The sequence below is a fragment of the Mesorhizobium sp. L48C026A00 genome, assembly GCF_000502375.1.
Lineage (GTDB): Bacteria > Pseudomonadota > Alphaproteobacteria > Rhizobiales > Rhizobiaceae > Mesorhizobium > Mesorhizobium muleiense.
This window is the reverse complement of the sequence record NZ_AYWU01000011.1, coordinates 55,370-111,738: the sequence shown is the minus strand read 5'-3', so window position 1 is coordinate 111,738 and position 56,369 is coordinate 55,370. Positions and strand designations below refer to the sequence as shown.

Sequence of the window (56,369 nt, the reverse complement as noted above, 5' to 3'; positions counted from 1 at the left end):
GTAACATCCGTTTCGTTCCCGCACAATGGGCTGGCGTTGCGTTAAAGTCATCATACAACAATCTATTTTTTGTATGTTGACATTATTTCTTTCCGACCCTACCGATGGCCGGGTTGGGAGGAACGAGGTGGCCGCATTGACCGATCCGGATCTGCTGTTTCCGTCGGAGGCCCGTCCGCTGTCGTTCGCCCGCCATCTTTACGCAGCTGTCAAGGATCTGCCGATCGTCAGCCCGCACGGTCACACCGATCCGCGCTGGTATGCGCTCAACGAGGCGTTTTCCGATCCAGCGCAATTGCTTGTTGTGCCGGACCATTACATCTTCCGCATGTTGTTCAGCCAGGGCGTCCGGCTCGAGGATCTCGGCGTGCCAACGCTCGACGGCTCACCGGTGGAGACCGATGGCAGAACGATCTGGCGGCGCTTCGCCGAGCACTATTATCTGTTCCGCGGCACGCCGACGCGGCTGTGGTTCGACCATGTGCTTGCCCATCTGTTCGGCATCGAAGAGCCGCTGACGGCCGCAACCGCCGACGGCCATTACGACTCGATCTCGTCCTTGCTGCAGTGGGAGAATTTTCGCCCGCGAGCCCTGTTCGAGCGCTTCAACATCGAGGTCATCGCGACGACCGAAGGCGCGCTCGACGATCTCAGATGGCACCAGATGATCCGCGACAGCGGCTGGGAGGGCCGCGTCGTCACCGCCTACCGGCCGGACGCCGTCGTCGATCCCGATTTCGAAGGGTTTTCTGCCAATCTCGATCGGCTCGGCGACATCACCGGCTGCGACACCGGCAGCTGGGTCGGCTATCTCGATGCGCATCGCCAGAGAAGGGCCTTCTTCAAAAGTTTTGGCGCGACCGCGTCGGATCACGGCCATCCGACAGCGGAGACCGCCAATCTGTCGGATGCCGCCGCGCAGGAGCTGTTCAACCGCATCCGCCGGGGCTCGGACGACGAGCGTGAGCGAAAACTGTTTCGCGCCCAGATGGTGACCGAGATGGCCAAGATGAGCCGCGACGATGGGCTCGTCCTGCAGATCCATCCCGGCTCCTGGCGCAATCATTCGCCTGCCGTCTTCCACAAGTTCGGCAGGGACAAGGGTTTCGATATCCCGACCAGAACCGACTATGTGACGGCGCTGAAGCCGCTGCTCGATTGCGTCGGGCTGGAGCGCGACGTCACCGTCATCCTCTTCACGCTCGATGAGACCAGCTATGCGCGCGAACTGGCGCCGCTCGCCGGCGTCTATCCGGCGCTGAAGCTCGGGCCGGCCTGGTGGTTCCACGACAGCCCGGAGGGCATGCGCCGGTTCCGCGAGATGACCACCGAGACAGCCGGCTTCTACAACACCGTCGGCTTCAACGACGACACCCGCGCCTTTCCATCCATCCCGGCTCGCCACGATGTGGCGCGTCGGGTCGATTGCGCCTTTCTTGCGCGTCTCGTCGCCGAGCACCGGCTCCGCGAGGACGAGGCGCACGAGCTGGCGCAGGAACTTGCCTATACGCTCGCGAAAAAGGCGTACCGGCTCTAACGGCGCTTGCCGCCATCGTTCAAACGGGAGGAACCAATGCTGCATTTTTCTAGACTGGCGGGAGCTACGCTACTGGCCGCCGCACTGATGGCCGGAACGGCAAGCGCCCAGACGGTCCTGCGCTCGTCCGACACGCACCCGGACGGCTATCCGACGGTCGAGGCTGTCAAATATTTTGGCGAGCTGGTGAAGGAGCGTACGGCCGGCCGCTATTCGGTCGATGTCTATCATTCCGCGCAACTCGGCGAGGAAAAGGACACGATCGAGCAGGTGCGCTCCGGCGTGATCGACCTCAACCGCGTCTCGATGGCGCCGTTCAACGGACTCATCCCCGAAACCACCGTGCCCTCGCTGCCCTACATCTTCCGCTCGGAAGACCATATGCACAAGGTCATGGACGGACCAGTCGGCGACCAGATCGCGGCGGCGTTCGAACAGGTCGGGCTGGTGCTGCTCGCCTTTTATGACGGCGGCGCGCGCTCCTTCTACAATTCGAAGAAGCCGATCAACACTGTCGCCGATATGGCCGGCTTGAAATTCCGCGTCATCCAGTCCGACATCTTCGTCGACATGGTGGCCGCACTCGGCGCCAACGCGACGCCGATGCCGTATGGCGAGGTGTATTCGGCGATCGAAACCGGGGTCATCGACGGCGCGGAGAACAATTTTCCGAGCTACGACACCGCCAAGCATGCGGAAGTCGCCAAGCACTATTCGCTCGACGAGCACACGATGGTGCCGGAAGCCTTTGTCATGGCGAAGTCGAGCTGGGACAAGCTGACGCCGGAACACCAGGCGATCGTCAAAGCGGCCGCCAAGGAAAGCGTCGCCAAGCAGCGTGAGCTGTGGGCCGCCAAGGTCAAGGAATCGCGTGCCAAGGTCGAGGCGGCCGGTTCGCAGATCACGACGCCGGACAAGCAGCCCTTCATCGACGCGATGGGACCGGTCTACGAAAAGCACGTCAAGGACGACAAGCTGAAGGCGATGGTCGAAGCCATTAGGGCCGTGCAGTGATCAGCGGCGGCGCGGGCATTCCGCGCCGCCCCTCTTGCGGAGAGAACCAGTGACCTCCAGCTCAGAACAGAGACCGTCCCTGTCCGGCATCGCGCGCGTGATGTCGCGCGTCAGCACGGCGGCGCTGTGGATCGCCGGCATCGGGCTGGTGCTGATGACCGCTTTCGTCGCCTGGCAGGTGTTCGGCCGCTATGTTCTGAACCGCTCGCCGAGCTGGACCGAGCAGGGCTCGGTGATGCTGATGAGCTGGTTCATTTTCCTCGGCGCTGCCGTCGGGGTGCGCGAGAACTATCACCTCGGCTTCGACGTCCTGCTCTACGTGCTGCCGAAAGGCGGAAAGCGTTGGCTGAGGATGATCTCGGATCTCGTCGCGCTCGCCTTCGGCATCGGCATGATCTGGTATGGCAGCCAGCTGGTCGCGCTGACCTGGGGCGCCACCTTGCCGTCGCTCGGCATATCGGGGGGCTGGGACTACGTCCCGCTTGTCGCGGGAGGCGTGCTCATCGTGCTGTTCACGCTGGAGCGCATCGTGCTTCGCCTCTCCGGTGCGCCGATCGACGATGCCCTCGACGAATTGCCGCCGGCGGAAGTCGCAGCCGAACTCGACACAGCCAACGTGAAGGTCTGACGCCATGGAACTCTGGATACTTTTTGGCGTCTTCACCGTCCTGATGCTCATCGGCACGCCAATCGCTTTCTGCCTCGGCGTCGCAAGCTTTGCCACCGTTCTCTATATGGGCCTGCCGCCGCTCATCGTGTTCCAGCGCCTGAATTCCGGCATGAGCGTCTTTTCGCTGCTGGCCATTCCGTTTTTCATCTACGCCGGCGACCTGATGGTGCGCGGCGGCATCGCCAGCAAGATCGTTGCCTTCGCCGGCTCGCTGGTCGGCCACATGCGCGGCGGCCTCGGGCAGGTCAATATCGCGACCGCTACACTGTTCGGCGGCATTTCGGGCTCCGCCGTGGCGGAGGCCGCGGCGGTCGGCGGCTTGATGATCCCGCAGATGAAGGCGCGTGGCTATGGAGCGGATTACGCCGTCAACGTCACCTCGATGGCGGCGCTGATCGCGCTGCTGCTGCCGCCGTCGCACAACATGATCATCTACTCGATCTCGGCAGGCGGAAAGATCTCCATCGCCGACCTGTTCACCGCCGGCATCATCCCGGGCCTGCTGTTGGCCCTGGCGCTGATGATCACCGCCTACTTCGTGGCGCGCTCGCGAGGCTATCCGACCGAGCCGTTTCCTGGCTTCGCCGCCGTCGCGCATCTCTTCGCCGTCGCGGTGCCAGGCCTGCTGCTGATCGCGATCATCTTCGGCGGCGTGCGATCGGGCGTTTTCACGGCCACAGAGAGTTCCTGCATCGCCGTCATCTATGCGTTGCTCGTGACTGTCCTGGTCTACCGGCAGATGACCTGGGAAGGTTTCGTTCATGCCACCCATGGCGCTGTGCGCACCACGGCCATGGTGCTGCTCATCATCGGCATGGCAGCGGCGTTCTCGTGGTTGATGGCCTTCCTCAAAGTGCCGGCAGCGCTGATAGCCTCGATGAACGCGATCTCGGAGGATCCGCTGGTCGTGCTGCTCCTGCTCAACCTCTTGATGCTGTTCCTCGGCACCTTCATGGACATGGGGCCGACGATCATCATCTGCACGCCGATCTTCCTGCCCGTGGCGCAGGCCTACGGCGTCGATCCGGTGCATTTCGGTGTCATCATGATCCTCAACTTCGGCATCGGGCTGAACACGCCGCCGGTGGGCGCAGTGCAGTTCGTGGCGTGCGCGGTGGGCAAGATATCCGTCTGGGAAGCGATGCGCTCGATCTGGCCGTTCTATGGGGCCGGCATCGTGGTGCTGGGGCTCGTCACTTACATTCCGGCCATCTCGCTATGGTTGCCGAGCGTCTTCAAATAGGGGCTGGCAATGGCATCGGATATGGCAATCAACCTGAAGGTCGAACGCAAGCCCAAGCTGTCGGAGACCGTGGTCGCGGCGATCCGCAAGCAGTTGCAGGCGGGCGAGATCCAGCCAGGCCAAAAGCTGCCGACCGAGGGTCGGCTGACCGAAACCTTCGGGGTCAGCCGCACCGTCATCCGCGAAGCGCTGGCCAAGCTTGCCGCCGACGGTCTGGTCGAGCCGCGCCAGGGCGCCGGGGTCTTCGTCACCGAGCACATCTCGACGATGTTCGGCACGCTGGCTGCGGACATCGGCAGCAAGGATTCGATCGCGCTCAACGTCCTGGAGGTGCGCCTGGCGATCGAGATCGAATCCGCCGGGCTGGCCGCTATCCGTCGCAATGCCGCGCAGGAAGCGGCGATCCAGGAGGCGTTCTTCGAGTTCGAGCGGCTGCTGTTGAACAGCGAGCCGACTGGTCCGGCCGACCTCGCCTTCCACCGGGCGATCGCCAGCGCCACCAACAATCCGTTCTATGTCGAGATGCTCGACGTGCTCGGCCGGCGCGCCATTCCTTGCGACGTGACATCGCCGTGGTCGACAGAACTCGCCCAATCCGACGCCTATCAGCGCGGCCTGCAAGACGAGCATCTGGTGATCCTGAACGCCATTACATCAGGCGATGCCGAGTCGGCGCGCGAAGCGATGCGCGCGCATCTCAGCGCCAGCCAGCAGCGCTATCGCGAGCGCCTGCACGCACGCCAGATTTTTTATGCCGATTCGGTCAAGGCCGCGGCAACCGAATGACCAATGAGGCAGCCCAATGGGACAGCAATGAATCACACTGACAATCACACCGACTTCACCTCGCGCTTCGCCATCGACCCTGTTACCGCCGCGGCGATGGGGACGGACGAGCTCCGCCACAACTTTCTGATCGAAGGCTTGTTTCAGCTCGGCCGCATCGGCCTGACCTATACGCATTACGACCGCATGATCGTTGGCGGCGCCATGCCTGCCGGGACACCGCTTTCGCTGCAGGCGATCAAGCCGACCGGAACAATGAACTTTCTCGATCGCCGCGAAATGATCGCCGTCAACATCGGCGGCGCCGGCATCGTGAAAGTCGGCGGCCAGTCCTACGAGCTGCAGCCCCGCGACATGCTGTATCTCGGCATGGGCGCCAACGAAGTGTCGTTCGCCTCAGTCAATCCAGCCGAGTCGGCCAAGTTCTATCTGCTCAGCGCGCCGGCGCATCAGAGCCATCCCAGCCAGCTGATCCGCATCGGCGATGCCAAGCGGCTCGACCTCGGCAGTCAGGCGACCTGCAACGAGCGCTCGATCTTCCAGTTCATCCATGCCCAGGGTGTGAAGACCTGCCAACTCGTCGTCGGCATGACCCAACTCGCCCCAGGCTCGGTCTGGAACACCATGCCGTGCCATGTGCATGACCGCCGCATGGAGGCTTATCTCTATTTCGACCTGCCGGAGACGGCGCGGGTGCTTCATTTCATGGGCGAGCCGGACGAGACACGCCATCTCGTCATGCGCAACGAGGAAGCGGTGCTGTCGCCGGGCTGGTCGATCCATTCGGGCGCCGGCACCTCCAACTACGCCTTCATCTGGGCGATGGCCGGCGACAATGTCGACTATACGGATGTCGATCCGGTAGCGATGGAAGAGCTGCGATGAGCGACCTCTCGGCTTTCAGTCTGGCCGGCAAGCGCATTCTCGTCACCGGCGCCAACACCGGCATTGGCCAAGGCATCGTCCTGTCGATCGCGCGCGCCGGTGGTGCGGTGGTCGGCGTCGGCCGCTCTGCAATGGATGAGACCGCGGAAAAGATCGGCACATCGGGCGGCCGCTTCGAGGCGGTGCGCTGCGATCTTGTCGACCACGCCGCCGCCCAGGCGATGCTCGATCGCGTCTGGGACGAAACCGGGCCGCTCGACGGGCTGGTCAACAATGCCGGCATCATCCGGCGCGCCGACGCTGTCGATTTGGGGCAAGCCGATTGGGACGATGTCATGGACGTCAACCTGAAGACGGTGTTTTTTCTCAGCCAGAGCTTTGCCCGGCGCGTGCTTGCCGATCCCGAACGGCGCGGCAAGATCGTCAACATCGCCTCGGTGCTGAGCTTCCAGGGCGGCATCCGCGTCGCCTCCTACACCGCCTCGAAACACGGCGTGCTCGGCATCACCCGGTTGCTCGCCTGCGAATGGGCGTCGAAAGGCATCAACGTCAACAGTATTGCGCCCGGCTACATCGAAACCAACAACACCGAGGCGCTGCGTGCCGACCCCGACCGCAGCACCGCCATTCTGGCGCGCATTCCAGCCGGGCGCTGGGGCGGACCGGAAGACATCGGCGACGCTGCCGTCTTCCTGCTGGCGCCGGCGTCAAACTACATGCATGGCGCGGTGGTGCCGGTGGACGGCGGCTGGCTGGCGCGATGAGGCGCATGCCCATAACGAGGATGTGGCGATGACCGGAACGAAGATCTTTGCGCATGCCGGCGAGGGCGTGTGGACGCCGACCCCGGATGGCAACCGCAGGCGTGTGCTGCTGCACACGGACGAATTGATGATGGTCGAGTTCGGTTTCGACAAGGGCGGTGTCGGCGCGCTGCATTCGCACCCGCATGTCCAGGCGAGCTATGTCGCCGAGGGCCGCTTCGAGGTCACCATCGACGGCACGACCGAGATCCTGGAAACGGGAAGCAGCTTCATCGTCCCTTCCAACCTGATCCACGGCGTCAAGGCGCTCGAGGCCGGCCGCCTCATCGACAGCTTTACCCCGCACCGCGCCGATTTCCTCGTCTGACAGTACGAGAACGCCCGCAGGTCACTACGAAGCGGCAGCCGATCTCGGAAGCAAAAAGCCCGCGCCTCCGGAGAGACGCGGGCGTGTGCCTGGGCGCTTGTGGCGCCGCGGTACTCAAAACATCACCGCAGGACCTGAACCTGCCGAATCATGGTGAAGATAGGATTAATCGGCCCGAGCCGTTGCGCGATATTCACAGCCAAAGTGAATAGAGGCTGGAATCACGCTCGCATATCCGCCAATGAGGAGGATAACTTTCAGACGGAAAGGACGGGGACTGGACTTGAGGAGCGTTCGAATGTCCGAATCGGCTGTCCAAGCGGTCACCCGACGATTCGCCAGGGAGCTTTGGCAGGTCACGTCGCCGCTGACTCGGGCCGTTCCCCCAATGCCTTTTCGGGCAGCGCCGATCATAGAAATTCCCTGATGCAGGCAGCGGCGGCGAGCGTCCCGGCGGAGGATCCCAAGCGGCGCGTCCTGAAGGACGTGTTCGGCTTCGACGATTTTCGTCCCGGCCAGGACGCCGTGACGGAGGCGCTGCTGGCCGGGCGTCATGTGCTGGCCGTCATGCCGACCGGCGCCGGCAAATCACTCTGCTACCAGGTCCCGGCGCTGGTCCTGGGCGGTCTCACCATTGTCGTTTCGCCGCTGGTGGCGCTGATGCAGGACCAGGTCGCCGCATTGCGTCTTGCCGGCGTGGCCGCCGATACGATCAATTCCTCGCTCGACCGCGATGCCAATGTCGCCGCATGGCGCCGCGTCGCGGCGGGCCAGACGCGCCTGCTCTATCTTGCACCGGAGCGGCTGATGACCGCGCGGATGATCGAGGCGCTAGCCAGGCTCGACATCCGGCTGATCGCTGTCGACGAGGCGCATTGCATCTCCCAATGGGGGCCGTCTTTCCGGCGCGAATATGAAGAGTTGTCGCGGCTGCGCGACATTTTCCCTGATGTGCCGATCATTGCGCTGACGGCGACAGCGGACGAGGCGACGCGCACCGACATCGCCGGACAATTGTTCGCCGGGCGTGTCGAAACCCTGGTGCTGGGCTTCGACCGGCCGAACATCAAGCTTGGGGTCGAGGCCAAGCAGGACAGCAAGCGCCAATTGCTGGGCTTCGTGCAGCGTCATGCCGGCCGCAGCGGGATCGTCTATTGCCTGTCGCGCAAGAAGACGGAAGAGATGGCGGCGTTCCTCGAGAAGAACGGCGTGCGCGCCCTGGCCTATCATGCCGGCATGAGCAAGGAGGCGCGTGAAGCAAATCAAAACGCTTTCATGACCCTGTCGGGCGTGGTGATGGTGGCGACCATCGCCTTCGGCATGGGGATCGACAAGCCTGACGTCGCCTATGTCTTCCACACCGACCTGCCGGGCAGCCTCGAAGCCTATTATCAGGAAATCGGCCGCGCCGGCCGCGACGGGCGGGCTGCCGAGGCACATATGCTCTTCGGTCTCGGCGACATTCGCATGCGGCGGCTTTTCATCGACGACGAGGACGCGCCGGCGGAGCATAAAAGGCGCGCGCATGGCCGGCTCGATACGCTGATCGGCTATTGCGAAACGGCCCAGTGCCGTCGCCAGATCCTGCTTGGCTATTTCGGCGAACCAGCAATGCCTTGCGGCAATTGCGACAACTGCCTCGACCAGACGCCGCATTCGGATGGCGAGGCGGAGGCACGGATCGTCTTCGCGGCCATCGCGCAGACCGGCGAGCGTTTTGGCGCCGCCCATATCGTCGATGTTCTGCTCGGCCATGAAACCGAGAAGGTCCTGGCCAGGAACCACCAAAGGCTTGCCAGCTTCGGGACCGGTGTGGCGCGCAAGAAGGATGTCTGGCAGTCGCTCATCCGCCAGCTCGTCGCGGGAGGGTTTGTGACTTTTGACTCAGGCGGCCATGGCGGCCTTGCCATCGCCGAAAAGGGCCGTGAGCTGGCCCGTGGCGAGGTCCCGTTCCGGTATCGCGTAGAGGTGCGGAACCGCGCGGCACGAGACAAGACTCGTCCCACCCCGAATGCTGCCGCGGGCACGGAAGACCTGGATACCGCGCTCTTGGCCACGCTCAAGGCGGTTCGACTGCGTCTCGCCCGGGAGTGCCAGGTGCCGGCCTTCGTCATCTTCTCCGATCGCACGCTGATCGACATGGCCGAACGCTGCCCGCGCGACCTCGACGCCTTCGCCGCAGTCAATGGCGTCGGCGCCGCAAAACTCAGGGAATTCGGCGAGATCTTCCTCGGCGCAATCGCTGCGCACCAATCCCGTGGATCGGCCTGAGACAGCCAAGGATCAAGTCCGCGGTGCTGCATCAGGTCAATTTGCGAGACAGCATTTCTTCGCTTTCTTGCCGCTGCCACAGGGACATGGGTCATTTCGTCCGACATGGCGCAAAGGATTTGTGACCAGCGCTGTCAGGCTCGGCAACTCGTCGAGCCAGGTCTTTTCAGGCAAGGGCGATTGCCGATCTTCCTCGTCAGGAAACCCTGCATGGCGGCTCCATTCCAACGCTTCAAGCACATCGTCGATATAGTCGAGACCGGCACGCCTGAATCGGTCCTCGATATCGTTCGGGCTTTGCTCGGCTGCCAGGAGATCGTCTTCGAAATCACTGAGTTCAAGCATGCCCAATGGGACGCGGCCGTCGTCCGACGAGACGGACGCGCCATTGTTCCGTCTGTCCGTCGAACCGAACGAGCGCAACGGGCTGCTCACCGTCTGCCGACTGATGGTGGACAAGATCACCACGGTCCCAAAGTCCAAGATCGGCGCAAATATCGGGCGGTTAGACGACGCGGACATCCTGCGCCTCAATCAGGCCGTTATCGTTTTCCTCGGCTTGGCCGTGTCGCCGAGACTGAAGCCGTGACGGTGAGGATGACAGAATCCACGGAGCCGTCGAGCCTCGGCTGTAATACTGCGAAATCGATCATTTTCAGCCTTCGGCAGCAGGCTCTCACACCGATGCCGCAATCAGCACCTGCTTCGTCTCACAGCTGCGATCGCAGCCTCCTGCTGCTGCAATTGCTCGATTTTCGCGTTCTGGCGGACTGTGACGGTAGTGGCGACACGCCGGACTCCCCATAGCCAGTTCGGAATGTTGGTTTTCGCGACTTTGCCCCGGGTGATCGCTGTCGCCGACAGCTCCTTGGCGACTTCGCCCATGGCCACGTTGAGTTCGACGCAACTCATCCTGTCGTATTTCGCGGCATCAAAGGATGCATGGAAGGGCGATGCGCAACCTCCGACAAACACGATGCTGCATATCAGGGATATGGCTGGCGAGATGGCTTTCATTTTATCAAGCAGATTTGACGCCGGAGGGGCGAATGAGGCATGTGAAGCTCTACAACACTCTGCCCTGGGCGTCATTCCCTATTCAACCTCGAAGAATTTCGAGAGAGCCGCTGCGGTCTGGTGAGGGTGCTCTTCTGGAAAGAAGTGCCCGCCCGGAACGGGACCTCCTTCAACTCTGTCGGCCCATTTCCTCCAGATAGCCAGCGGTCCGCCTTCCTCCGCATACCAGGTCTCGAGGCCGCCCTGGCTACTCCACAGTGCCAGGAGCGGACACTTGATGCGACGACCGTTTATCTGGTCCAGCGCGTCATGTTCACGATCGATCGTGGCAGCGGCCCGATACTCTTCGCAAATCGCATGAATATGAACGGGATCCCGAAGCGCCTTGACATAGGCCTCCCTGATCGTTGCAGAGAACATTTCTGCCGGCGATCCCCACTGCACAATCGCATTGTCGACGATGGCATCGGGCGCCGCGCCGATCAGTCGCTCCGGCAGCGGTTCCGGTTGCGCAAGCAGGCTCCAGGGCCAGAATCGGAGAGCCAGTCTGGCATCCGCCCTGTCCCACGCGGCGGCGGTCGGGATGACGTCGAGGACCGCGACCTTGGATATCTCATCGGGGTGATCGAGTGCCAGGCGATAGGCGACCCGCCCGCCGCGGTCATGTCCGGCAACCATGAACCGCTCAAACCCCAACTGCTGCATGACTTGAACCATGTCTGCGGCCATGGCGCGTTTGGCGTATGGGCTATGCTCGGCCGAGGAGACCGGGCAGCCGCTTTGCCCATAGCCGCGAAGATCGGCGGCGACGACTGTGAAGCGGGGCGCCAGGGCCGCGGCAATATCCCTCCACATCAGATGCGTTTCTGGAAAACCATGAAGCAGCAGCAGCGGCGGACCGGTTCCGCCGACCCTTGCGAAAATGGTCGTGTCGTCCAGTTGCAAGCTGGTGGCCCTGAAACCTGCAAACACCGTTTTTCTCCTCGGTGTGCCTCAGGCGACAACGCACAAGGTGGCAGAAGGATCACGGTCGGCTGCTTTGCTGAATTTGTGGCGGTCCTGGAATTCTCCTCAATTGCCAGGTACGGAAGCTGCGGCCACTGATATTTCGATCGGCGCACCCCATATAGCGCCAAAGTGTCGCTTGAGGATTTGCCATGATGATTTCGCGTTCGAGCCGGTTTGCCGTTTTGTTTGCAGGACTGTTCCTGGCTTTTTCCATGGTCACGGCCGATTACGCGGAGGCGCGGCGTGGCGGCAGCTTCGGCAGCCGCGGCACGCGCACGTTCCAGTCGGTCCCGCCGACCAGGACGGCGCCACAGCCGGCCGCGCCGGTCGAGCGCTCGATGACGCCCAACACCGCAACGAACAATGCGGCGCGCCAGAGACCGGCAGCCCAACGACCAGGGATCTTCAGCGGCCTCGGCGGTTCGATGATGCGCGGCCTGCTGCTCGGCGGTCTGATCGGACTTCTTTTGGGCCAGGGGTTCGGCGGCTTGGCTGGCATGTTGGGCCTGCTGCTGCAAGGACTGCTGATCGGCGGCGCGATCATGCTGATCATCCGCTTTTTCCGGTCGCAATCGGCACGCAACCAAGCGCCTGCCATGGCCGGTGTTCCGCGGAGCATGGGCAATTTTGGGCGAAACGCGGCAGCCCAGCGCGAGGCGGACAACGTCACATCTTTCCCCATTCCAGGCATCGGGTCTGGCTTTGGCCGGACGGCTCCAGCCAACGATCAAATTACGATGACGCCGGCCGATCTCGATACATTCCAGCAGCGGTTGACCGAAGTTCAGGAAGCGTTCGGGCGTGAAGACCATGCTGGCTTGCGCCGGCTGGCGACCCCCGAGATGGTGTCGTACCTGTCCGAAGAACTTGCCGACAATGCCAAGAACGGCATCAGGAACGAGGTGTCGAACGTCAGCCTGCTGGAGGCCGATATTGCGGAGAGCTGGCGGGAAGATGATCGTGACTACGCGACGGCTGCCCTGCGCTACGAGTCTCTTGACGTAATGCGCGATCGCGCCAGCGGCAAGATCGTCGCCGGCGAAGCCGATCGGCCGACGGAAACAACCGAACTGTGGACCTTCACGCGCCAGAACGGCGGCGACTGGAAGCTGGCGGCAATACAGCAGCCCTGACCGTTATGCTGCAGCCTCGGCGGTTCACGTCATCTGGCGAGCCATGATGTATGGACGGTTGTCGTCGCCCTCTTTGCGGGGCTTTCAGTGGCAAGAACGTCGAAGCCCGCGGCATCGATAGTCAGTCGCGATGGCGCAGCGCATCGACCAGGGCAACGAAAGCAGGCGAGGATTGCCGGCGGCTCGGATAATAGAGATGGTAGCCATCCCAATAGGGCGACCATCCTTCCAGGGCCCGCGCCAGCCGCCCTTTGGCGATGTGGGGAAGGGCCATTTCTTCCGGAACATAGCCGAGGCCGCGGCCGGCCAGCGCGGCGTCCAGGACATGAAAGATGTTGTTGAAGACGAGCTGCCCATCGACGCGAATTTTGATCTCGCGGCCGTTCTCCTCGAACTCCCACACATAAGGGCCCCGGACGTTGGAAAACGGTAGTTGATGCAATTGTGCTGCACGAGATCCTGCGGCTTCTCCGGCGCGGGATGCTCGGCAAAGTAGGATTCTTCGCCGACGACCGCGAAGCGGAAATCCGGTCCGATGCGAGCCGAGATCATGTCTTTCGCAAGCTGTTCGCCCATGCGGATCCCGGCGTCAAAGCGCTCCGTCACGATGTCGGTGAGGCCGTTGTCGAGCAGGAGTTCGACCTTGATGTCGGGATATTTCGGGAGAAAGCGTTTCAGCTTGGGCCAAAGGATGCTGCTGATTGCATAGTCGGGCGCTGACAGCCGGATGGTTCCAGCGGGCTTTTCCCTCAGTTCGTTCAGGGCATCGACCTCGATTTCGATCTGGTCAAAGTGCGGCCCAATCCGCTGCAAAAGCCTCTCTCCCGCCTCGGTGGGAGCCACCGCGCGGGTCGTGCGGGTGAGCAGGCGAACGCCAAGGCGCGCTTCGAGTTGACGGATGGTGTGGCTTAGCGCCGATTGCGATATGCCGAACCGGGCTGCGGCGCGCGTAAAGCTACGCTCCCGAGCAACAGCCAGGAACGCGAGCAGATCATTGACATTCTGCCGCGACACTCATGAATCCTTGTGATAGCCAGAACTCGATTATACCGGATAAATCGAAGGCGAACACAGAGACTTCATTGAGCGGCAGCTATTCAATCCGCCGCTCGCCCCCGGCGACTAACTACGAGCGGATTGCGCAGGTTTCAGTCGGCGCGTTCAACGCGGATGGTGACCGGACCGGGACGGTCAAAGATCGAGACATCGCCAGTGACCTGCCCGAGCCTGATGATGCCAGGCGCCGGGAGGCGACCGCTCCGATAGTAGATCACGAAATGATCGGAACTCCACAACCCAAGCGTGCCGGCAGAGAAGTCGCGCTGCCGCGCCAGCTCGGGCAAGGCGGAAGGCAGATTGCCGGTCTTTTCCTGGCGCAGATGATCGGACATCTCGATCGTAAGCGGCAGCATCTGCGCCAGAGATCTTGCGGCCTCGTTATCGGCGAGATCGGCTGTGACCTCGCCCCAATCCGAAAAAATGCGAATGCGTTCTTGAGCCATGGCAGATCCAAGCGTTCCGAGTGCAATAACAGCGGCGTTCAGCAACAGTTTCAGCATGCCCTTGTGTCTCCCGATCTATGCTGATGGAGCCTGTTCCGTCCGGTACAGGCTCCAGCGCGCCGCTCACGCGGAGAGGTGCTGATTGAAGAAGCTGGTCAGCTTGTCGAACGGGATCAGGTCGACGCGATCGTAGAGGTCGACGTGCCCGGCGCCGGAAACCCAAACAAGCTCCTTCGGCTCGGCCGCTCGCTGGTAGGCTTCCTCGCTGAACTCGCGGGAGTGAGCCTGATCGCCGGCGATGAACAGCATCGGGCGCGGCGAGATCGTCTCGATGTCGTTGAACGGGTAGAAATTCATGAACTTGACGTTGCTGGTCAGCGTCGGATGCGTGGTGATCTGCGGGTTTGCGCTGGCGGGCGTGAATTCACCCCGCGGCGTACGGTAGAAGTCATAGAATTCCCGCTGGATCGGATGGGTGTCGGCGGTCAGCTCATGCACCGTGCCGCTGGTATATTCGACCTCGCCGCCTTCAAACTCTGCCCAGCGCCGCTCGGCAGCTGCAGCAATGGCCTGCTTGCGCTGCTCGACGCTCAGTGAATGGTTAAGCGCGTTGCGGTTGGCGGCCCCCATATCGTACATGCTGACGGTTGCGACGGCGCGCATCCGCGGGTCGATCTTGGCCGCGCTGATGACGAAGCTGCCGCTGCCGCAGACGCCGATCGCGCCGATGCGGTTTCTGTCGACGAATGGCCGTGTCCCCAGGAAATCGACCCCGGCGCTGAATGCTTCGGCGTAGACATCCGGTAAAACGATCTGGCGGGCCTCGCCCTCGCTTTCGCCCCAGAACGGCAGGTCGATGGACATGGCGACGAAGCCCTGTTCGGCCATCTTGGTGGCATAAAGATTTGCGCTCTGCTCCTTCACCGCACCCATCGGATGCCCGACGACGAGCGCCGGATGGCGCGCATTGCGGTCGAGCTTGTTGGGAATGAACAGATTGCCCACAACGTTCATCTCGTATTGGCTCTTGAAGGCGATCTTTTCCAGCGTCACCCGATCACTGGTGTAGAAGTTGTTGGCGCCGTTTGACATGTCTTGAGCCTTTGCGAAGGGGATGTTGAACAGCGACGCCGCACCGAGCGCGGCAACGCCGGCGCCGGTCAGCTTCAGGAGATCACGCCGGCCAAAGTCGACACTGGACTGCGCGGTGTTCTCGATTCCGCTCTGCTTGGTCATGCCTGTCTCCTTTGATCGTCCTGAACTGTCGCAGGCCTGCCGGGCCATGCTCATTTCCTCGGCATGTGCGGCAGTGTTGCGAATGTTCAAATAGAATAGCGACGACGCCGGCGATCGATTAGGCGGCAAAATCCGCATGTCGTTATGAGGGTGATTCATCAATCGAATAGCGCAGGCTCGTCCCGAAGGTGAACAGATTCGTCCGCCTCCGGCCGCATCTGCATGCACAGGAAGAAGATCGTCACCGTGCCCAGCCGATCAAAGGTTCGGCGTCAACGAGTTCGACGATGGCATTTGGCCCTTGAGCCTCATGCCCTATGATCTTGGATACTTCGACCTGGAACAGAGGACATTGGCAAAGCCCCATCCCGCATTCTTGGCGCAGCCGGGATGCTCGCACCTATGGTGTATAATGCCGGGGCGCGTGACGGGCTCCATTGCATCAGGAAGGCGGATCAGTTCGTCACTCATGCTATGATCCTTTCTTCTGACAGGAGGTGGACTAGCCACCTCTGCGAACGGTGCGGAAAGCACGAGTTCATGCATGTCGAGACGCTTATCCCAACCGCTCGGGAACGGCAGGGCATTCGGGTTAGGCGGCTTGCCGAAAGGTTCGAATCCTGTCGGGTGCAGCATTGCCGCAGTTCGCTTGCCGACAACTATTCCTGCTGGAATTGACAGGGCCAATCTTCAGGCCTCGTCAAGCCAGAAGGCAACTCGGTCCGGGCGTCTCCGCAAGCCATGTTGAGCTGCCACTGGGACAGACCCGCCGAATTGGTAAGGTCGACGCCCTCGATACGGGTCAGAAAGAAAAAGGCGCGGTCAAAGTCTATCGACGCGGTGAACGTCGCTCCTCGGAAGTCCGCCCGTGCGAGATTGGCAAACGAGAAGCGGCTGCCGCTGATATCGGCGTCATGGAACCGCGCACGCCCCAATTCTGCCTTTGTGAAATCAACGTTGGTCAGAATGGCGTCCTGGAAATTCGAGCGCTGCAATTCCGCGCTCGCGAACACAGCGCCCTGCGCGTCCATACGGCTGAAGTCGGTCCTGTAGGCCTCGATTCTGTCGAACCGGGCGCCTTTGGCGGTCGAGTCGGCCAGGGAAGCACGCACAAGCGTTGCCTTCTCAAGATTTGCCGCAAGGAGATTGCTGTTCCTGAGGTCGGTCGAAGTGAAATCAACACCGAACAGGTTCGCCCCGCTCAGGTCCTGTCCTTCTAGGATGAGAAGCTTCTTGTCACACTCGTGCCAATTGACGCCAGGCGTCGCGGCTGCGTGGCAATTGTGAGCAGCAGTGGCGTTCTGCCAAGCAAACACAGTGCAAATCGCTAGAACCAAGCCGGATGCGGCGTAAGCTCTGGTTCGCCTCAAAGTCATGGTTGCTGGACCTCTGCTACTCGCCGACACTCAACCTGACCACATCTGCTGACACTCGAGAGTGCTCCTCGTCTACACCACCGTCAACCCGGGAGCAGAGGACATGGCGACGGTCGCCGCAGATGCGCAGCGGACGTCAACAATGGGAAGCCTGCTCGGGTGCTGACCGCCACCGCCGGCGTCCGCCGCCGACAAGGGTGAATCCGCTTGGGTCCGCACCGATCGGTACTTCCCGACGGCGAGGTTGACCCGGCACGGGGTGCTAGTCGCGTATCCTGATTCCGCTGTCGCTACCCCACGACTTCGCTTAGCGAGGCCGAAGTTGATCTCTGCCATCTACCAGGTCGAAGCATGAACCCCGCATATTTGTGTCGTAAGCTGACGTGCCGCGAATACGGCGTTTTCGGCAGGCGGGCTTTATGGCGGGCGCGCAACCTATTCTTTGATTTTTATCAATGTAAACAATGTCGTATGGCGGAGAGGGAGGGATTCGAACCCCCGATGGGCTTGCACCCATGCCGCATTTCGAGTGCGGTGCATTCGACCACTCTGCCACCTCTCCGGGGTCATGGTCCGCCGTTGCCGGCGCGGCGCACTAGATAACGGCTGGACGGACAGGTTACAAGGGCCAATCTGCCTGATATCAGGCTTCTTTCCGGGCCGTATGGCTCGTCCCTCGATACCTCTGCCGCTTGTGCCAACGGCACCGGCTTGCTTTCGGCCGTTTGCCTTGACTCGCGCCGCACCTTCGGCTAGGGACAGCGCGCAATCGGCGTGGAGGGCTCTTCCGCGCCGCTTGCTTTTTGAACCCGCAGACTGACAAAAAGACGGCCGAACCGCTGAAGCGGTTCGTCAAGGCCGACCGAACAGCGAAAGGCAAAAAATGTTCGCAGTCATCAAAACGGGCGGCAAGCAGTATCGCGTCGCCGCCAACGATCTCCTGAAGATCGAAAAAGTCGAAGGCCAGGTCGGCGACATCGTCGAGATCGGCCACGTGCTCGCGCATGGCGAGGGCGAGAATGTCACGTTCGGCGCGCCGTTCGTCGACGGCGCTTTGGTCACCGCCGAAGTCGTCGAGCAGGGCAAGAACCGCACCGTCATCGCTTTCAAGAAGCGCCGCCGGCAGAATTCGCGCCGCAAGATCGGCCATCGCCAGCTGTTGACCACCGTGCGGATCGCCGAGATCCTGCTGGGCGGCGCCAAGCCGACGAAGAAGGCCGCGGCCAAGGCCGAGGCGAAGGCCGAGATTGCCGCAAAGGCCGAGATGAAGGCTGAAGCCGCGCCAAAGACCGAGGCAGAGGCTGCGCCGAAGAAGGAAGCCAAGGCAACTGAAACCGCCGCCGCGCCGCTGTTCAAAGCGCCGAAGGGCGAGCCGGACGATCTGACCGTGATCAAGGGCATCGGCCCGGTTGCGGCCGGCCAGTTGAACGAGCAGGGCATCACGACCTTCGCCCAGATCGCCAAGCTGTCGGACAAGGATATCGCCAAGATCGACGAGCATATGCCGTTCAGCGCCGACCAGATCACGGACTGGCGCGAGCAGGCCAAAGATTTGGCGAAGAAGTAAAGCGGGCCGGCGCGATCGTCGCCGGTTCGGACTTGAAACGGAACGCGAACGCGTTCATAAGACCCTTTAAGCGCCTAGCGGCGCATCGGAGTTAGTTAGATGGCACACAAGAAAGCTGGCGGTTCGTCGCGCAATGGTCGCGACTCCCATTCCAAGCGGCTCGGCGTGAAAAAATTCGGCGGCGAAGCCGTGATTCCGGGCAACATCATTATTCGTCAGCGCGGCACGACGTGGCATCCCGGCACCAATGTCGGCATTGGCACGGATCACACGCTGTTTGCGCTCGAAGCTGGCGCAGTCACCTTCAATAAAAAAGCCAATGGCCGAACCTACGTATCGGTGAACCCGATGACCAAGGCCGCGGAGTAGCCGGTTCCGCACGAGAACACCGGCACCCATCTCGGGAACCGGTGTCTGGCCAAGCCAGGAAATGGATCAGGGGAGATGGGTTTCCATCTCCCCTTTTTCTTGCCTGGAGGACTGACATGGTTGCCGAAGCGGATGACACAGACGGTGAAAGTTACGCGATAGATTGTCCGGTCCTGGTGACCGAGCGGCTGGTCCTGCGGGCGCCGCGCGAAAGTGACATCGAGCAACTGGTGGCGCTCGCCGACAATCGCCATGTCGCCGAAATGCTGGCCCGCATGCCGCACCCCTATGGCGAGGCCGAGGCACGCGCCTTCCTCGCGATGACGGCATCGCGCCGGGCCGGCATTGCCTATGCCTTGACCCTGGTCGGCACCGAAACCTTCGTCGGATGCGCCGGCCTCAACACCACCGATCGCGGGCTGGAGCTCGGCTACTGGATCGGCGAGCCATACTGGAAGCGCGGCTATGCGACGGAGGCCGCGCATGCGCTGGTCGACCTCGCCTTCCAGAGGACGTCGATCCAGGTGCTGCATGCCTCGACGCGGGTGATCAATCCGGCCTCGCGCCGGGTCATCCACAAATGCGGCTTCCAATATGCCGGCCAGGGCATGCTGAACTCGATCGTCGCCGGCCAGGTGCCGGTCGAGCGCTACCGTCTCGATCGCAAGACCTGGACGAGCCTGCGCAACTGGGTGCATTTCTAGAGACCGTTTGGAAACTCTACTCTGGCGGCCATCTGATGGCGTTTTCTGCGCTTCCGGTGCTCACGGACCCAAATGTCCGCTGCGCTCCGGTTCTCGAAACCACCACCATATGACTCACCAGAGCGAATTTCGAAACGGTCTCTGAGGCGTGGCTTGGCGCGAAGGATCGCGGACCAAACTCAAGGTCAGCCCAATTCGACCCAGACCGGCAAGTGGTCTGAACCGACAGCTTGCCGGTCGACCCACAGGCGCTTCAGCGATTTGGTCAGCGAGGCGCTGGTGAAGACATAGTCGATGCGCTTGTGGCGGCTGGCGTCGTCAGGCCGCTTGGGGTCGACCCAGGTGGCGAGATCGGCGCCTGCGGCGGCAAGGCGCAGGGCGGCATCGACGGCAAGATCCGCGGTCACCGGCATGCCGAATTCGTGGTCCAGGCGGCCGGCGAATTCGACATATTCCGGCGATCCGGCCAGCATGTTGAAGTCGCCCATGACGACGAAGCCTTCGGGACAAGGCAGGTCGGGCAGGCCGACCTCGGCGACGCCCGACAGCGCGCCGCCCTCGATCGCATAGTTCAACAAGCGCCGGCGCAGAAACCGGATCTGGCTGGCGCGTTCGACCGGGCTGCGATGATCGAGATGGGTGGAATAGAAGCGGATGAAACCAATCGGCGTCTCGATCAGCGCCTCCAGCGCGCCGCGCTGGAAATTCATCACTTCGAAACTGCGGCTGCGCGGCAAGAGCAGATTGCGCGACAGATGAATTGGGGTATTCGACAGCACCATGTTGCCGAGCTGGAAGGTGGTGGTGATGGCGCGGCCGTTTTCCAGGCGCGAGCCGACATTGGCCTCGAAATTACTGCCGTAGACGGCGAAATATTCGGGCAGGGCGTCGCCGAGCTCGGCCACCATGTCGCGGCCGCCATTGTTGGGGTTGTTGCGCGAGACCTCCTGCAGCGCGATCACGTCGGCGCCGCGCACGGCATCGGCGATGCGGCCGACATCGTAGCGGCCGTCAAGACCGACGCCGTAGTGGATGTTGTAGGTTACAAGCTTCATTGCGACTCCGGCGATGTTCAGACTCGGACCATGTTCAGACTCGGGCCATGTTGATAAACAGCCTCGCCCTTCGCCCCGCCTTGGTTTAGAGCAGTGCCAAACGTTAGAGCAATGCCGCAAGGCCGTTAGCAGAAACTCAGCAATACGATGAAATTTCTCGATCAAGCCAAGGTCTATGTCCGCTCTGGCGATGGTGGTGCCGGATCGGTGTCGTTCCGGCGCGAAAAGTTCATCGAATTCGGCGGTCCCGACGGCGGCGACGGCGGCCGCGGCGGCGACGTCTGGGTGGAGGCGGTCGATGGGCTGAACACGCTGATCGATTATCGCTACCAGCAGCATTTCAAGGCCAAGACCGGCACGCACGGCATGGGCCGCAACATGACCGGCGCCAAGGGCGCCGACGTGACGCTGAAAGTGCCGGCGGGAACGCAGGTCTTTGCCGAGGACAACGACACGCTGATCTGCGACCTGACCGTCGTCGGCCAACGTTTCCTGCTGGCCAAGGGCGGCAATGGCGGCTTCGGCAACCAGCATTTCAAGACCTCGACCAACCAGGCGCCGCGCCGCGCCAATCCGGGCCAGCCGGGCGAAGAGCTCAACATCTGGCTCCGGCTCAAGCTGATCGCCGATGCCGGCCTGGTCGGCCTGCCCAATGCCGGCAAGTCGACTTTCCTCGCCGCCGTCACCGCAGCGAAGCCGAAGATCGCCGACTATCCCTTCACCACGCTGCATCCGGGCCTCGGTGTGGCCCGTATCGACGGGCGCGAGTTCGTCATCGCCGACGTTCCCGGCCTGATCGAAGGCGCGCATGAAGGCGTCGGCATCGGCGACCGATTCCTCGGACATGTCGAACGCACGCGGGTCCTCCTGCACCTCGTCTCGGCGCAGGAAGAAAATCCGGGGAAGGCCTACAAGACCGTGCGCGCCGAACTCGACGCCTATGGCCATGGGCTGGTCGAGAAGGTCGAGATCGTCGCACTTTCCCAGGTCGACACGCTCGATGCCGACGCGCGCAAGAAGAAGGTCGCTTCGCTGAAACGCGCCGCCGGCGGCGCGCCGATGCTTTTGTCCGCCGTCACCGGCGAAGGCGTCGAGGCGGTTCTGCGCGCACTGATGACGGTCGTCGCCGAGGCGCGCGAAGCTGTCGCCGCTCCAGTCGAGACGCGCTGGAGATAGCGATGGCCGCGCAGTCGCTGAAAAAATACCGGCGCATCACCGTCAAGATCGGCTCGGCGCTGCTTGTCGACCGCACGGCGGGGCTGAAGCGCGACTGGCTGGCTTCGCTTGCCGACGACATTTCAGTGCTGGCCGAGAATGGCGCCGAGATCCTCGTCGTGTCGTCCGGCGCCATCGCGCTTGGCCGCACCATTTTGGGCCTCGGCAAGCGGGCGCTGAAGCTCGAGGAAAGCCAGGCGGCGGCGGCCGTCGGGCAGATTGCGCTGGCCGGCGCCTGGTCGGATGCGCTCGGCAAGGGCGGCCTGAAATCGGGCCAGATCCTGCTGACGCTCGGCGACACCGAAGAGCGCCGCCGTTATCTCAATGCGCGCGCGACGATCTCGACGCTGCTCAAGATGAAGGCGGTGCCGGTCATCAACGAGAACGATACGGTGGCGACCTCCGAAATCCGCTATGGCGACAATGATCGGCTGGCGGCGCGGGTGGCGACGATGATGGGCGCGGACCTTTTGGTGCTGCTCTCCGACATTGACGGGCTCTACACGGCGCCGCCGGCGCGCGACCAGCATGCCAGGTTCGTCGCTGTCGTCGACCGCATCACGCCTGACATCGAGGCGATGGCGGGTGCGGCCGCTTCGGAGTTTTCACGCGGCGGCATGCGCACCAAGCTCGACGCCGGCAAGATCGCCACCGCCGCCGGCACTGCCATGATCATCACATCAGGCACGCGGCTGTCGCCGCTGCTGGCGATCGAGCGTGGCGAGCGGGCGACGTTCTTCCGGCCGAGCGCCAATCCGGTCAAGGGCTACAAGACATGGATCGCCGGGCAGCTCGAACCGGCAGGCCGGCTGACAGTCGATGCCGGCGCCATCGGCGCGCTGCTGTCGGGCAAGTCGCTGCTGCCGGCCGGGGTCAAGCTGGTCAGCGGCAATTTCTCGCGCGGCGACACGGTGGCGATCCTGTCGCCCGAAGGCCGCGAGATCGCGCGCGGATTGGTTGCCTACGATGCCGCCGATGCCGTAAGGATCGCTGGCTTGAAAACAGCCGAGATCGAAACGGTGCTCGGCTATGAAGCGCGATCGGCGATGATCCACCGCGACGACCTTGTGGTGAGCCATTCTAATGACCAAGTACAGGCCGGCGACCAAGTACAGGCCGCTGACCAAGCGGTCGGTGACGAGGTGAATAGCGGAGGATGAGCCATGCTGAAGCTGCATGAAAAATCCCGGGACGATACGGTGGCGCTGATGGCCGATATCGGCCGCCGCGCCCGCGCTGCCGCCCGACCGCTGGCCGTCGCCACAGCCGAGCGCAAGCACGCCGCGTTGATCGGTATGGCGCAGGCGATCCTTCGCCACGAGCAGGATATTCTCGACGCCAACGCCATCGACATCAAAAATGGCGAGCAGTCGGGGCTTTCGGCTTCTTTCATGGACCGGCTGAAGCTTGATCCCGGCCGCATCCGTGCCATGGCCGACGGCATCAGTGAAATCGCCGGGCTGCGCGATCCGGTCGGCGATGTCATTGCCGCATGGGACCGGCCGAACGGCCTGCATATCGAGCGCGTGCGCACGCCGCTCGGCGTTGTCGGCGTCATCTACGAAAGCCGGCCGAACGTGACCGCCGATGCCGGCGCGCTGTGCCTCAAGGCCGGCAATCCGGTGATCCTGCGCGGCGGCTCGGATTCGCTCAACTCCTCGGCGGCGATCCATGCCTGCCTGGTCGAAGGGCTGAAAGCGGCCAAGCTGCCGCAGGATGCCATCCAGCTGGTGCCGACCGCCGACCGCGCCGCCGTCGGCGAGATGCTGAAAGGACTTTCCTGCAATATCGACGTCATCATTCCGCGCGGCGGCAAGAACCTGGTCGAACGCGTCCAGAACGAGGCGCGGGTGCCGGTCTTCGCTCATCTCGAAGGCATCTGCCATCTCTACATCGACCGCTCGGCCGATCTCGACATGGCGGCCAGGATCGCGGTCAACGCCAAGATGCGGCGCACCGGCGTCTGCGGCGCGGCCGAGACGCTGCTGGTCGACCGCGCTGTTGCCGCCACTCATCTGGTGCCGATCCTCGGGGCGTTGCGCGCGGCAGGGTGCGAAATCCACGCCGACGCCGAGGTGCTGAAAGTGTTTGCCGACGCCCAGCCTGCGACCGACGCCGACTGGGTGAGCGAATATCTCGATGCCATCATCGCAGTAAAACTGGTCGATGGCGTTGCCGGTGCGATTGAGCACATCGAGAATTTCTCCTCGCACCACACCGAGGCGATCGTCGCCGAGAATACGAACGCCGTCGAACGGTTCTTCAACGAGATCGATTCGGCGATCCTTCTGCACAATGCCTCGACGCAATTTGCCGATGGCGGCGAATTCGGCATGGGCGCCGAAATCGGCATCGCCACCGGCAAGATGCATGCGCGCGGCCCGGTCGGTGTCGAGCAACTGACCTCGTTCAAGTACCGCGTGCGCGGGACGGGACAGGTGAGGCCTTGAGCTTATTCGCGGTTAGAGCCTGAGAGGCGTGCGCCCAGCCACCCCCCTCTGTCCTGCCGGACATCTCCCCCTCAAGGGGGGAGATTGGCTGTCGCATGGACTTTCGCCAACCTCCGGCGTCGCAGTAAGGGCGCCAGGGATGAAGCCGCCAATCTCCCCCCTAGAGGGGGAGGTGCCAAGTTTTGGAAAAGAGGGCAGGGCAGAGGGGGGTGCCTGACACATGCTATCCCCGTCCGAACAACCCGTCCCCTCTCGCTACCTTCATATGCCGCATGCCGAAAAGGGCCTGGCCGTCGGACTGTTCGGCGGCTCGTTCAATCCTGCCCATGCCGGCCATGCGCTGGTCGCCGAGATCGCGCTCAGGCGCCTGGCGCTCGATCAGTTGTGGTGGATGGTGACGCCGGGCAATCCGCTCAAGAGCGCGCGGGAACTGGCGCCGCTGGCCGAGCGGCTACGCCTGTCCGAGCAGATTGCCCGGAACCCGAAGGTCAAGGTCACCGCCTTCGAGGCGAGCCATTATGTCCGCTTCACCGCCGACACGCTGGCCCTGGTCAAGGCGCGCAACCCGGGCGTCGACTTCGTCTGGATCATGGGCGCCGATTCGCTGCGCGATTTTCATCGCTGGCAGCGCTGGCGCCAGATCGTCATGACGTTTCCGATCGCGGTGATCGATCGCCCTGGCGCGACGCTGTCGTTCCTGTCGTCGGTTGTCGCCAAGACCTTCGACTACGCGCGTGTCGACGAGGGCGACGCGCCGCGGCTCGCCCGCATGAAGGCGCCGGCCTGGACTTTCATTCACGGCCCGCGCTCGTCGCTGTCGTCGACCGCGATCCGCAAGATGGCGCAGGGATAGGAGTCTCTTTCTCCTTCTCCCCTTGTGGGAGAAGGTGGCCGAGCGAAGCTCGGTCGGATGAGGGGTGCTGGAAGGATCGCTACCTTGAAGACCTAAGCACTTACGGCGATGTCGCATTTGCGGCTGCCTTTCCTCGGTTCGTGAGCGATCCTGCGCGGGCATGGCGATTCTCGAGCGAAACCAGACCAGACGCGACCCGGCACAGGGCAGCCCGCCGGCCCCGGCGATCGCCATCGCCAGCGTCGTCCTGTCGATGGCGCTGGTAGCGGTCGGCAACGGACTGATGTTCGCCTATATCCCGGTCCGGCTCGGTGCCGAAGGCTTCGATCCGACCTGGGCCGGGCTGATCGTCACCGGCCTCTCGGCCGGCGGCCTGGCAGGCTGCATCCTGACCGGTCCGCTGGTACGACGCGTCGGCCATGCGCGCGCATTCATGGTGCTGTCGGCGTTGATCGTGCTGTCGAACGCCGCCGTCGGGGCCGGACCGCACCCGCTGTCGTGGATCGCGGCACGCGCGCTCTACGGCTTTGCCATATGCGGCCTGTTCATCGTTGCGCAGAGCTGGCTGAACGACGTCATCGCCAACGCCATACGCGGCAGGGTCATGGCCTTCTTCTACGTCGCCTATGTCGCCGGGCTCGGTGTCGGCTACTCCACACTGGCGCTGATCGACATAAGCGCTGCGGACGCGCCGCTGGTCGGCATCGCCTTCACCGCGCTGTCGATCCTCCCCGTCGGGTTGACGCGGCTTGCCCAGCCGCCGCCGCCGCAGGCGGCGTCGGTGGCGCTTGGCCGGGCCTGGCGGATTTCGCCGGTCGGCGTCGCCGGCATGCTTGCCGTCGGCGGCCTGTCGATGACGATTTCAGGCTTTGCGCCGATCCATGCCACGGCCAAGGGCTACAGCCAGGCCGATGTGGCACTGCTTTTGTCGGCGATGCCGATCGGCACATTGATCCTGCAGATCCCGCTTGGCTGGATTTCCGACCGCACCGACCGCCGCTTTGTGCTGGTCGCCGCTTCGGCGCTTGCCATGGTGGCGGGCCTGTTCGCGCTGGGCTTCGATGGTGGTGCGCTGGCGGCGCTGGTCGTCATCTATGTGGTCTGGGCCGGCGCGTCGGAATCGATCTATTCGCTGGCCAGCGCCCATGCCGCCGACCGCGCCGGCAAGGACGACATGGTGGCGCTGTCCAGTTCACTGCTGTTCGCGTGGTCGCTGTCCGGCTTCATCGTGCCCGGCATCGTGACCGGGCTTTCCGCTGTCTATGGAACGCAGGCCTTCATCCATGTGGCCGTCGTCATTGCCACCGTTTTTTGCCTGTTCGTGCTGTGGCGCGTCGTGGCGATGTCGCCTGTTCCCGCCGCCGAGACCGGCAATTTCGCGCCGATGACGGCGCAGGCACCGCTGCCGGTGGAGCTGGCCTTCGCCCCTGAGGAACAGCGCGTTCGCTCCGACGATTGAAGTCCGTACTCAATCGGCTACAGGTTGAGGCTCTAAAGCGCGTTCGCGCCTTGGCTTCTTTTTTATGCATGTCGTTATCGCAAAACCGCCGCGCGCTTGCGCGACATGCATTAGTGCAGATGCCTGAGCTTGTCAGGGTTCCGCACGACATGGATCGCCGCAATCTTGCATCGCACCAAGCGCCTTCATATTGCCGCTGCGCGAGCCGGCATAAAAAGCTTCGGCAAGCTCAAGGCCATGTTGTTTTTCCACCCGAAAGCGAGGGCGCGCCTCGCGCACGTGGCTGCGCGCACGGGCAGCGAGCTGGCGACAAGCCGCGGGGTCGCGCTGGATAGCGGCTGCGACCTCCCCAAACTCCAGCCCGAACACATTCGTGCAGCAGAAAAGCCGCGCGCTCGTTCCGGCTATTGCCTTGTGGCCGAGGCTTCCTGCCGCGGTGCTTCCGGTGGTGGCGCGGGTATAGAAATGCCTTCGCTGTCGAAGACCTGCTTGGCGCGTTTGGTGAGATCGATCTGGGTCGCGAAGAAATCGGCAGCCGAGGTCCAGTAGCGCAAGGTTATGGCGACGTTGCTGTCGCCGACGGTCGCCACAAAGGCAATCGGCGCCGGCTCCCGCCTGACGCGTCGTTCGATGGCGGCGACGCCCAGCATGGTCTTTTGAGCGAGATCGATATCGTTCCACGAGCCGATGGTCAGGGTGATATCGGCGCGGCGGACGCCGTTGCGTGTAAAATTGCGGACGGGCTGGTTCCACAGCGTCGAATTGGGAGCGAGCACGTAAACGCCTTCGACCGTTCGCAGCGTGGTGGCGAACAGCCCGATTTCCTCGATGGTCCCGGAAATGGCCCCGACCTCGACATATTCGCCGATGCGGAATGGCCGCAGCGCCAGCAGCATGATGCCGGCGGCAATGTTTTGCAGCGTGCCCTGCAGCGCCAGGCCGATGGCTAGGCCGATGGCGCCAATGGCGGCAATGATCGAGGTCGTCTGGACGCCGAACTGGCCGAGTACCATGACGACGACGAGGATCAGTATGGCGTAGCGGACGATCCGCGAGAAGAAGTGGCGCAGCGTCGTGTCGAAGCCATGGATATGGCCGAGGCCGGCGTAGATCGAGCGCTGGGCAAGGCCGGCGACGATATAGCCGAGAACCAGCAGGATGACGGCGCCAATGGCCGAGAACGAGTACGAGACGATCAGAGCGCTGAGCTGCGCAAGGCCGGACTGCACGGTGAGGAGAGCGTTCTGAGGGTCGACAGGCATGAGGGGGATCCGATTGGTCAATGCGCCGATAACCCTCGCCGGGCGGCAAGAGTTCCGTTTTTTCTTCAACAGCGGAACCGGAAGAACGGTTCTTCGTTGGCTACGGTAGGGCTGCCGTCTTGAAACTGCAACGCAACTCTGCCTATCTAAGGGGTGTCACCTGCTTTGAAGGGTGATTTGGTTGTTCTTGCTGCGAAAGGAAATACACTGAGAACAGCACTTTGGAAGAAGGCCGACATCGTGCCTTCGCCGGCCGGGATCAGCGTAAACGACGCCGTGTCTCGCGCCATCAAGACAGTCCTTGCCAGTCTGGAAGACTCCAAGGCCGAAAACATCGTCTCAATCGACATTCAGGGAAAATCGAGCCTCGGTGACTATATGGTCATCGCGTCCGGCCGATCGCACCGTCATGTCTCGGCTGTCGCCGATCATCTCCTCAAGGCGCTCAAGGATGCCGGGCTCGGCACGGCGCGCGTCGAGGGATTGGCCGGCGCCGACTGGGTCCTGATCGATTCGGGCGACATCATCGTCCATGTCTTCCGCCCCGAAGTCCGCGACTTCTACAATCTTGAAAAGATGTGGCAGGCGCCGGACCTCGAGGAAGAGACCCTCCACTGAGCCGTATTGGTTGATGCATGTCGTTCCCAAACCGGTGACCACTTTTGGTGACATGCATTAGCGGCTCTTCGAGGCAGGGATGAAAATCACCGTTCATGCCGTGGGCCGGATGAAAGCCGGCCCCGAGAAGCTGCTCGCCGAGCGGTATTTCGAGCGCTTCGCCAGGAGCGGGCAGGCCGTGGGCCTCGAATTCTCAGGGGTCGTCGAGATCCCGGAGGGCCGCGCCCAGACCGCCAACGAGCGTCGCCGCGAAGAGGGCCAGAAACTGCAGGCGCAGTTGCAGCCTGGTGCCGCGCTGATGCTGCTCGACGAACGCGGCAAGAGTTTTTCTTCCGAGGATTTCGCCGGGCGCATCGGGCTGCTGCGTGATAGCGGCCGCAAGGCGCTGGTCATCGCCATCGGCGGCGCCGACGGTCACGACCAGTCGCTGCGCGACCAGGCCGACCTGATGGTGTCGTTCGGCGCGCCGACATGGCCGCACCAACTGGTCCGTGTCATGTTGGGCGAGCAGCTTTACCGGGCGGCCACAATCCTGTCCGGCCATCCCTATCATCGCTCGTGAGCCGTTGCAGATTCGACCGAAACCGGTGGATTGGCGTGAGCCGCCCGGATTTTCGCCTCAATGCGTCACGACGCTGTTTTCGGTCGGCGGGCTCTCGAACATGGTTGATTGTTCGTTAACGAAGCCACGCATAGAGTCGGGCTTCAATGGCTGAAGGTTGGAAATCGCGAACGGGCTTTTGGCGCGCAGGCTGCGGCTTGGCAGCGGCGGTGCTTATGCTGTCGCTCGGTGCCGCGCGGGCGCAGAGCAGGCTCGACATGGCGCCCGACCCGGACCAGAGCCGCGCCGAATACGAACGGATATCGCAGGAGATCACACTGTCGTCGGAGCGGCTGGCCAAGCTCGCCGCCGACATGGCGACGGTCAAGAAGGACCATGCCTCGATCACCGCGGCGCTGATCCAGTCGGCGATGACCGAGCAGAAACTCGGCCAGGACATCGAGGACATCGGTGCCAAGCTGGAAGGGCTGAAGGGCGACGAGCAGAAAATCCGTGCCTCACTGGCCGCCAGACGCGACGTTCTGGCCGAGGTGCTGGCCGCGCTGCAGCGCATGGGGCTCAATCCGCCGCCGGCCATCCTGGTCAAGCCGGAGGACGCGCTGTCGTCGGTGCGCAGCGCCATTCTGCTCGGCGCCGTAGTGCCGGAACTGCGCCAGCAGACCGAGATATTGCTGGCGGAACTCCAGGAGCAGTCACGGGTGACGGCCTCGATCGAGGCGGAGCGGGCGCGGCTGACGGCGGCAGTCGCCGAGCAGACGGCGGAAAAGAAGCGGCTCGGCATGCTGCTCGAAGCCAAGCAGAAGCTCGAGGCCGAGACGCAAACGGCCCTGGCGGCGGAAAAGCAGCGATCCGCAGCACTGGCGGCCAAGGCCGGCAGCCTGAAGGAACTGATCGCCTCGCTCGAGGCCGACAAGGCCCGCAAGGCTGCGGACGCGGCGAAGGCAGCCGAGCAGAAGGCCGCCGAACAGAAAGCCGCGGAGCAGAAGGCAGCGGGTGCCGACAAGGCCCCGGCACTGGGGGCTCCGGCGCAGACGGCTCCGGCACAGAAGGCCCCGGAACAGACGGAACTGGCGGCCCTGCCGGTGCCGGAAGCCAACCGGCTCACCGCCGCTGCGCCGTTTTCGGCGCTTCAGGGGCAGATCGCGTTGCCGGTCACCGGCAAGATCAAGCGGCGGTTCGGGGCCAGCGACGGTAACGGCGCAGTGATGCTCGGTGACATGGTTGCGACACAATCGGGAGCCATCGTCACAGCGCCGGCGGACGGAAATGTACTTTATGCGGGACCTTTTCGCTCTTATGGTCAACTCTTGATCCTGAACGCAGGTGACGGCTATCATGTCGTTCTCGCGGGGATGAGCAGAATCAGCGTCGCGTCTGGCCAGTCGGTGCTCGCAGGAGAGCCGATCGGCGCGNGATCGGCGCGATGGGAGAGGCCCGGGTGGCGAGCACCTCGGCATCGAAGAATGGAAATGCCACGCCGGAACTCTATGTTGAGTTCCGCAAGGATGGAAAACCCGTCGATCCGACCCCATGGTGGGCGGACCGTTTGTCTGGAAGGACGTGAGATGATGCGGAAACTGTCGCTTCTGTTTGCCGGTGCGCTGATGGGCGCATCCGCGATGAGCCTGGTCTATGGCGCGCCCGGCTCGACGGCGAACGCTGCGGGCTCCGAGACCTATAAGCAACTGGCGATCTTCGGTGATATTTTCGAGCGGGTGCGGGCGCAATATGTGACGCCGCCCGACGACAAGTCGCTGGTCGAAAACGCCATCAACGGCATGCTTACCTCGCTCGACCCGCACTCCTCCTATATGAACGCCGAAGAGGCGCAGGACATGCGCGTGCAGACCAAGGGCGAGTTCGGCGGCCTCGGCATCGAGGTCACCATGGAGAACGACCTGGTCAAGGTGATCACGCCGATCGACGATACGCCGGCTGCCAAGGCGGGCGTGCTTGCCGGCGACTATATTGCCAAGATCGACGGCGAGGAGGTTCGCGGCCTGAGCCTCAACGATGCGGTCGAGAAGATGCGCGGGCTGGTCAACACGCCGATCAAGCTCACCATCCTGCGTCAGGGCGCCGACAAGCCGATTGAACTGACGGTGGTGCGCGACATCATCAAGGTCAAGGCGGTCAAGTTCCGGGTCGAGAACGACATCGGCTACATCAAGATCACCTCCTTCACCGAAAAGACCCATGATGATCTCGAGAGCGCCATCGAAACCATCGAGAAGCAGGTGCCGAAGGAAAAGCTCAAGGGCTACGTGCTCGATCTGCGCCTCAATCCGGGCGGGCTGCTCGATCAGGCGGTGAGCGTGTCCGACGCCTTCCTCAACCGTGGCGAGATCGTCTCGACGCGCGGCCGCGATCCGAAGGACGTCACCCGCTTTGACGCGCGGCCGGGCGATGATATCGACGGCAAGCCGCTGGTCGTGCTCGTCAATGGCGGCTCGGCCAGTGCGTCCGAAATCGTCGCCGGCGCGCTGCAGGATTTGCGCCGCGCCACGGTCGTCGGCACGCAGTCGTTCGGCAAGGGTTCGGTGCAGACCATCGTCCCGCTCGGCGAGAACGGCGCGCTGCGCCTGACAACGGCGCTCTATTACACGCCGTCCGGCAAGTCGATCCAGGGCAAGGGCATCACGCCCGACATCAAGGTCGACCAGCCGTTGCCGCCGGACCTGCAGGGCAGGGACCTGACGCGCGGCGAGTCGGACCTGAAGGGCCACATCAAGGGCAGCGAGGAGGGCGATGCCGGTTCAGGCTCGGCAGCCTACGTGCCGCCGGAGCCGAAGGACGATCTGCAGCTCATCTTCGCCCAGCAGTTGCTGCGCGGCGAGAAGACCGATCCGGCGTTCCCGCCGAATCCGGACAAGGCTGTGCTGAACCAGTAGGTGCCGTGCTGAACCAGTAAAAGTCGATCAGCCGGACAACAGGTCTGGCTGCCTGATCGAAGCGATGTAATGCTGCCGGGGCTGCAAGGCCTCGGCAGTTTGATTCGGGGACCGCGGCTGGGGATGCGGCTTGGCTGACATCGGTAGTGACATCGAACGCCCACTCGGGCAGGCCGTCCGGCCGCCGCGCGCGGCCCGCAGGATCAGCGCTGGCGTGGTCGCGGCCACTGTCGTGGCGCTGGCCGTGATCGGCGTCTCCGGGGCGATTGCGCTGCGTGAAAGGCCGTTTCGAAAGCCGGAAGAAGTCGCCGTTTCGACGCCGAAGGCGACAGCCGTGGTCGAACCCGCAGCGCCGGTCACTGAACCGGCGCCGAAGGCCGAAGCAGCGTCCAAGGCGAGCATACCCAAGACGGGCGGGTCCAAGGCAAGCGGATCCAAGACGGGCGGGCCGCAGATCATCCACATGCAGACCGAAGCGGGCGACGGTCCGCCCGGGGCCATCGTCATCCACGACCCTTCGACGACCGGCCAGAACCTGAGGATCGCGCATATTCCCGACAGGGCACTGGTCGAGTCTGGCGAAACCGGTCCATTGCCGGTTCGTGCTGCCGACGGCAGGCGGCCGTTCGATGTCTATGCGCGACCATGGTCCGGCGCGCGCGGTGCGCGCGTGGCGATCGTCATCGGCGGGCTTGCCGTGTCACAGACCGGCACGCAGGCTGCCATCGCCAAGCTGCCGGCCGAAGTGACGCTGGGCTTCGCGCCGCAGGGCAACAGCATCGGCCGCTGGATGCAGGCGGCGCGGCAGAGCGGCCATGAGATCGTCATGCAGGTGCCGCTCGAACCGTTCGATTATCCGAATGTCAATCCCGGCCGCAACACGCTGACGGTCGTGGCGACACCCGACGAGAATTTGGAGAATTTGCGCTGGGCGCTGTCGCGGACGACCAATTACACCGGCGTCATGAACTATATGGGCGCTCGTTTTTCGGCCGATGCGGCGGCGATGGGGCCACTGATGGCCGAGCTTGGCAGGCGCGGCCTGGCCTATGTCGACGACGGTTCGTCGGCACGCAGCCTGGCGCCCGAACTGGCGTTGAAGAACGGTGTGCCGTTCGCCGCCGGCGACACGTCGATCGACGCCGTGCGTGACCGCGGCGCCATATTGAAGAAGCTGGACGAACTGGAAGCAACCGCGCGGGCGAAAGGCTTTGCCGTCGGCATCGGCTCGGCCTTCGACCTGACGGTCGACACCGTGTCGTCCTGGGTGATCGAGGCCAAGAAGCGCGGCATCGAGATCGTGCCGATTTCGGCAGTGGCGGTGGATCCGGAAAAAGGTTGAGCATGGCGAAGAAAAAACCGGTCGACCCCGAGACGCTGCCCTATCGTCGCTGCGTCGGAGCGATGGTCCTCAACGGAGACCGGCTGGTCTGGGTCGGGCATCGCATTGCCGAGCCGGACAGCGAATTCGCCGGCACGACGCAGCTCTGGCAGATGCCGCAGGGCGGCATCGACAAGGGCGAAGAGCCGCTGCAGGCGGCACAGCGGGAACTCTACGAAGAAACCGGCATGCGCAGCGTCTCGTTGCTGGATGAGGCGCCGAACTGGATATTTTACGACCTGCCGGCCCATCTGGTCGGCGTCGCCTTCAAGGGAAAGTATCGTGGCCAGACGCAAAAATGGTTCGCCTTCCGCTTTCACGGCGATTTGAGCGAGATTGAAATCAATCCCCCGCCGGGCGGCCACACCGCCGAGTTCGACAGATGGGCCTGGCGGCCAATGGAGGAATTGCCCGACCTGATCGTTCCGTTCAAGCGTCAGGTCTATGAGGACGTGGTTGCGGCATTCCGGCATCTGGTTGCATAGGCCTGGCGCAAGCCGCGCTCGCGCCGACCACGGTTGCCGCGTCGGCGCGGTGGCCTTATTGATGGCCGATCCGCTGCAGACGGGATTGGCATGAACGGCACTTCCAAAAAATCTCTTTCTGAAAGGGCCGTCAAAGCCGCGCCGATCAGCGAAGCGGCGGCCGGCGCCATATTGACCGTCGATCTCAGCGCCATCCGCGAAAATTACCGGCGGCTCAAGGCGCGGTTGGGCGGTGTCGGCTGCGCCGGTGTCGTCAAGGCCGACGGCTACGGGCTCGGCGGGCCGCAGGTGGCCGCGGCGCTGGCGGCCCAAGGCTGCGCCGTTTTTTTTGTCGCGCATCTGGCCGAGGGTGCCTTGCTGCGCCAGGCGCTCGGCGCACGGGCGGCGATCTATGTGCTGAACGGCATTCAGCCGGGCGCCGAAAGCGAAGCCGTCGCAGCGGCGCTGGGCGTGGTCATCAACAGCGCCGGCCAGCTCGCCGCCTGGCGCGCGGCGGCGCAGCGGGCCGGCCACAAGCTCAAGGCTGCAATCCAGGTCGACAGCGGCATGTCGCGGCTCGGCATGGCGGCAGCCGAGGTGGAGGCCGTCGCTGCCGACCCGCAGGCTTTCGATGGTATCGACGTCACCATCGTGATGAGCCATCTCGCTCGCGCCGACGAGCCCGAACATCCGGCCAACGAGCAGCAGCGGCTGGAATTCGAGCGGTTGCGCAAGGTGCTGCCAAAGGCGCCGGCCTCGCTCGCCAATTCCTCCGGCATCTTTCTTGGGCAGTCCTTTCACTACGACCTCGCCCGGTCCGGTGCGGCGCTCTACGGCATCAATCCGACGCCAGCGGTGGAAAATCCGATGCTGCCAGTGGTGCGGCTTCAAGCAAAAATCATCCAGACGCGCAGCCTCGAGAGGGGAGCCGGCGTCGGCTATGGCCATATTTTTCACGTCACCGATTCGCTGATCGCCGCAACGATCTCGCTTGGCTATGCCGATGGCTGGCATCGACGTGCGACCTCGGCCGCCTGGTTCGAAAATGTGCGCTTGCCGTTCCTGGGCCGTGTGTCGATGGATTCGATCGTCCTCGACATTTCGGCCCTGCCGCCCGGCAGGCTGAAGGCGGGCGACCTCGTCGAACTGATTGGCCCGTCGCAGACGGTCGACCAGGCGGCCGGCCATGCTGGCACCATCGGCTATGAAATCCTGACCAGCCTCGGACACCGCTTTCACCGGCGCTATGTGAATGGATAGCGCGCGGGCTTTTTTAGGCATGTCGTCGTCCCAAAACCTTCTGCGTAGGGGCGACATGCTTGGGCACTTGGCGGACGCGGTAAAATCCGGCAGACAGAAAGCCACGATGCCGCCCGCTGACAAGACATCGTTCTGGAGAGCTATGCGATGAAGATCTTCGTGCTCGGCGGCGGCGTCATCGGGGTCACCACTGCTTATTACCTGGCCGAGGCCGGTCATGAAGTGACGGTGATCGACCGCCAGAAGGGCCCGGCGCTGGAAACCAGCTTTGCCAATGCCGGCGAGATCTCGCCAGGCTACGCCTCGCCCTGGGCCGGTCCCGGCGTCCCGCTGAAGGCGATCAAATGGCTGCTGATGAAGCATGGTCCTCTGGTGGTGCGGCCGACTCTCGATCCACATATGTGGATTTGGCTGGTCAGGATGCTGCGCAACTGCACCGCCGAGCGCTATGCGGTCAACAAGGCGCGCATGGTGCCTTTGGCCGAATACAGCCGCGACACGCTGAAAGCGCTGCGCGAGGCGACCGGCATCGCCTATGACGAGCGGAGCAAGGGAACGCTGCAGCTTTTTCGCACGCAACAGCAGCTCGATGGCACAGCCGGCGATGTCGAGGTGCTGAAGACATATGGCGTTCCCTACGAGATCCTCGGTCCCGACGGCTGCATCGCGGCCGAGCCGGGCTTGGCAGGGATCCGTGAAAAGTTCGTCGGCGGCCTGCGGCTGCCGGGCGACGAGACCGGTGACTGCAAGATGTTCACTGACCGTGTGGCAGAGCTCTGCGCAGCGCGCGGCGTCACCTTTGAATACGACACGTCGATCAGGCGCATCGTGCGCAAGCGCAACCAGATCGCCAACATCAATACGAGCAAGGGATGGAAGGCCGCCGACGCCTATGTGATGGCGATGGGCAGCTATTCGGCAAAGTTCATGCGCTATCTGAAACGACCTATCCCGGTCTATCCGGTCAAGGGTTATTCGATCACCGTGCCGATCAAGGATGCTGCCGCAGCACCGGTCTCGACGGTGATGGACGAGACTTACAAGGTGGCGATCACCAGGCTCGGCGATCGCATCCGCGTCGGTGGCACCGCGGAGATTTCCGGCTTCGACCTGACGCTGCATGAATCGCGGCGGCGCACGCTCGAACATTCGCTCGGCGACCTTTTTCCAGGCAGCGGCGACATGCGGTCGGCGACCTTCTGGTGCGGGTTGCGGCCGATGACGCCGGACGGGCCGCCGCTGATCGGCCGCACCGAGTTTTCCAACCTCTATCTCAACACCGGCCACGGCACGCTCGGCTGGACCATGGCCTGCGGCTCGGCCAAGGTCCTGGCCGACATCATTTCCAGCCGGGTGCCGGACATCGATGTCCGCGATCTCGGACCGGAGCGATACCAGCGGTAGGATCGGAAGGATTCTTCACGCATTTGAGCGGAGGAACTTGCCGCGTGACTCGGCATCAGTCTCCAGCACACCTCGCCGCGTCAGAGAAAATATCGTCAGACGAACAGGCTCCGCTCCCGTTCCACCGCCCTGGTGATGAAGCTCGCGACGATCTGGACGCGGCGCAGCGGTCTGACCGATTCGTGATAGACCAGCCAGTAGGCGCGGCGAATGGGCGCGACGATGTCGACGGCCACCAGTTCCGGCATCGAGTGGGCGACAAAAGTGTGCAGGATGCCTATGCCGGCGCCGGAGCGCACCGCTTCGGCTTGGCCGAGCGCCGAGGAGATGGCGAAGCTCGTGCGCCAGTCGGCACTGAACTCGGCCGCATAGTCGAGCGAGGGGCTGACGATGAGGTCCGGCACATAGCCGATCAGCGTGTGCCGGCCAAGCTCGGCCGGCGTCTGCGGCAGGCCATGCGCGTCGGCATAGGCGCGGGACGCGAACAGGCCGAGCGTGTAATCGACCAGCTTTCCCGCCACCAGCCTGCCTTCGGTCGGTCGCTCCACGGTGATGGCGATGTCGGCCTCGCGCCTGGACAACGAGAAGAAACGCGGCACCGGCACCAACTGGATGGTGAGTTCGCGGTGAAGCGCCGTCAGTGCGCCGAGTCGTTTGGCCAGGAAGGCAACGCCGAAACCATCAGGGGCGCCGATGCGCACGGTGCCGGAGACGTCGTCGCCTTCGCCCGCCACGGTCGCGCGCGCGGCGATCATGTCGCCTTCCATGCGCTCGGCGATGTCGAGGAAACGCTCGCCCGCCGGCGTCAACTCGCTGCCGGTGGTCAGCCGGCGAAAGAGTTTTGTGCGCAGCGCATCCTCGAGCGCGGCGACGCGGCGCGAGACAGTGGCGTGGTTCAGCTCCAGCCGCTTGGCCGCGCCAAGTATCTGGCCGGCACGCGCCACCGCAAGAAAGATGCGGACGTCATCCCAGTTCATGAGGAGGGTCCGGATGACAATCGTCGACGTTGCGTTCCGTGGGGGGCGCGAAGGAACTCAATTTCTCTATCCTTGCCGCTAAGGGACCTGCGTCCTATCACTTGCGGCAATTGATGCACAGGCGTCGCTCGCACTCTATTTTCTGCACAACGGTTGCGTTTCCGCTCACGTTGCCATCGGCGGCGCAAAGGCGGACAATGCCGCATCACAAATACAGGGAGAGAAAACCATGATCGACTACGGTCATTTCATCGGCGGCAAGCGTGTCGCCGGGACCAGCGGCCGCAAGCAGGACGTCATGCAGCCGATGGACGGCACGGTGCGCGGCACCGTGGCGCTGGCTTCGCAGGCGGAGCTGCGCGCAGCCGTGGAGAACGCCAAGGCGGCGCAGCCTGGCTGGGCGGCGACCAATCCGCAGCGGCGCGTGCGCGTCCTGATGAAATTCCTCGAACTGGTCGCCCGGGAATATGATGCGCTGGCCGACATTCTGGCGCGCGAGCACGGCAAGACCATCGCTGACGCCAAGGGCGACATCCAGCGCGGCCTGGAAGTGGTCGAGGTCTGCATCGGCGCGCCGCACATGATGAAGGGCGAGTTCACCGACGGCGCCGGCCCCGGCATCGACGTCTATTCGATGCGCCAGCCGCTCGGCGTCGTTGCCGGCATCACGCCGTTCAATTTTCCGGCGATGATCCCGTTGTGGAAGATCGCGCCGGCTATCGCTTGCGGCAACGCCTTCATCCTGAAGCCTTCGGAGCGCGACCCGGGCGTGCCGATGCGCATCGCCGAACTGTTCATCGAGGCCGGCCTGCCAGCGGGCATTCTCAATGTCGTCAACGGCGACAAGGAGGCGGTCGACGCCATCCTCGACGATCCCGATATCAAGGCCATCGGCTTTGTCGGCTCGACGCCGATCGCCCAGTACATCTATTCGCGCGGCTGCGCGGCCGGCAAGCGCGTGCAGTGCTTCGGCGGCGCCAAGAACCACATGATCATCATGCCCGACGCCGACATGGACCAGACCGTCGACGCGCTGATCGGCGCCGGCTACGGCTCGGCCGGCGAGCGCTGCATGGCGATCTCGGTGGCTGTCCCGGTCGGCAACGATACCGCCAATCGGCTGATGGAAAAGCTGGTGCCGCGCGTCGAAAGCCTGAAGGTCGGCCCATCGACGGATTCGTCCGCCGATTTCGGCCCGCTGGTGACGGCGCAGGCGCTGGAGCGGGTCAAGGGCTATGTCGATACCGGCGTCAGGGAAGGCGCCAAGCTGGTCGTCGACGGGCGCGGCTTTTCCATGCAGGGCTATGAGAACGGCTACTATATGGGCGGCTGCCTGTTCGACAACGTGACCGCCGATATGCGCATCTACAAGGAAGAGATTTTTGGGCCGGTGCTCTCGGTAGTGCGTGCGCCGACCTACGAGAACGCGATCAAGCTCGCCAACGATCACGAAATGGGCAACGGCGTCGCCATCTTCACCCGCGACGGCGATGCCGCCCGCGATTTCGCCTCGAGGGTCCAGGTCGGCATGGTCGGTATCAACGTGCCGATCCCGGTGCCGATCGCCTACTATACGTTCGGCGGCTGGAAAGCGTCTTCCTTCGGCGACCTCAACCAGCACGGACCGGACGCATTCCGGTTCTACACCAAGACCAAGACGGTGACCTCGCGCTGGCCGTCAGGTGTGAAGGACGGCGCCGAATTCGTCATCCCGACGATGAATTAGCCGGACGGTTGCTTGTCTGCGCGTCCTCGCCTTCGGCTGCGGGCGCACGGGCAGGCGTGAAGGACGGGGCCAAGTTCGTCATCCCGACGATGAATTAGCCAGTCGACAAACAGCTCCAGATTTTATGATTGAAGACGAAAAGGGCCCGGCCAGAAACCGGGCCTTTTTGCTGACCGGTCGCGGCCGCGTGTATGCCTGAACGCTAATGTGATGGAACCAGGCGGACTGCAGAAGCCTTAACTTGCAATCTGCCGCAAAGGAGATGCGGCAGATCGACCAACGGCGCTGACGACAGCTTCGGGGGGTACGGCCGGCGCAAGGAGGTGTGAGATGACACGTCTCATGGTGTCGATACTTGGCGCGGCGGCTGCCGCGTTTTCCGCGGCCCCGGCAACAGCGGCCGAACAATGCGCGCCACGAGCCGACATGATCAAGGCGCTCGGCGAGAAGTTCCGGGAAAATCCAACCGCGATCGGCGTCGTCAATCCGAATGTGATTGTTGAAGTCTTCGTTTCCGATCAGGGCACGTGGACCATCCTCGCCAGTGACACACGCGGTCAAAGCTGCGTGGTTTCGGTGGGTGAAGGCTGGGAGAGCGCGGTGAAGACAGCGGCGCTGCCAGGGACCTGAGCCGCCTATCGGGTGGCAGCCGCCTTAGCATAGCCGCGCGCAGGCCGCGGTTCTCGGCGACGACCATGAAACGATCCACAGGCGCCCCAGCGGGCGCCTGCTTGCGCTTTTTTGTTGCCGACACCATATATGGAACATAGTGGGAACATTTTGATTCGTCCCCGCTGATGACAGACCGGAACACGGAAAGGAACGACGCGATGATGATGACGTCGGGACCGGCCTGGATCGTTCCGGCAAAATGAGGGCTCTTCCTTTGCCGGACGTGATGGCAAAGGAGATGCCCTATGGCGCGCAAATCGCTGTTGGTTGGGTTGAAAACCCTCATTCTTGCTGGCGCATCGGCGGTGGGTACGAACGCCGCAAGCGCCCAATATCAATACTGCGTTGAACATCGCGATCTCGTCGCCCACCTGAGCGAGCAGTTCCAGGAAAGACAGTTTGCTTTCGGGCTGATCGGTCAGATGGCGATTATGGAAGTCTATGTCGCCGACAGCGGAAGCTGGACGATCATCGTCACCGACGTCGCCGGCAGAAGCTGCATTGTCGCGGCCGGCGAACATTGGGAAAACGTGGTGATCCCGACCGACCAGGACGCCTGACGAATTGAGCGATGCTCAGCGCCTGTGGGCGGAACTCAAAGAGCCTGCCGAAGCTTGCTGCCGATCTCTATCGCGTAGCGGCCGCCGCGGCATGGCCGCGCAGCAGCGCCATCAGACGCTTGGCATCCTTGGCGGCGGCGTCCTCGTCGCCGTCGAGGATCGAGCGGATCAGCGCGACATGGTGCTCGGCCGATTCGGCAAGCCCGGTGTCGGCCTTGTAGCGGAACCAGAAGCGGCGGCTGTGGGTCTGCAACGGGGCCGCCAGCCGCGCGGCGAAGGGATTGTCGGCCGCCAGCGCCAGCGCCTCGTCGAGCGCCTTGTCGGCCTGAATGAAGGCCAGCACATTGCCCGATATCACCGCCCTCTGCATGGCCAGTGCCGCGTCGTGAAACAGGTCGGCCGCCTCGCGGGTGACGAAGCGGGCGGCCGAGCGGGCAAGAACCACCTCGACGCCACGTCGTGCATCGAGAACGCGCAACCAGTCGCCGGGATGCAGCGGGGCAATGGCGATGCCGGCACGCGGCCGGACATCCAGCAGTCCCTCCCACGCCAGCCGCTGGATCGCCTCGCGCACCGGCGTGCGGCCGAGCCCCAGCCTGTCGATCAGCGCGCCTTCGGTGATGAAGCTTGCAGGCGCCAGTTCGAGCGTCACGATCATGTGCTCGAGCACGCGGTAGGCTTTCGCCGCCACTGGCTCGAATGCCGGGCTTGTTTCATTGAATATCAAAGGCGAGCTCCTGATATATTTTTGGTATATCATAGCGAAATCCGTGTTGACAGTCCGTTTCCTAATAAATATACGACTGATATATCAGATGGAGCACCGCTATGTGGACCGGAGTTTTCCCCGCCGTCACGACCAAATTCACTGAGGACGACCGCCTCGACCATGCCGAGATGGAACGCTGCTTTGCGCTGCAGATGGAGGCTGGCTGCGACGGCATCATCGTCTGCGGCTCGCTCGGCGAGGGGCCGATGCTCTCGCATGACGAGAAGATCGATGTGCTGAAGACCGCGCAGAAGATCGCCGGCGGCAAGCCGGTTCTGCTGACTGTCAACGAACCTGGCACCCGCGAGGCGGCGGCGATCGCGCGCCGCGCCGCCAGAGAGGGCGCCAACGGGCTGATGCTGGTGCCGAGCCCGATCTATCACACCAATGCGGAGGAGACGGTTGCCGCACTGCGCGCCGTCGCCGAGGCCGGCGACCTGCCGGTGATGATCTACTCCAACCGGCTTGCCTACCGCGTCGACGTCACCGTCGATCAGATGGAGGAACTGGCGAAGGACAAGCGCTTCGTCGCCATCAAGGAATCCTCCGACGACATCCGCCGCTCGACCGAAATCATCAATCGCTTCGGCGACCGCTACGATTTGTTCACCGGCGTCGACAATCTGGCGTTCGAGGCGCTGTCGGTCGGCGCCATCGGCTGGGTGGCGGGGCTGGTCACCGCGTTCCCGCGCGAGACGGTCGCGATCTACCAATTGATGAAGCAGGGCCGCCGCGAGGAGGCGCTGACAATCTACCGCTGGTTCCGGCCGCTGCTCGACCTCGACGTGTCGACCTATCTGGTGCAGAACATCAAGCTCGCCGAAGTCCTGGCGATCAACACCAACGACCGCGTGCGCATGCCGCGCCAGCCCCTGTCGGGCGAGCGCCGCAAGATGGTCGAGAAGATCGTCCGGGATGCGCTGGCGGCGCGGCCGGAGCTGCCGAGGTTTTGAGGCAGGCTCTCTTCTCCCCGTTTACGGGGAGAAGATGGCGGCAGCCAGATGAGGGGCAGCGCCCACGTGCAAGGAATTTCCAAGTCGGCAAAAGCGGGGCGCCGCCCCTCATCCGCCCTTCGGGCACCTTCTCCCCGTGAACGGGGAGAAGGTGAGGACATCGCCATTATCGGCGCCGGCATCATCGGCATCTGTGTCGCCGCCTATCTGGCCGAGGCGGGGCGAAACGTCACGATCTTCGATCGGACGGGGATCTGCGAGGAAACGAGTTCCGGCAATGCCGCCGCCCTGGCCTTTTCCGATGTGCTGCCGCTGGCCCACAAGGGCATGATCAGGCACTTGCCGAAATGGCTTGCCGATCCGCTCGGCCCGCTCAGCATCCCGCCGGCCTATCTGCCGAAGCTGCTGCCCTGGCTTATCCGCTTCTGGCGCGCCGGACGAAGCGACCGCTACGCGGGCAGCCTCGCGGCGCAGGCCGGGATGATGCGGCTCGCCGAGGCCGAATGGGCCGGGCTGATGGCGCGCTCGGGCACCGGAAATATGCTGCGCGAGGACGGCTCGCTCGAACTTTACGAGAGCGAGACCGAGTTCAAGGCGTCGCTGCGCGGCTGGGCGGCGAGGCAACGGTTCGGCATCGGCTTCAGCCATGTCGAGGGCGATGCGCTCGCCGCCTTGCAGCCGGGCCTGTCGCCGCGTTTCGTCAAGGGCACTTTCGTGCCGGGATGGAAGACCGTTACGGATCCGAAATTATTGGGCAAAGCGATCTGGGCCTATGCCGAAACCAAGGGCGCGCGTTTCGAAAAGGCTCGGATCGACCACGTCGGGACGGGACAGGACGGCGCGACATTGACGCTGGCCGACGGCACGGTGCGGCAGGCACAATGCCTCGTCATCGCCGCCGGCGCCTGGTCGCATCTCCTGGCGAAACATATCGGCGACCGCATCCCGCTCGAGNCGAGACCGAGCGCGGCTACAACACGACGCTGCCGAAGACCGCCTTCGACGTGAAGCGGCAACTGATCTTCTCCGGCCACGGCTTCGTCGTCACGCCGCTTGAAACCGGCGTGCGCGTCGGCGGCGCGGTCGAGCTCGGCGGCATTGAGCGGCCGCCCAACTACGCCCGCTCGAAAGCGCTGCTCGACAAGGCACAGAAATTCCTGCCGGGGCTTGACCCGGCCGGCGGCCGCGAATGGATGGGATTGCGGCCATCGCTGCCGGATTCGCTGCCGGTGATCGGTGGCGCCAGGCGGGCCGGCACGATAGTCTATGCCTTCGGCCACGGCCATCTCGGCCTCACCCAGGCGGCTGCCACCGGACGCCTGGTTCGCGATCTCATTCTCGGCCAAAATCCGGTGTTTGATCTGTCTCCGTTTTCTCCGAACCGCTTCTGACGGGATCTAGAAATGGCGCGCCACTCCTTCTTCTGCATCGACGGTCACACCTGCGGCAATCCGGTGCGGCTGGTCGCCGGGGGCGGACCGCTGCTCAACGGCGCGACGATGATGGAGCGGCGCGCGCATTTCCTGGCCGAATATGACTGGATCCGAACAGGGCTGATGTTCGAGCCGCGCGGCCATGACGTGATGTCCGGCTCGATCCTCTATCCGCCGACGCGGCCCGATTGCGATATCGCCATCCTGTTCATCGAAACCTCGGGCTGCCTGCCAATGTGCGGTCACGGCACCATCGGCACGGTGACGATGGCCATCGAGCACGGGCTGGTCAAGCCGAAGACACCGGGCTTGCTCAGGCTGGACACGCCGGCCGGCCTGGTCACCGCCGAGTACAGGCAGGTCGGCGACTATGTCGAGGAGGTGCGCATCACCAACGTGCCGTCCTTCGTCCATGCGGAGGGTCTGACTGTCGAATGTCCGCAGCTCGGCGAGATCAGCGTCGATGTCGCCTATGGCGGCAATTTCTACGCCATCGTCGAGCCGCAGAAGACCTATCGCGACATGGCCGACCACTCTGCCGGCGACCTCATCGCCTGGAGCCCGGTGGTGCGGCAGCGGCTCAACGAAAAATACGCCTTCGTGCATCCCGAGAATCCCGGCATCGGCCGCCTGTCGCACATACTGTGGACGGGTGCGCCGACCGACAGCCAGGCGGATGCACGCAACGCCGTCTTCTACGGCGACAAGGCGATCGACCGCTCGCCTTGCGGCACCGGCACCTCGGCGCGGATGGCGCAGCTTCACGCCAAGGGCAAGCTTGGGACCGGCGACGAATTCGTCCACGAATCGATCATCGGCTCGCTGTTCAAGGGCAGGGTCGAGAAGGAAGTCACGGTGGCGGGCAAGCCGGCGATCGTCCCCTCGATCGGCGGCTGGGCGCGCATGACCGGATTGAACACGATCTTCATCGACGATCGCGATCCGTTCGCGCACGGATTCGTCGTCAAATAGAGAGAGAATCCTGACGCAGGGGAATCGAACAGAATGCAAGGATAGATTGCCCAGACGGCGCAACGATCCCGCTCATCAACTTATTTTTACGGCGATTCTTTCGAAGCAGCGTGCATTTTGACGACGAATCGCCAAAGACATTGCGTTAGGCCAATGATAGGGTCGGCGATAGTCCAGAGGCCGGGAAGGGAAGAACGGGCAATCCGATTGCGTGCTTCAAAATCACGCATGCCGATTAAAGAATGACGTTGCAATCCGGGCTCGAAACTTTACGACTAGGGGAAATACGAAAAGGAATGCGTCTGCATGGGCGACATTCCAGGGGAGCCACGACAGCATGCAGTATTTTGTCCAGCAGCTTATCAATGGGCTGACGCTGGGATCGATCTATGGACTGATCGCGATCGGCTACACGATGGTCTACGGCATCATCGGCATGATCAATTTCGCCCATGGCGACATCTTCATGGTCGGCGCCTTCGCCGCCCTCATCGTTTTCCTCATCCTCGGCGCGATGTTCTATTCGGTGCCGGTGGTGATCGCGCTGCTGGTCATGATGATCGTCGCGATGCTGTTGACCAGCCTGTACAACTGGACGATCGAAAAGGTAGCCTACCGGCCGTTGCGCGGGTCGTTCCGGCTGGCGCCGCTGATCACCGCGATCGGCATGTCGATCGCGCTGTCGAACTTCGTCCAGGTGACGCAGGGGCCGCGCAACAAGCCGATCCCGCCGATGGTGTCCAAGGTCTATAATATCGAGGGCGTCAGCGTGTCGCTGAAGCAAATCGTCATCGTCATCGTCACCGCGCTGCTGTTGGCGCTGTTCTGGTACCTGGTCAACAAGACCTCGCTGGGTCGAGCCCAAAGGGCTTGCGAGCAGGACCGCAAGATGGCGGCGTTGCTCGGCATCGACGTCGACCGCACCATCTCGATCACCTTCGTCATGGGTGCGGCCCTCGCCGCCGTCGCCGGCACGCTGTTCCTGATGTATTATGGCGTTATCGCCTTCTCCGACGGTTTCACGCCGGGCGTGAAGGCGTTCACTGCGGCCGTGCTCGGCGGCATCGGCTCGTTGCCCGGCGCCGTGCTCGGCGGGCTCATGATCGGCTTCATCGAAAGCATGTGGTCGGCTTATTTCTCGATCGACTACAAGGACGTCGCGGCCTTTTCCATCCTGGCGATCGTACTGATCTTCCTGCCTTCCGGCATTCTCGGCCGGCCAGAAGTCGAAAAGGTCTGAGTTCATGGCGGTCACCACGTCTCCGGAGCGCGACATCGTCGCCACTCCCATGCAGCGCGCTACGCGCGAAGCGCTTTATGCCGGCGCCATCGCGCTCGGCCTGTTCGTGCTGTTCATCGGCCTGAGGACCGATCAGAACATCTCCAACGAGCTGATCCTTGTACAGCGCTGGTGGCTTCTTGCAGTCGTGGTCGTGCTGACCATGGCCGGCCGTTTTCTCTATGTCGCCTACGGACAGCCTTTCCTGGCAAATCAGAAGATCGTCGACGTCGCCACCGGCCTGCTGCCGCAGAGCATGGCGGCGCGGTTCTTCCGCCTGCCGTATTTCATCGCTGCCATCGTCACAGTGGCCGTGCTGGTTTTCCTTGCCGGCTCCCTTGACGGATTGCTGGGGCCCGGCCTGGCCGGTTATGCACGGTTCCTGAGAGCGCTGGCGACCATCTACGCCCTCGCCTCGGTGATGTTTTATTTCCGAACCTTCATTCATGCCCATTTCTCGGCGTTGGGCATAACCGCACTGGCGCTCTACCCGATCATCGTTGTGCTGGTGCTTGCTGTGTATGGAGGATCGGTGGCCGCCGGGTTCCAGGGTTCTCTGAAATGGGTCGACAATTACGGCATTCAGATCCTGATCTATGTCATGCTGGCCTGGGGGCTGAACATTGTCGTTGGCCTCGCCGGCCTGCTCGACCTTGGTTATGTCGCCTTCTATGCCGTCGGCGCCTATGCCTATGCGCTGCTCGGTACGCAATACGGCCTGTCGTTCTGGATCCTGCTGCCTGCCGCCGGCGCCATGGCCGCCTTCTGGGGGGTGCTGCTCGGCTTTCCGGTGCTGCGCCTGCGCGGCGACTACCTGGCGATCGTGACGCTGGCCTTCGGCGAGATCATTCGTCTCGTGCTGATCAACTGGCGTGAGGTTACCAACGGCTCGGCCGGTATCTCCGGCATTCCCAAGGTCACGTTTTTCGGGCTGATGTCGTTCAACGTCTCTGATCCGAACTATATCGCCAAGGTCTTGGACATCGCCACGTCGAGCGCCTATTACAAGATCTTCCTCTACTACCTGATCCTCGGGCTCTGCCTGCTCACCGCCTTCGTCACCATAAGGCTTAGGCGCATGCCCGTCGGCCGCGCCTGGGAAGCGCTGCGCGAGGACGAGATCGCCTGCCGCTCGCTCGGCATCAACACCACCACCACCAAGCTCACCGCCTTTGCCACCGGCGCCATGTTCGGCGGCTTCGCCGGCTCGTTCTTCGCCGCGCGGCAAGGTTTCGTCAGCCCCGAATCCTTCATCTTCCTGGAATCGGCCATCATCCTCGCCATCGTCGTGCTCGGCGGGATGGGTTCGCTGGTTGGCATCGCCGTCGCCGCCATGGTGATGATCGGTGGCACCGAGGTGCTGCGCGAACTCGATTTCCTGAAGCAGGTCTTCGGTCCCGACTTCACGCCGGAACTCTACCGCATGCTGCTGTTCGGCATGGCCATGGTCATCGTCATGCTGTGGAAGCCGCGCGGCTTCGTCGGCAGTCGTGAACCGACAGCCTTTCTCAAGGAGAGGAGGGCTGTATCCGGCTCCTTCACCAAGGAGGGCCACGGCTGATGAGCGATGCGAACCCATCCGTGAACGATGCCATCCTGCAGGTCGAACATCTGTCGATGAAGTTCGGCGGTCTGGTCGCCATCGGCGACCTGTCCTTCCAGGTCAGGCGCGGCGAGATCACCGCGCTGATCGGGCCGAACGGCGCCGGCAAGACCACCGTGTTCAACTGCATCACCGGCTTCTACAAGCCGTCTGAGGGCATGCTCACGCTCAACCGGCGCGACGGCTCGAGCTATCTGCTCGAACGGCTGCCGAACCATGAGATTCCGGCGCGAGCCAAGGTGGCGCGCACCTTCCAGAACATCCGCCTGTTTTCCGGCATGACGCTGCTGGAGAACCTGCTGGTGGCGCAGCACAACAAGCTGATGAAGGCGTCCGGCTACACTGTCCTCGGCCTGTTTGGCTTCAGCGGCTACCGGACGGCGTCGGCCGAGTCGATCGATCTCGCCAGGCACTGGCTGGAAAAGGCCGACCTCGTCGATCGAGCCGACGATCCGGCCGGCGACTTGCCCTACGGCGCGCAGCGGCGCCTGGAGATCGCGCGGGCGATGTGCACGGGTCCGGAACTGCTCTGCCTCGACGAACCGGCGGCAGGGCTCAATCCGAAGGAATCAATGGCGCTCAACGCGCTCCTTATGGACATCAAGGACAACACCGGCACCTCGATCCTGCTGATCGAGCACGACATGGCGGTGGTCATGCAGATTTCCGACCATGTCGTGGTGCTCGAATACGGGCGCAAGATCTCGGACGGCAGTCCGCATGCGGTGCGCACCGACCCGCGTGTCATCGCCGCCTATCTCGGCGTTGAAGACGAGGACGTCGAGACGGTGCTGATCGAGGTCGGCGACGAAGACGTCATCGAGCAACTCGACACCGGCCCGGATTCGACGCACGGTCCGGGCTCGTCGTCCTCGTATTTCGCCGGACCGGTGACCGAGACGGTCGGACACAGTGAGGGCGAACGCGTCACGGTGTCGAAGCGCGCGTCGAAAGCCGGGCAGGTCGATGCAAGGTCGGGCGCGGCGGCAAGGCCCGCATCGCCGGCCGAAGCCGACGCGAAATCCTCCGCGGCAAAGCCGGACGCCAAGGCTCCGGCAAAGCCCAAGACACCGGGCGACTCCAACCGGGGCGGAGGGAATGAATGATGGCCGGCACAACGCTGCTCGACATCAAGGGTGTCCAGACCTATTACGGCAACATCAGGGCGCTGAACGGCGTCGATGTCACCGTCAAGCAGGGCGAGATCGTGGCGCTGATCGGCGCCAATGGCGCCGGAAAGTCGACGCTGATGATGACCATTTTTGGTGCACCACGGGCGCGGGCGGGCACTATCACCTTCGCCGGCACCGACATCACCCAGTTGCCGACCCATGAGATCGCGCGCATGCGCATCGCCCAGTCGCCGGAGGGCCGGCGCATCTTTCCGCGCATGACGGTGATGGAAAACCTGCAGATGGGCGCCAGCCTCGACGACCTCAAGCACTACGACGAGGACGTCGAGAAGGTGTTCTCGCTGTTTCCACGCCTGAAGGAACGCATTGCCCAGCGTGGCGGCACGCTGTCGGGCGGCGAGCAGCAGATGCTTTCGATCGGACGTGCGCTGATGGCGCGGCCGAAACTGCTCTTGCTCGACGAGCCGTCGCTGGGCCTGGCGCCGCTGATCGTCAAGCAGATCTTCGACGCCATCCGCGAGTTGAACCGCACGCAGGGGCTGACCGTGTTCCTGGTCGAGCAGAACGCCTTCGGCGCGCTGAAGCTCGCCACGCGCGGCTATGTCATGGTCAACGGCAACGTGACGATGAGTGGCACCGGCAAGGAACTGCTCGCCGATCCGGACGTGCGCGCCGCCTATCTCGAAGGCGGCCATCACTGAGTTCAGGAGTCTTCATCATGCAGGGCATTCTCTATGAGGAACCCTCGGTCTGGCAGTTCTTCTTCGTCACCTGCCTGCTTGGCGGCTGGGCGGCGTGGATGACGGGCAAGGCCTGCGCCCAGACATGGCGCAGCTTCGTCCACTTGTTCGCCTATATGCTCGGCCTCGGCATCGCCGTGAGGTTCATCCATCACGCGCTGTTCGGCGGCACGATGTTCTCGCTGCACTACTACATCGTCGACACCATCGTCCTGATGATATTGGGCTTCATCGGCTATCAATACACGCGCACCAACCAGATGGTGACACAGTATAGCTGGCTCTACGAAAGAGCATCGCTTTTGAGTTGGAAACCAAAAGGTTGACGTTCATTATTAACACCGTTTCGGGGATGAATCGGCGTGACAAGTGCCTGAAAATCGGCAAAGTACGCTTTCTGCGAGTAAAGGTGGGCATCGCATGAAAGCATCATCCACGCCCACTCTGTAAATGGGAGCGTTTTACATGAGAAAATCACTTTTGTCCGCCGTCGCCCTGACCGCGCTCGTCGCGTTCAGCGGAAGCGCGTGGGCTGACGTCCTGATCGGAGTTGCCGGTCCGATCACCGGCCCGAATGCCGCCTTCGGCGCGCAGTTGCAGAAGGGCGCCGAACAGGCTGTCGCAGACATCAATGCGGCCGGCGGCATCAACGGCGAGCAGGTCAAGCTCACGGTCGGTGACGACGTCTCCGATCCGAAGCAGGGCATTTCGGTCGCCAACAAGTTCGTCGGCGACGGCGTCAAGTTCGTGGTCGGCCACTTTAACTCGGGCGTTTCGATCCCGGCATCGGAAGTCTACGCGGAGAACGGCATCCTCGAGATCACGCCGGCCGCGACCAACCCGCAGTTCACCGAGCGCGGCCTGTGGAACACGTTCCGTACCTGCGGACGCGACGACCAGCAGGGCAGCATCGCCGGCGCCTATCTCGCGGAGAACTTCAAGGATGCCAAGATCGCGGTCGTCCACGACAAGACGACCTATGGTCAGGGCCTTGCCGACGAGACCAAGAAGGCGATGAACGCTGCCGGCGTGACGGAAGTCATGTATGAAGGCGTAAATATCGGCGACAAGGACTTCTCGGCGTTGATCGCCAAGATGAAACAAGCCGGCGTTTCCATCATCTATTGGGGTGGTCTGCACACCGAAGCCGGACTGATCATCCGCCAGGTGGCTGACCAGGGCCTCGAGGCCACGCTGGTTTCCGGCGACGGCATCGTGTCGAACGAACTGGCCTCAATCGCCGGTGACGCGGTTGCGGGCACGCTGAACACGTTCGGCCCGGATCCGCGTCTGATCCCGGCGAACAAGGAACTGGTCGAGAAGTTCCGCGCGCAGGGCTTCGAGCCGGAGGCCTACACGCTTTATTCCTACGCCGCCATGCAGGCGATCGTGGGAGCCGCCACAGCCGCCAAGTCGAACGATCCGATGGAAGTTGCCAAAGCTCTCAAGGCCAACGGCCCGTTCAAGACCGTGCTGGGCGATCTTTCCTACGACGAGAAGGGCGATCCGACGCTGCCTGGCTACGTCATGTACGAATGGAAGAAGGGCGACGACGGCAAATACACCTACGTCCAGAAGATGTAAGCCTGTCGACGACGACGACAATTCCGGAATGCCCGGCGCCTCGCGCCGGGCATTTTTCGTGTGTGCCGTTTTACCTTTCGTCGGAGCACCCTTTGCGCATTCGAGGGAACGCGCGGCGCTCTACCCAATGAGTGGATTTAAATCGGTTTAATCGTCGCCGCCCGATTTTGTTTGCGCTGCAGCATTTTCGCGTTAATCATGGCGCAGTCCCCCTTCCGTCAGCGTCCGGAGCCTTGTCCTTGGCAATCACGAAGATCCTTGTCGCCAACCGGTCCGAAATCGCCATCCGCGTCTTCCGCGCGGCCAACGAACTCGGCCTCAAAACCGTGGCGATCTGGGCCGAGGAGGACAAGTACTCGCTGCACCGCTTCAAGGCGGATGAAAGCTATCAGGTCGGGCGCGGGCCGCATCTGACCAGGGATATGGGGCCGATCGAAAGCTATCTGTCGATCGAGGAAGTGATCCGCGTCGCCAGGCTTTCCGGCGCCGATGCCATCCATCCGGGCTATGGGCTGTTGTCGGAAAGCCCTGAATTCGCCGAAGCCTGTGTCAAGGCCGGCATTATTTTCATTGGACCCAAGCCGGATACGATGCGCAGGCTCGGCAACAAGGTCGCCGCACGCAACCTGGCGATCGAGGTCGGCGTGCCGGTAATTCCCGCCACCGATCCCTTGCCGGACGACATCGAGACGGTGAAGGCGCTCGCCAGGACGATCGGCTATCCGGTGATGCTGAAGGCGTCGTGGGGCGGCGGCGGCCGCGGCATGCGCGCCATCCGCTCGGAAGCCGATCTCGCCCGCGAGGTGACGGAGGGCAAGCGCGAAGCGAAAGCTGCCTTCGGCAAGGACGAGGTCTATCTCGAAAAGCTGATCGAGCGCGCCCGCCATGTCGAGGTGCAGGTGCTGGGCGACACACACGGCAACGCCGTGCACCTGTTCGAGCGCGATTGCTCGATCCAGCGCCGCAACCAGAAGGTGGTCGAGCGCGCGCCGGCGCCCTATCTCGAAATGTCGCAGCGCGAAGAGCTTTGCGGCTACGCGCTCAAGATCGCGCGCGAGACGAGCTATATCGGCGCCGGCACGGTCGAATTCCTGCAGGATGCCGACAGTGGCAAATTCTACTTCATCGAGGTGAATCCGCGCATCCAGGTCGAGCACACGGTCACCGAACAGGTGACCGGCATCGACATCGTCAAGGCGCAGATCCACATCCTCGATGGCTTTGCCATCGGCACGCCGGAATCGGGCGTGCCGGCGCAGAAGGATATCAGGCTCAACGGCCACGCGCTGCAGTGCCGCATCACCACGGAAGATCCCGAGCATAATTTCATCCCCGACTATGGCCGCATCACCGCCTATCGCGGCGCCACCGGTTTCGGCATCCGCCTCGATGGCGGCACCGCCTATTCCGGCGCGGTCATCACCCGCTTTTACGATCCGCTGCTGGAGAAGGTGACGGCCTGGGCGCCGACGCCGGCCGAGACCATCGCCCGCATGAACCGGGCGCTGCGCGAATTCCGTATTCGCGGGGTGGCGACCAACCTCACCTTCCTCGAGGCGATCATCAATCACCCAAGTTTCGCCGAAAATTCCTATACGACCAAGTTCATCGATACGACACCGGAACTGTTCGCGAGCGTGAAGCGGCAGGATCGCGCGACCAAGCTGCTCAACTACCTGGCCGATGTCAGCGTCAACGGCCATCCCGAAACCCGTGGCCGGCCGCAGCCTAAGGCCGATGCGGCGGCACCCATGGTGCCCTACCTCAACGGCAACGTGCCCGATGGCAGCAAGCAGAAGCTCGACGCGCTTGGGACGGAGAAATTCGCGGCCTGGATGCGCGCATGCAAAGAAGTGCTGGTCACCGACACGACGATGCGCGACGGACACCAATCCCTGCTCGCGACGCGCGTGCGCACTTATGACATCGCCGGCATTGCCGGCACCTATGCACGCGCGCTGCCGCAGCTTTTGTCGCTCGAATGCTGGGGCGGGGCGACCTTCGACGTCGCCATGCGCTTTCTCACCGAAGACCCGTGGGAGCGGCTGTCGCTGGTGCGCGAGGCAGCGCCCAATCTGTTGCTGCAGATGCTTTTGCGCGGCGCCAACGGCGTCGGCTACACCAATTATCCGGACAATGTCGTCCAGCATTTCGTCAAACAGGCAGCAAGCGGCGGCGTCGACCTGTTCCGCGTCTTCGACTGTTTGAACTGGGTCGACAACATGCGCGTCGCCATGGACGCGGTCGGCGCCGAAGGCAAGCTGATCGAAGCAGCGCTCTGCTACACCGGCGACATACTCGACCCGGCCCGAGCCAAGTACGACCTCAAATACTACGTCGCGCTGGCCAGGGAGTTGCAGACGGCCGGCGCCCATATCGTCGCGGTCAAGGACATGGCCGGGCTCTTGAAGCCGAATGCCGCCCGCGCACTGTTCAAGGCGCTGCGCGAGGCGACCGACCTGCCGATCCACTTTCACACGCACGACACGTCGGGCCTGTCGGCGGCGACGGTGCTGGCGGCGGTGGACAGCGGTGTCGACGCCATCGACGCGGCGATGGATGCCCTGTCCGGCAACACCTCGCAGCCTTGCCTAGGCTCGATCGTCGAGGCGCTGAAGGGCACCGAGCGGGATCCGGGCCTCGACCCGCAATGGATCAGGAACATCTCGTTCTACTGGGAGGCGGTGCGCAACCAGTATGCTGCCTTCGAAAGCGACCTGAAGGGGCCGGCCTCGGAAGTCTACCTGCACGAAATGCCGGGTGGGCAGTTCACCAACCTCAAGGAGCAGGCGCGCTCGCTCGGGCTGGAGACGCGCTGGCACGAAGTGGCGCAGACCTATCACGACGTCAATCTGATGTTCGGTGACATCGTCAAGGTGACGCCGTCGTCCAAGGTCGTCGGCGACATGGCGCTGATGATGGTGAGCCAGGACCTGACGGTTGCCGATGTCGAAAATCCGGCCAGGGATATCGCCTTCCCCGACTCGGTCGTGTCGATGCTGCGCGGCGACCTCGGCCAGTCGCCCGGCGGCTGGCCGGAGGCACTGCAGAAGAAGGTGCTGAAAGGCGACAAACCGATCACCGTGCGGCCCGGTTCGCTGCTGAAAGCAGCCAATCTCAAGGCCAGCCGCAAGGAGATCGAAGACAAGCTCGAGCGCAAGCTCAGCGAATTCGAATTCGCCTCGTGGCTGATGTACCCGAAGGTCTTCTCCGACTTTACCGCAGCGCAGGAAACCTATGGGCCGGTCAGCGTGCTGCCGACGCCGACCTATTTCTACGGCATGAAGCCGGAGGACGAGATCTTTGTCGACATCGAGAAGGGCAAGACGCTGGTGGTGCGCTGCCTGGCCATCGGCGATGTCGACGAGAAGGGCATGGTCACCGTGTTCTTCGAGCTCAACGGCCAGCCGCGCCGGGTCAAAGTGCCGGATCGGGCGCACGGCGCTTCCGCCGCCAAGGCGCGGCGCAAGGCCGAGCCCGGCAACGAGGCGCATGTTGGCGCACCGATGCCGGGCGTCGTCTCGGCGCTCGCCGTTGCCGCGGGCCAAGCGGTCAAGGCCGGCGACGTGCTTTTGTCGATCGAGGCGATGAAGATGGAGACGGCATTGCATGCCGAGCGTGATGGGGTTGTCGCCGAAGTGCTGGTCAAGACCGGCGATCAGATCGACGCCAAGGATCTGCTGATCGCATTCGGATGAGACAGAAATGTTGCCCAGGCAGAGTTGTCTGCGTCTGGCGGCAGCCCTTCATGCCGCATCGATAACAGCTTGACCGGTCGGCTCCGGTCGGGCATCGAACCGCTGCAAATTCGCCGCGACGGTTCGTGAGTCGCGGCATGGAAAACGACGCGGAGAGAAAATGGCCGACGACATCACCGAGACCAGCCAGACTGTTGCCGCCGGCCAGCTGCGAGCCTTCATCGAGCGCATCGAGCGGCTCGAGGAAGAGAAGAAGACGATCGCCGACGACATCAAGGAAGTGTTCGCCGAGGCCAAGGGCACCGGCTTCGACACCAAGGCGATGCGGTCGATCATCCGGCTGCGCAAGAAGGACCAGGCTGAGCGGCAAGAGGAGGAAACCATCCTCGACCTCTACAAAGCCGCACTCGGCATGGTGTAAGGCTGGTAACAGCCCTGGGCGCCGGTTGCGCCCGCAACGGGTCGAACCATGAGCGAATTCGACTTTGGCGGCCGCCGCGCCTCTGAGTTCCGCCAACGCGGCTTCTGGACGCTGTTCGCGGAACGGCATCCGGAAGAAAGGCCTCTGATGGCACGGCGCGGACCCTGGTTCTGGCAGCGCGGGCTGCCCGACTTCGCATTGGTCCTTTCCATGTATGTCGCGCCGGCGCAGAACCATGTCGGCGTCTTCTTCGGCCGCAACGAGAAGTTCGGTGCCACGGAAGCCTGGTCGCGGTTGAAGCCGTTCCAGCCGGCGATCGAAGACAGGTTGAAACTCAGGCCGGAACAGAGCTGCGAGGGCCTCGGCATCAATTCGCTGTGGCGCGTGAACTGTTTTGCCGAGGACAATTGGCCGGCCATGGCCGACTGGCTGGTGACGGAAGCATCGCGTTTCGAGCGCGCCGTTGCCGAGGTGCTGGGCGGGGGTGGCGAAGCCGGACCGTGAATTCGCGTCGCAGTGGCTTGAGTTAGTTCGGTTTCGCCGTGTCGCGGCCAATCCGATCGAGATGCTGTTGCAGCGCCAAATGGTCGAGCGCATCCACCCGCAGATTGGTGAACAGCGAGATGCGGTTGTTGAGCATGCGATAGGCATCGGCAAAGGCAAGATGCAGTTCGGCTTCGGTGCCGTCTGCCATGGCTGGGTCCGGTATCGACCAGAGCGCGGTCATCGGATGACCCGGCCAGATCGGACAGGATTCATTCGCGGTGCTGTCGCAAAGCGTGAAGATGAAATTCATTTCCGGCGCGTCGGGCTCGGCAAACTCGTCCCAGCCTTTCGAACGGGCGAAGCTCGTGTCGTAGCTAAGGCTTTCGAGCAGATGCAATGCGTAGGGATTGACCTCGCCCCTCGGCTGCGAACCGGCGGAAAAGGCCTTGAACCTGCCGCCACCGATCCGGCTGAGGATGGCTTCCGCCATGATCGATCGCGCCGAATTGGCGTTGCAAAGAAACAGCACGTTGTAGACATTATCGCTCATCTCAAGACCTCCCCTGGCAGGCGACTGGATGATGGGGGCGGCAGAGTCCGGCAAGGTGTCTTTGCCGAGACGCCGACAAGGGCGACGTAGAAAGGTTTCACGACCGTTTGATGACAATTTGTCAAATCATACGCTTGCGTGCCGATGATCGATTTGCGTTGACAGGCTTGCTGCTTTGGAAATCTCTGCGGCTGTCGAATGAGAGAAAGCCGTATCGATGAGTGCGCCGGAGACTTTCGAAGGCGAAGACGGCAAGGCAGGCCGTGCGGCGGGTTTCTTCCGCTCGCGCTGGCAAGGCACGGCCCCGCTAGACCGGCTGTTCTGGCGCGATCTTGTCCTTGTCGGTACGGCGATCAACATCGCCGTGTCGGTGCTGGCGCTGATCCTGCTCGGGCTGAAGCTGCCGCTCGCTCTCGTTCTGGCGGTGCATTTCGCGCCGGTGCCGTACAATTTCTTCCTGACTTTTGCGGTGTGGCGGACCGCCGAGAAA

The 56,369-nt window shown here is 63.2% G+C and carries 52 protein-coding genes, 1 tRNA gene and 6 pseudogenes (1 of these 59 cut by a window edge); 44 read left to right on the top strand and 15 right to left on the bottom strand.

The features are described 5' to 3' along the window. The first annotated feature begins 127 nt into the window (after positions 1 to 127). From uxaC to recQ, 9 genes are all read left to right on the top strand, one after another. The gene (gene uxaC, locus X738_RS61810) at positions 128 to 1,537 is read left to right on the top strand and encodes a glucuronate isomerase (protein ID WP_023800081.1); all 1,410 of its coding nucleotides are present in this window, start codon (positions 128 to 130) and stop codon (positions 1,535 to 1,537) included. A 36-nt stretch (positions 1,538 to 1,573) separates the two neighbouring features. Continuing rightward, positions 1,574 to 2,551: a TRAP transporter substrate-binding protein gene (locus X738_RS61805; RefSeq protein ID WP_023800080.1), complete on the top strand. Its 978-nt coding sequence runs from the start codon at positions 1,574 to 1,576 to the stop codon at positions 2,549 to 2,551. Between the two features lie 100 nt (positions 2,552 to 2,651). Continuing rightward, positions 2,652 to 3,179, top strand: coding sequence for a TRAP transporter small permease (locus X738_RS61800; RefSeq protein ID WP_031255309.1), 528 nt, complete (start codon positions 2,652 to 2,654; stop codon positions 3,177 to 3,179). Positions 3,180 to 3,183: 4 nt separating this feature from the next. Further along, the gene (locus X738_RS61795) at positions 3,184 to 4,464 is read left to right on the top strand and encodes a TRAP transporter large permease (protein ID WP_023800078.1); all 1,281 of its coding nucleotides are present in this window, start codon (positions 3,184 to 3,186) and stop codon (positions 4,462 to 4,464) included. 9 nt (positions 4,465 to 4,473) lie between these two features. Beyond that, positions 4,474 to 5,250 carry a FadR/GntR family transcriptional regulator gene (locus tag X738_RS61790; protein WP_023800077.1) on the top strand — a complete coding sequence of 259 codons (777 nt, stop codon included), beginning with the start codon at positions 4,474 to 4,476 and terminating at the stop codon, positions 5,248 to 5,250. A 27-nt stretch (positions 5,251 to 5,277) separates the two neighbouring features. Further along, entirely contained in the window at positions 5,278 to 6,135 is an 858-nt protein-coding gene (kduI, locus tag X738_RS61785) for a 5-dehydro-4-deoxy-D-glucuronate isomerase (RefSeq protein WP_023800076.1), read from the top strand. After that, positions 6,132 to 6,899 (top strand): 2-dehydro-3-deoxy-D-gluconate 5-dehydrogenase KduD, encoded by a 768-nt coding sequence (gene kduD, locus X738_RS61780; protein ID WP_023800075.1) that lies wholly within the window; start codon positions 6,132 to 6,134, stop codon positions 6,897 to 6,899. The genes kduI and kduD overlap by 4 nt, the downstream gene beginning before the upstream one ends. Before the next feature lie 28 nt (positions 6,900 to 6,927). Beyond that, positions 6,928 to 7,266 carry a cupin domain-containing protein gene (locus X738_RS61775; RefSeq protein WP_023800074.1) on the top strand — a complete coding sequence of 113 codons (339 nt, stop codon included), beginning with the start codon at positions 6,928 to 6,930 and terminating at the stop codon, positions 7,264 to 7,266. Positions 7,267 to 7,692: 426 nt separating this feature from the next. Continuing rightward, on the top strand, positions 7,693 to 9,537 hold the full coding sequence (recQ, locus tag X738_RS61770) for a DNA helicase RecQ (RefSeq protein WP_023800073.1): 1,845 nt from the start codon (positions 7,693 to 7,695) through the stop codon (positions 9,535 to 9,537). A 36-nt stretch (positions 9,538 to 9,573) separates the two neighbouring features. Here recQ and X738_RS89090 read toward each other — a convergent pair whose 3' ends face one another. Beyond that, positions 9,574 to 9,882: a YecA family protein gene (locus tag X738_RS89090; protein ID WP_023800072.1), complete on the bottom strand. Its 309-nt coding sequence runs from the start codon at positions 9,880 to 9,882 to the stop codon at positions 9,574 to 9,576. On the opposite strand from X738_RS89090, the gene X738_RS61760 reads away from it, so the two are divergent. Then, positions 9,881 to 10,126 (top strand): type II toxin-antitoxin system PemK/MazF family toxin, encoded by a 246-nt coding sequence (locus X738_RS61760; RefSeq protein ID WP_023800071.1) that lies wholly within the window; start codon positions 9,881 to 9,883, stop codon positions 10,124 to 10,126. The two genes, X738_RS89090 and X738_RS61760, sit on opposite strands and share 2 nt — an antisense overlap. Before the next feature lie 104 nt (positions 10,127 to 10,230). Here X738_RS61760 and X738_RS61755 read toward each other — a convergent pair whose 3' ends face one another. After that, positions 10,231 to 10,554 carry a hypothetical protein gene (locus X738_RS61755; protein WP_023800070.1) on the bottom strand — a complete coding sequence of 108 codons (324 nt, stop codon included), beginning with the start codon at positions 10,552 to 10,554 and terminating at the stop codon, positions 10,231 to 10,233. A gap of 78 nt (positions 10,555 to 10,632) precedes the next feature. Then, complete coding sequence (locus tag X738_RS61750; protein WP_023800069.1) at positions 10,633 to 11,526, bottom strand: alpha/beta fold hydrolase; 894 nt, start codon at positions 11,524 to 11,526, stop codon at positions 10,633 to 10,635. A gap of 188 nt (positions 11,527 to 11,714) precedes the next feature. On the opposite strand from X738_RS61750, the gene X738_RS61745 reads away from it, so the two are divergent. Next, the gene (locus tag X738_RS61745; protein WP_023800068.1) at positions 11,715 to 12,695 is read left to right on the top strand and encodes a Tim44 domain-containing protein; all 981 of its coding nucleotides are present in this window, start codon (positions 11,715 to 11,717) and stop codon (positions 12,693 to 12,695) included. 121 nt (positions 12,696 to 12,816) lie between these two features. Here the strand turns inward: X738_RS61745 and X738_RS88405 are convergent, their stop codons facing one another. The 4 genes and pseudogenes from X738_RS88405 to X738_RS61730 form a co-directional block, all read right to left on the bottom strand. Next, entirely contained in the window at positions 12,817 to 13,194 is a 378-nt protein-coding gene (locus X738_RS88405; protein ID WP_280808928.1) for a LysR substrate-binding domain-containing protein, read from the bottom strand. Positions 13,195 to 13,283: 89 nt separating this feature from the next. Then, positions 13,284 to 13,709: pseudogene (locus X738_RS88400) on the bottom strand (LysR family transcriptional regulator); the annotation flags it as partial. Positions 13,710 to 13,843: 134 nt separating this feature from the next. Next, complete coding sequence (locus tag X738_RS61735; protein ID WP_023800065.1) at positions 13,844 to 14,254, bottom strand: cyclophilin-like fold protein; 411 nt, start codon at positions 14,252 to 14,254, stop codon at positions 13,844 to 13,846. A 66-nt stretch (positions 14,255 to 14,320) separates the two neighbouring features. After that, entirely contained in the window at positions 14,321 to 15,433 is a 1,113-nt protein-coding gene (locus tag X738_RS61730) for an alpha/beta hydrolase (protein WP_051407853.1), read from the bottom strand. Positions 15,434 to 15,634: 201 nt separating this feature from the next. Here X738_RS61730 and X738_RS89710 point away from each other — a divergent pair. Then, positions 15,635 to 15,911, top strand: a pseudogene (locus X738_RS89710) (hypothetical protein); the annotation flags it as partial. A gap of 181 nt (positions 15,912 to 16,092) precedes the next feature. On the opposite strand, the gene X738_RS61725 reads toward X738_RS89710, so the two are convergent. After that, complete coding sequence (locus X738_RS61725; RefSeq protein WP_023800063.1) at positions 16,093 to 16,809, bottom strand: pentapeptide repeat-containing protein; 717 nt, start codon at positions 16,807 to 16,809, stop codon at positions 16,093 to 16,095. Positions 16,810 to 17,281: 472 nt separating this feature from the next. Beyond that, positions 17,282 to 17,371 (bottom strand) — tRNA-Ser (locus tag X738_RS61720). 321 nt (positions 17,372 to 17,692) lie between these two features. On the opposite strand from X738_RS61720, the gene X738_RS61715 reads away from it, so the two are divergent. The 3 genes from X738_RS61715 to X738_RS61705 all read left to right on the top strand — a co-directional run bounded on the left by X738_RS61715 (position 17,693) and on the right by X738_RS61705 (position 19,449). Next, positions 17,693 to 18,376, top strand: coding sequence for a 50S ribosomal protein L21 (locus X738_RS61715; protein ID WP_023800062.1), 684 nt, complete (start codon positions 17,693 to 17,695; stop codon positions 18,374 to 18,376). A 99-nt stretch (positions 18,377 to 18,475) separates the two neighbouring features. Further along, positions 18,476 to 18,745, top strand: coding sequence for a 50S ribosomal protein L27 (gene rpmA / locus X738_RS61710; RefSeq protein WP_023678077.1), 270 nt, complete (start codon positions 18,476 to 18,478; stop codon positions 18,743 to 18,745). Positions 18,746 to 18,861: 116 nt separating this feature from the next. Continuing rightward, the gene (locus X738_RS61705) at positions 18,862 to 19,449 is read left to right on the top strand and encodes a GNAT family N-acetyltransferase (RefSeq protein ID WP_023800061.1); all 588 of its coding nucleotides are present in this window, start codon (positions 18,862 to 18,864) and stop codon (positions 19,447 to 19,449) included. A gap of 185 nt (positions 19,450 to 19,634) precedes the next feature. Here X738_RS61705 and X738_RS61700 read toward each other — a convergent pair whose 3' ends face one another. Beyond that, positions 19,635 to 20,504, bottom strand: coding sequence for an endonuclease/exonuclease/phosphatase family protein (locus X738_RS61700; protein ID WP_023800060.1), 870 nt, complete (start codon positions 20,502 to 20,504; stop codon positions 19,635 to 19,637). Between the two features lie 147 nt (positions 20,505 to 20,651). Here X738_RS61700 and obgE point away from each other — a divergent pair, with 147 nt between their 5' ends. From obgE to X738_RS61675, 5 genes are all read left to right on the top strand, one after another. After that, positions 20,652 to 21,680 (top strand): GTPase ObgE, encoded by a 1,029-nt coding sequence (gene obgE, locus X738_RS61695; RefSeq protein ID WP_023800059.1) that lies wholly within the window; start codon positions 20,652 to 20,654, stop codon positions 21,678 to 21,680. 2 nt (positions 21,681 to 21,682) lie between these two features. Next, a complete protein-coding gene (gene proB / locus X738_RS61690) occupies positions 21,683 to 22,879 on the top strand; it encodes a glutamate 5-kinase (RefSeq protein ID WP_023800058.1) in 1,197 nt (398 codons plus the stop codon). 3 nt (positions 22,880 to 22,882) lie between these two features. Then, complete coding sequence (locus tag X738_RS61685; protein WP_023800057.1) at positions 22,883 to 24,169, top strand: glutamate-5-semialdehyde dehydrogenase; 1,287 nt, start codon at positions 22,883 to 22,885, stop codon at positions 24,167 to 24,169. Between the two features lie 265 nt (positions 24,170 to 24,434). Next, complete coding sequence (locus X738_RS61680; RefSeq protein WP_027152843.1) at positions 24,435 to 25,022, top strand: nicotinate-nucleotide adenylyltransferase; 588 nt, start codon at positions 24,435 to 24,437, stop codon at positions 25,020 to 25,022. A 160-nt stretch (positions 25,023 to 25,182) separates the two neighbouring features. Continuing rightward, the gene (locus X738_RS61675) at positions 25,183 to 26,481 is read left to right on the top strand and encodes an MFS transporter (protein ID WP_023800055.1); all 1,299 of its coding nucleotides are present in this window, start codon (positions 25,183 to 25,185) and stop codon (positions 26,479 to 26,481) included. 168 nt (positions 26,482 to 26,649) lie between these two features. On the opposite strand, the pseudogene X738_RS87125 reads toward X738_RS61675, so the two are convergent. Beyond that, positions 26,650 to 26,878 (bottom strand): annotated as a pseudogene (locus X738_RS87125) (sigma factor-like helix-turn-helix DNA-binding protein); the annotation flags it as partial. Positions 26,879 to 26,885: 7 nt separating this feature from the next. Continuing rightward, positions 26,886 to 27,743: a mechanosensitive ion channel family protein gene (locus tag X738_RS61665; protein WP_023800053.1), complete on the bottom strand. Its 858-nt coding sequence runs from the start codon at positions 27,741 to 27,743 to the stop codon at positions 26,886 to 26,888. A gap of 240 nt (positions 27,744 to 27,983) precedes the next feature. Between X738_RS61665 and rsfS the strand changes: the two genes are divergently transcribed. The 8 genes and pseudogenes from rsfS to X738_RS61630 all read left to right on the top strand — a co-directional run bounded on the left by rsfS (position 27,984) and on the right by X738_RS61630 (position 36,323). Then, on the top strand, positions 27,984 to 28,361 hold the full coding sequence (gene rsfS, locus X738_RS61660) for a ribosome silencing factor (protein ID WP_023800052.1): 378 nt from the start codon (positions 27,984 to 27,986) through the stop codon (positions 28,359 to 28,361). 79 nt (positions 28,362 to 28,440) lie between these two features. Further along, positions 28,441 to 28,923: a 23S rRNA (pseudouridine(1915)-N(3))-methyltransferase RlmH gene (rlmH, locus tag X738_RS61655; RefSeq protein WP_023800051.1), complete on the top strand. Its 483-nt coding sequence runs from the start codon at positions 28,441 to 28,443 to the stop codon at positions 28,921 to 28,923. 146 nt (positions 28,924 to 29,069) lie between these two features. Next, positions 29,070 to 30,487, top strand: a pseudogene (locus X738_RS82765) (murein hydrolase activator EnvC family protein). A 1-nt stretch (position 30,488) separates the two neighbouring features. Continuing rightward, a complete protein-coding gene (locus X738_RS61650; protein ID WP_023800050.1) occupies positions 30,489 to 31,814 on the top strand; it encodes a S41 family peptidase in 1,326 nt (441 codons plus the stop codon). Between the two features lie 130 nt (positions 31,815 to 31,944). After that, positions 31,945 to 33,156, top strand: a complete 1,212-nt coding sequence (locus X738_RS61645; protein WP_023800049.1) for a divergent polysaccharide deacetylase family protein — start codon at positions 31,945 to 31,947, stop codon at positions 33,154 to 33,156. Positions 33,157 to 33,158: 2 nt separating this feature from the next. After that, positions 33,159 to 33,680, top strand: a complete 522-nt coding sequence (locus X738_RS61640; RefSeq protein ID WP_023800048.1) for an RNA pyrophosphohydrolase — start codon at positions 33,159 to 33,161, stop codon at positions 33,678 to 33,680. 90 nt (positions 33,681 to 33,770) lie between these two features. Beyond that, positions 33,771 to 34,919, top strand: coding sequence for an alanine racemase (gene alr, locus X738_RS61635; protein ID WP_023800047.1), 1,149 nt, complete (start codon positions 33,771 to 33,773; stop codon positions 34,917 to 34,919). A 147-nt stretch (positions 34,920 to 35,066) separates the two neighbouring features. Next, positions 35,067 to 36,323: a D-amino acid dehydrogenase gene (locus tag X738_RS61630; RefSeq protein WP_023800046.1), complete on the top strand. Its 1,257-nt coding sequence runs from the start codon at positions 35,067 to 35,069 to the stop codon at positions 36,321 to 36,323. A 95-nt stretch (positions 36,324 to 36,418) separates the two neighbouring features. Here X738_RS61630 and X738_RS61625 read toward each other — a convergent pair whose 3' ends face one another. Beyond that, a complete protein-coding gene (locus X738_RS61625) occupies positions 36,419 to 37,300 on the bottom strand; it encodes a LysR family transcriptional regulator (RefSeq protein ID WP_023800045.1) in 882 nt (293 codons plus the stop codon). 229 nt (positions 37,301 to 37,529) lie between these two features. On the opposite strand from X738_RS61625, the gene X738_RS61620 reads away from it, so the two are divergent. From X738_RS61620 to X738_RS61610, 3 genes are all read left to right on the top strand, one after another. Further along, positions 37,530 to 39,026: a CoA-acylating methylmalonate-semialdehyde dehydrogenase gene (locus X738_RS61620; RefSeq protein WP_023800044.1), complete on the top strand. Its 1,497-nt coding sequence runs from the start codon at positions 37,530 to 37,532 to the stop codon at positions 39,024 to 39,026. A 330-nt stretch (positions 39,027 to 39,356) separates the two neighbouring features. Further along, the gene (locus X738_RS61615) at positions 39,357 to 39,656 is read left to right on the top strand and encodes a hypothetical protein (protein ID WP_023800043.1); all 300 of its coding nucleotides are present in this window, start codon (positions 39,357 to 39,359) and stop codon (positions 39,654 to 39,656) included. A 287-nt stretch (positions 39,657 to 39,943) separates the two neighbouring features. After that, positions 39,944 to 40,258 (top strand): hypothetical protein, encoded by a 315-nt coding sequence (locus X738_RS61610; protein WP_023800042.1) that lies wholly within the window; start codon positions 39,944 to 39,946, stop codon positions 40,256 to 40,258. A gap of 67 nt (positions 40,259 to 40,325) precedes the next feature. On the opposite strand, the gene X738_RS61605 is transcribed toward X738_RS61610, so the two are convergent. Further along, entirely contained in the window at positions 40,326 to 41,018 is a 693-nt protein-coding gene (locus X738_RS61605; RefSeq protein WP_084833754.1) for a GntR family transcriptional regulator, read from the bottom strand. Between the two features lie 68 nt (positions 41,019 to 41,086). Here X738_RS61605 and X738_RS61600 point away from each other — a divergent pair, with 68 nt between their 5' ends. The 12 genes and pseudogenes from X738_RS61600 to X738_RS61545 all read left to right on the top strand — a co-directional run bounded on the left by X738_RS61600 (position 41,087) and on the right by X738_RS61545 (position 55,347). Next, a complete protein-coding gene (locus X738_RS61600) occupies positions 41,087 to 41,980 on the top strand; it encodes a dihydrodipicolinate synthase family protein (protein ID WP_023800040.1) in 894 nt (297 codons plus the stop codon). Positions 41,981 to 42,028: 48 nt separating this feature from the next. Then, a pseudogene (locus X738_RS61595) lies at positions 42,029 to 43,371 on the top strand (NAD(P)/FAD-dependent oxidoreductase). Between the two features lie 12 nt (positions 43,372 to 43,383). After that, the gene (locus X738_RS61590) at positions 43,384 to 44,385 is read left to right on the top strand and encodes a 4-hydroxyproline epimerase (RefSeq protein WP_023800039.1); all 1,002 of its coding nucleotides are present in this window, start codon (positions 43,384 to 43,386) and stop codon (positions 44,383 to 44,385) included. Positions 44,386 to 44,722: 337 nt separating this feature from the next. Continuing rightward, on the top strand, positions 44,723 to 45,625 hold the full coding sequence (locus X738_RS61585; RefSeq protein ID WP_023800038.1) for a branched-chain amino acid ABC transporter permease: 903 nt from the start codon (positions 44,723 to 44,725) through the stop codon (positions 45,623 to 45,625). 106 nt (positions 45,626 to 45,731) lie between these two features. Next, positions 45,732 to 47,225 (top strand): annotated as a pseudogene (gene livM, locus X738_RS61580) (high-affinity branched-chain amino acid ABC transporter permease LivM); the annotation flags it as partial. Continuing rightward, on the top strand, positions 47,225 to 48,373 hold the full coding sequence (locus X738_RS61575) for an ABC transporter ATP-binding protein (RefSeq protein ID WP_023800036.1): 1,149 nt from the start codon (positions 47,225 to 47,227) through the stop codon (positions 48,371 to 48,373). The pseudogene livM and the gene X738_RS61575, both read left to right, overlap by 1 nt. Beyond that, entirely contained in the window at positions 48,373 to 49,101 is a 729-nt protein-coding gene (locus X738_RS61570) for an ABC transporter ATP-binding protein (protein WP_023800035.1), read from the top strand. The genes X738_RS61575 and X738_RS61570 overlap by 1 nt, the downstream gene beginning before the upstream one ends. A 17-nt stretch (positions 49,102 to 49,118) precedes the next feature. Further along, entirely contained in the window at positions 49,119 to 49,466 is a 348-nt protein-coding gene (locus X738_RS61565) for a DUF6867 family protein (RefSeq protein WP_023800034.1), read from the top strand. Positions 49,467 to 49,605: 139 nt separating this feature from the next. Then, positions 49,606 to 50,724 (top strand): branched-chain amino acid ABC transporter substrate-binding protein, encoded by a 1,119-nt coding sequence (locus tag X738_RS61560; protein WP_023800033.1) that lies wholly within the window; start codon positions 49,606 to 49,608, stop codon positions 50,722 to 50,724. Between the two features lie 239 nt (positions 50,725 to 50,963). After that, the gene (pyc, locus tag X738_RS61555; RefSeq protein ID WP_023800032.1) at positions 50,964 to 54,422 is read left to right on the top strand and encodes a pyruvate carboxylase; all 3,459 of its coding nucleotides are present in this window, start codon (positions 50,964 to 50,966) and stop codon (positions 54,420 to 54,422) included. A 160-nt stretch (positions 54,423 to 54,582) separates the two neighbouring features. After that, positions 54,583 to 54,843 (top strand): DUF2312 domain-containing protein, encoded by a 261-nt coding sequence (locus tag X738_RS61550; RefSeq protein ID WP_023800031.1) that lies wholly within the window; start codon positions 54,583 to 54,585, stop codon positions 54,841 to 54,843. A gap of 48 nt (positions 54,844 to 54,891) precedes the next feature. Continuing rightward, positions 54,892 to 55,347: a hypothetical protein gene (locus X738_RS61545; protein WP_023800030.1), complete on the top strand. Its 456-nt coding sequence runs from the start codon at positions 54,892 to 54,894 to the stop codon at positions 55,345 to 55,347. 22 nt (positions 55,348 to 55,369) lie between these two features. Here X738_RS61545 and X738_RS61540 read toward each other — a convergent pair whose 3' ends face one another. Beyond that, entirely contained in the window at positions 55,370 to 55,879 is a 510-nt protein-coding gene (locus X738_RS61540; protein ID WP_023800029.1) for an arsenate reductase ArsC, read from the bottom strand. A 217-nt stretch (positions 55,880 to 56,096) separates the two neighbouring features. On the opposite strand from X738_RS61540, the gene X738_RS61535 reads away from it, so the two are divergent. Then, positions 56,097 to 56,369: the 5' portion of a hypothetical protein gene (locus tag X738_RS61535; RefSeq protein WP_023800028.1), read on the top strand. It continues 72 nt past the right edge of the window; the window shows 273 of its 345 coding nt (coding positions 1–273); its start codon is at positions 56,097 to 56,099; the stop codon falls past the right edge of the window.

Bases quoted from the DNA above. Each gene is read 5' to 3' on its own strand.
- X738_RS61620 (WP_023800044.1), top strand. From the start codon at position 37,530: ATGATCGACTACGGTCATTTCATCGGCGGCAAGCGTGTCGCCGGGACC.
- alr (WP_023800047.1), top strand. From the start codon at position 33,771: ATGAACGGCACTTCCAAAAAATCTCTTTCTGAAAGGGCCGTCAAAGCC.
- X738_RS61560 (WP_023800033.1), top strand. From the start codon at position 49,606: ATGAGAAAATCACTTTTGTCCGCCGTCGCCCTGACCGCGCTCGTCGCG.
- X738_RS61730 (WP_051407853.1), bottom strand. From the start codon at position 15,433: ATGACCAAGCAGAGCGGAATCGAGAACACCGCGCAGTCCAGTGTCGAC.
- X738_RS61630 (WP_023800046.1), top strand. From the start codon at position 35,067: ATGAAGATCTTCGTGCTCGGCGGCGGCGTCATCGGGGTCACCACTGCT.
- X738_RS61755 (WP_023800070.1), bottom strand. From the start codon at position 10,554: ATGAAAGCCATCTCGCCAGCCATATCCCTGATATGCAGCATCGTGTTT.
- X738_RS61805 (WP_023800080.1), top strand. From the start codon at position 1,574: ATGCTGCATTTTTCTAGACTGGCGGGAGCTACGCTACTGGCCGCCGCA.
- X738_RS61565 (WP_023800034.1), top strand. From the start codon at position 49,119: ATGCAGGGCATTCTCTATGAGGAACCCTCGGTCTGGCAGTTCTTCTTC.
- X738_RS61675 (WP_023800055.1), top strand. From the start codon at position 25,183: ATGGCGATTCTCGAGCGAAACCAGACCAGACGCGACCCGGCACAGGGC.
- X738_RS61610 (WP_023800042.1), top strand. From the start codon at position 39,944: ATGGCGCGCAAATCGCTGTTGGTTGGGTTGAAAACCCTCATTCTTGCT.
- X738_RS61685 (WP_023800057.1), top strand. From the start codon at position 22,883: ATGCTGAAGCTGCATGAAAAATCCCGGGACGATACGGTGGCGCTGATG.
- X738_RS61570 (WP_023800035.1), top strand. From the start codon at position 48,373: ATGGCCGGCACAACGCTGCTCGACATCAAGGGTGTCCAGACCTATTAC.
- X738_RS61615 (WP_023800043.1), top strand. From the start codon at position 39,357: ATGACACGTCTCATGGTGTCGATACTTGGCGCGGCGGCTGCCGCGTTT.
- X738_RS61760 (WP_023800071.1), top strand. From the start codon at position 9,881: ATGCCCAATGGGACGCGGCCGTCGTCCGACGAGACGGACGCGCCATTG.
- X738_RS89090 (WP_023800072.1), bottom strand. From the start codon at position 9,882: ATGCTTGAACTCAGTGATTTCGAAGACGATCTCCTGGCAGCCGAGCAA.
- rpmA (WP_023678077.1), top strand. From the start codon at position 18,476: ATGGCACACAAGAAAGCTGGCGGTTCGTCGCGCAATGGTCGCGACTCC.
- X738_RS61800 (WP_031255309.1), top strand. From the start codon at position 2,652: ATGTCGCGCGTCAGCACGGCGGCGCTGTGGATCGCCGGCATCGGGCTG.
- X738_RS61650 (WP_023800050.1), top strand. From the start codon at position 30,489: ATGATGCGGAAACTGTCGCTTCTGTTTGCCGGTGCGCTGATGGGCGCA.
- X738_RS61545 (WP_023800030.1), top strand. From the start codon at position 54,892: ATGAGCGAATTCGACTTTGGCGGCCGCCGCGCCTCTGAGTTCCGCCAA.
- X738_RS61795 (WP_023800078.1), top strand. From the start codon at position 3,184: ATGGAACTCTGGATACTTTTTGGCGTCTTCACCGTCCTGATGCTCATC.
- X738_RS61705 (WP_023800061.1), top strand. From the start codon at position 18,862: ATGGTTGCCGAAGCGGATGACACAGACGGTGAAAGTTACGCGATAGAT.
- X738_RS61600 (WP_023800040.1), top strand. From the start codon at position 41,087: ATGTGGACCGGAGTTTTCCCCGCCGTCACGACCAAATTCACTGAGGAC.
- proB (WP_023800058.1), top strand. From the start codon at position 21,683: ATGGCCGCGCAGTCGCTGAAAAAATACCGGCGCATCACCGTCAAGATC.
- X738_RS61550 (WP_023800031.1), top strand. From the start codon at position 54,583: ATGGCCGACGACATCACCGAGACCAGCCAGACTGTTGCCGCCGGCCAG.
- kduI (WP_023800076.1), top strand. From the start codon at position 5,278: ATGAATCACACTGACAATCACACCGACTTCACCTCGCGCTTCGCCATC.
- obgE (WP_023800059.1), top strand. From the start codon at position 20,652: ATGAAATTTCTCGATCAAGCCAAGGTCTATGTCCGCTCTGGCGATGGT.
- X738_RS61640 (WP_023800048.1), top strand. From the start codon at position 33,159: ATGGCGAAGAAAAAACCGGTCGACCCCGAGACGCTGCCCTATCGTCGC.
- X738_RS61745 (WP_023800068.1), top strand. From the start codon at position 11,715: ATGATTTCGCGTTCGAGCCGGTTTGCCGTTTTGTTTGCAGGACTGTTC.
- X738_RS61715 (WP_023800062.1), top strand. From the start codon at position 17,693: ATGTTCGCAGTCATCAAAACGGGCGGCAAGCAGTATCGCGTCGCCGCC.
- X738_RS61540 (WP_023800029.1), bottom strand. From the start codon at position 55,879: ATGAGCGATAATGTCTACAACGTGCTGTTTCTTTGCAACGCCAATTCG.
- X738_RS61735 (WP_023800065.1), bottom strand. From the start codon at position 14,254: ATGCTGAAACTGTTGCTGAACGCCGCTGTTATTGCACTCGGAACGCTT.
- recQ (WP_023800073.1), top strand. From the start codon at position 7,693: ATGCAGGCAGCGGCGGCGAGCGTCCCGGCGGAGGATCCCAAGCGGCGC.
- X738_RS61605 (WP_084833754.1), bottom strand. From the start codon at position 41,018: ATGATATACCAAAAATATATCAGGAGCTCGCCTTTGATATTCAATGAA.
- X738_RS61575 (WP_023800036.1), top strand. From the start codon at position 47,225: ATGAGCGATGCGAACCCATCCGTGAACGATGCCATCCTGCAGGTCGAA.
- X738_RS61775 (WP_023800074.1), top strand. From the start codon at position 6,928: ATGACCGGAACGAAGATCTTTGCGCATGCCGGCGAGGGCGTGTGGACG.
- X738_RS61665 (WP_023800053.1), bottom strand. From the start codon at position 27,743: ATGCCTGTCGACCCTCAGAACGCTCTCCTCACCGTGCAGTCCGGCCTT.
- X738_RS61700 (WP_023800060.1), bottom strand. From the start codon at position 20,504: ATGAAGCTTGTAACCTACAACATCCACTACGGCGTCGGTCTTGACGGC.
- X738_RS61590 (WP_023800039.1), top strand. From the start codon at position 43,384: ATGGCGCGCCACTCCTTCTTCTGCATCGACGGTCACACCTGCGGCAAT.
- X738_RS61585 (WP_023800038.1), top strand. From the start codon at position 44,723: ATGCAGTATTTTGTCCAGCAGCTTATCAATGGGCTGACGCTGGGATCG.
- X738_RS61625 (WP_023800045.1), bottom strand. From the start codon at position 37,300: ATGAACTGGGATGACGTCCGCATCTTTCTTGCGGTGGCGCGTGCCGGC.
- X738_RS61680 (WP_027152843.1), top strand. From the start codon at position 24,435: ATGCCGCATGCCGAAAAGGGCCTGGCCGTCGGACTGTTCGGCGGCTCG.
- kduD (WP_023800075.1), top strand. From the start codon at position 6,132: ATGAGCGACCTCTCGGCTTTCAGTCTGGCCGGCAAGCGCATTCTCGTC.
- X738_RS61725 (WP_023800063.1), bottom strand. From the start codon at position 16,809: ATGACTTTGAGGCGAACCAGAGCTTACGCCGCATCCGGCTTGGTTCTA.
- X738_RS61790 (WP_023800077.1), top strand. From the start codon at position 4,474: ATGGCATCGGATATGGCAATCAACCTGAAGGTCGAACGCAAGCCCAAG.
- rlmH (WP_023800051.1), top strand. From the start codon at position 28,441: ATGAAAATCACCGTTCATGCCGTGGGCCGGATGAAAGCCGGCCCCGAG.